This window comes from Serratia sp. X3 (genome assembly GCF_014982455.1).
Lineage (GTDB): Bacteria > Pseudomonadota > Gammaproteobacteria > Enterobacterales > Enterobacteriaceae > Serratia > Serratia ureilytica.
Window position 1 is genome coordinate 56,791 of the sequence record NZ_JADCNB010000009.1, and the last position, 56,350, is coordinate 113,140.

Sequence of the window (56,350 nt, forward strand, 5' to 3'; positions counted from 1 at the left end):
TAATCCTTCTCCATGAGGGAGAAGGCGTTTTTTGCACTATCAAGGGTAACCCGAAGCGCAAACGCAGGCAGCCGGCCGCTGCCTGAACGCACCGCGCCAAGGACGTTCACCGCCATGTGCGCCAGCGTATTTTGCGCTGGCGTCTTGCTGTTGCCGCTCGCCGGCCAGGCGGCGGAAGACAATAAATCCCAGTTGAAAGACATTCAGCAGAGCATCGCCGAGAAAGAAAAAGCGGTGAAGCAGCAGCAACAGCAGCGCAGCTCGCTGCAGGATCAGCTGCGGCAGCAGGAAAAAACCATCGCCCAGGCCAGCCGCCAGTTGCGCGACACCCAGGGCACGCTCACCCAGTTGGGCAAGGACATCTCCGGCCTGAACGCCTCGATCGCCAAGCTGCAAAAGCAGCAATCGACCCAGCAAAACCTCCTCGCCAAGCAGCTTGACGCCGCCTTCCGGCAAGGGCAGCACAGCGCCGTGCAGCTGATCCTCAGCGGTGAAGAAAGCCAGCGCAGCGAACGTATTCTGGCCTATTTCGGTTATCTGAACGAAGCGCGCCAGAAAACCATCGAAGAGCTGAAACAGACCCGCGCCGAGCTGGCGAAGCAAAAAACCACGCTGGTGGCCAAACAGGGCCAGCAAAAATCCTTACTGAGCGAACAACAGACGCAGCAGCAGAAGCTGGAGCAGGCGCGCGGCGCCCGCAAGAAAACGCTGACCGCGCTGGAAGCCTCGCTGGAAAAAGACCAACAACGCCTGGTGGAACTGCGCCAAAACGAAGCCCGCATGCGCGACAAGATCGCCCGGGCGGAGCGCGAAGCCCGTGCGCGCGCCGAACGCGAAGCGCGTGAAGCGGCCAAGGTGCGCGAACAGGTGCGCATCAAGGAACAGCAGGCGAAGAAAACCGGCACCACCTACAAACCGAGCGAAGCCGATCGCTCGCTGATGGCGCGCACCGGCGGCCTCGGCCGTCCGGCCGGCCAGCTGATGTGGCCGGTGCGCGGCCGCACGCTGCACGGCTTTGGCGAGCAGCAGCAGGGCGAGCTACGCTGGAAAGGCATGGTGATCGAAGCCCGCGAAGGCAGCGAAGTGAAAGCCGTCGCCGATGGCCGCGTGCTGCTGGCCGACTGGCTGCAAGGCTATGGCCTGATGGTGGTGGTCGAACACGGTAAAGGCGACATGAGCGTGTACGGCTATAACCAAAGCGCGTTGGTCAACGTCGGGGCACAGGTGCGCGCCGGCCAGCCGATCGCTCTGGTCGGCACCAGCGGCGGCCAGGGAACGCCGTCGCTCTATTTCGAAATCCGTCGTCAGGGACAGGCGGTTAACCCACTGCCGTGGTTGGGAAGATAGATTTGCGCTATGTCAAAACCCGTACAGCTTTGTTAATGGGCTGTCTGCTGCAGGCTTACGCTGCGCAGGCAGGAAAACTCTCCATCGTCATCGATGACGTGGGCTACCGCCCCCACGAAGAAAACGCGGTGCTGCAAATGCCGACGGCGATCTCGGTCGCAGTCTTGCCCAACGCGCCGCACGCCCGCCTGATGGCCACCCGTGCCCACAGCCAGGGCCGCGAAGTGCTGATCCACATGCCGATGGCGCCGCTCAGCAAGCAGCCGCTAGAGCGCGATACCCTGCAGCCCGCCATGAGCAGCGACGAGATCCAGCGCATCATCCGCAACGCGGTGAACAACGTGCCTTACGCGGTCGGCATGAACAACCACATGGGCAGCGCCATGACCTCCAGCCTGCCGGGCATGCAGAAAGTGATGCAGGCGCTCGAAAGCTACCGTCTGTACTTCCTCGACAGCATGACCATCGGCAACAGCCAGGCGACCCGCGCCGCGGCCGGCACCGGCGTGAAGGTGATCAAACGCAAGGTGTTCCTCGACGATACCGCGAGCGAAGCCGATATCCGCCGTCAGTTCAACCGCGCGGTTGAATTGGCGCGGCGCAACGGTTCCGCCATCGCCATCGGCCATCCGCGCCCGGCGACGGTGAAAGTGCTGCAGCAGATGCTGCCGTCGCTGCCCGCCGATATCGTGCTGGTCAAACCGAGCGCGCTGCTGAACGAACCGCAGGGCAACGGTGGCGGCAGCTACGTCCCGCCGCCGGTCAAACCGCAAAAACCGCAGCCGAAGAATCCGTTCAGCGGCGGCATCAAACAGTGCAAGGTCAAACCGCCGAAGGAAAAAACCAACGCCGGCACCGCGCTGGGCATTATCGCCGACAGCATTGCCACCTCGCCGCCGGTGACCTTCATCAAGCGTCATTGGCAGCACTGGACGCAAACCAAACCGCAAGCATAAAAAAAGGGCCGGAATTCCGGCCCTTTTCACGCCTGCCGAGATCAATCCCAGCTCAGCACCACTTTGCCTGACTTGCCGGAGCGCATGGCGTCGAAGCCCTGCTGGAACTCGTCGATCGAGAAACGGTGGGTGATGATCGGGGTCAAATCCAGACCGGACTGGATCAGCGCCGCCATCTTGTACCAGGTCTCAAACATTTCGCGGCCGTAAATCCCTTTGATAAACAGCCCTTTGAAAATCACCTGGTTCCAGTCGATCGACATATCCGAAGGCGGAATGCCCAGCATGGCGATGCGCCCGCCGTGGTTCATGGCGTTCAGCAGCGTGCGGAACGCCGGCGGCGCGCCGGACATTTCCAGACCGACGTCGAATCCTTCGGTCATGCCCAGATCGGCCATCACGTCGTTGAGGTTTTCCTTGCTGACGTTCACCGCGCGGGTCACGCCCATCTTGCGCGCCAGTTCCAGGCGGTATTCGTTAACGTCGGTGATCACCACATGGCGGGCGCCGACGTGTTTGCACACCGCCGCCGCCATGATGCCGATCGGGCCGGCGCCGGACACCAGCACGTCCTCCCCGACCAGATCGAACGACAGCGCGGTATGCACCGCGTTGCCGAACGGATCGAAGATCGAAGCCAGTTCGTCGGAGATGTTATCCGGGATCTTGAAGGCGTTGAACGCCGGGATCACCAGATATTCCGCGAAGCTGCCCGGACGGTTCACGCCCACGCCGACGGTGTTGCGGCACAGGTGCGTGCGGCCGCCGCGGCAGTTGCGGCAGTGGCCGCAGGTGATGTGGCCTTCGCCGGACACGCGATCGCCGATGCTGAAGCCTTTGACTTCCTGACCGATCGCCACCACTTCGCCCACGTATTCATGGCCGACCACCATCGGAACCGGAATGGTTTTTTGCGACCACTCGTCCCAGTTGTAGATATGCACATCGGTGCCGCAGATCGCGGTTTTGCGGATTTTGATCATGATGTCGTTGTGGCCCAGCTCCGGCTGAGGCACGTCGGTCATCCAAATCCCTTCTTCCGCTTTCAGTTTTGACAGTGCTTTCATGGTTTTACCTTATGCAATAACGCCAAGATCCTTACCGATACGTGTAAACGCCGCCACTGCGCGTTCGATTTGCTCCGGGGTGTGGTCGGCGGACATCTGGGTGCGGATGCGCGCCTGGCCTTTCGGCACCACCGGATAGAAGAAACCGGTCACATAGATGCCTTCCTTGAGCAACGCATTGGCGAATTCCTGCGCCAGCTTCGCCTCGCCCAGCATGACCGGGATGATGGCGTGATCGGCGCCGGCCAGGGTGAAGCCGGCGGCGGTCATTTTTTCGCGGAACAGACGCGCGTTGGCCCACAGGCGATCGCGCAGCGCATCGCCCTCTTCCAACAGTTCCAGCACTTTGATCGACGCGGCGACGATCGCCGGCGCCAGCGAGTTGGAGAACAGGTACGGGCGCGAACGCTGGCGCAGCCACTCCACCACTTCTTTCTTGGCGGCGGTGTAGCCGCCGGACGCGCCGCCCAGCGCCTTGCCTAACGTACCGGTAATGATATCGACGCGGCCCATCACTTCGCAGTATTCATGGGTGCCGCGCCCGTTGGCGCCGACAAAGCCCACCGCGTGGGAGTCATCCACCATCACCAGCGCCTGATACTCGTCCGCCAGATCGCAAACCCCTTTCAGGTTGGCGATCACGCCGTCCATCGAGAACACGCCGTCGGTAGCGATCAGAATGTGGCGCGCGCCGTCGGCTTTGGCCTGTTTCAGCTGCGCGGCCAGCTCGGCCATGTCGTTATTGGCGTAGCGATAGCGCTTGGCCTTGCACAGGCGCACGCCGTCGATGATCGACGCATGGTTCAACGCATCGGAGATAATGGCGTCTTCCGGGCCGAGCAGGGTTTCGAACAGCCCGCCGTTGGCGTCGAAGCAAGAGGAGTACAGGATCGCGTCTTCCATGCCCAAAAAGGCCGCCAGTTTCTGTTCGAGCTGCTTGTGGCTGTCCTGGGTGCCGCAGATGAAGCGCACCGACGCCATGCCGAAACCGTGGCTGTCCATCCCCGATTTGGCGGCAGCGATCAGCGCCGGATGGTTGGCCAGGCCCAGGTAGTTATTGGCGCAGAAGTTGATCACATGGCTGCCGTCGGCAACGGCGATGTCCGCCTGTTGCGCGGAGGTAATGATACGTTCTTCCTTGAACAGCCCTTCACTGCGCGTGGCGGCAAGCTGTTGTTCCAACTGCTGATAAAAAGACGCTGACATTCGGTTATCTCCAGGATTGGGCTAATTGCGGCATATTTTACTGATTTGTAACCAAACTGACGAGAATGCGCGGGAGAGAATATTAAAATTGCAGCAGATATCACGGCAAACGGCGGACTTCAATGGCAATGCGGGATATTCGGAGCCCTTCCGCTGTTTGCCGCGGCATGAAATGCTATGATAACCGCCATTGAGCGTGGGGCATTGTGCCCCACCAGGCAGCTTAGCAGGGGTAACCCAATGATTATCGTTACTGGCGGCGCCGGCATGATCGGCAGCAACATCATTAAGGCACTGAACGACAAGGGATATCGCGATATCCTGGTGGTGGATAACCTGAAAGACGGCACCAAGTTCGTCAACCTGGTCGATCTGGACATCGCCGACTATATCGATAAAGAAGACTTTATCGCCAGCATCGTGGCCGGCGACGATCTGGGCGAGATCGAAGCGGTGTTCCACGAAGGCGCCTGCTCCGCGACCACCGAGTGGGACGGCAAGTACATGATGGACAACAACTATCAGTACTCCAAAGATCTGCTGCACTACTGCCTGGATCGCGAGATTCCGTTCCTGTATGCCTCCTCCGCCGCCACTTACGGCGGCCGCGAAGAGTTTATCGAAGAGCGTCAGTATGAAGCGCCGCTTAACGTGTACGGCTATTCCAAATTCCTGTTCGATCAGTACGTGCGTGAGATCCTGCCGGAAGCGGACTCGCAGATCTGCGGCTTCCGCTACTTCAACGTTTACGGCCCGCGTGAAGGCCACAAAGGCAGCATGGCCAGCGTCGCCTTCCACCTGAACACCCAGATCAACCGCGGCGAAAACCCGAAACTGTTCGCCGGCAGCGAAAACTTCAAGCGTGACTTCATCTACGTCGGCGACGTGGCGGCGGTCAACCTGTGGTTCTGGGAAACCGGCAAATCCGGCATCTTCAACTGCGGCACCGGCCGGGCGGAAACCTTCCAGGCGGTGGCTGACGCGGTGGTGGACTTCCATCAGCAAGGCGCGGTGGAATACATCGAGTTCCCGGAGAAGCTGAAGGGCCGCTATCAGGCGTACACCCAGGCCGATCTGACCAAGCTCCGCGCCGCCGGCTACGACGCACCGTTCAAAACGGTCGCCGAAGGCGTGAAAGAGTACATGGCCTGGTTGAACCGCACCGCATAAGCTGAAGGAATTAACGCTGGGTATGAAAATACTGGTTATCGGCCCTTCTTGGGTTGGCGACATGATGATGTCGCAAAGTCTCTATCGCACCCTGAAGGCCGAATATCCGACGGCGGAGATCGATGTGATGGCGCCGGCCTGGTGCCGCCCGTTGCTGGCGCGCATGCCGGAAGTCAATCAGGCGCTGGCGATGCCGCTGGGCCACGGCGCGCTGGGGCTCGGCGAACGCCGCCGCCTGGGGCGCGCTCTGCGCGCCAACCGTTACGATCGCGCTTACGTTCTGCCCAACTCGTTCAAATCCGCGCTGGTGCCTTTCTTCGCCGATATCCCGCAGCGCACCGGCTGGCGGGGCGAAATGCGCTACGGCCTGCTGAACGACGTGCGCGTGCTCGACAAGGCCGCTTTCCCGCTGATGGTGCAGCGCTATGTGGCGCTGGCCTATGACAAAGGCCGCGTTCAGCGCGCCGACGATCTGCCGCAGCCGCTGCTGTGGCCGCAGCTGCGGGTGAGCGACGAAGAGATCGCCGAAACCACTTCGGCCTTCAACCTGACCGACAGCCGCCCGATCGTCGGCTTCTGCCCAGGCGCGGAGTTCGGCCCCGCCAAGCGCTGGCCGCACTATCACTACGCGGCGCTGGCTCAACGGCTGATCGAGAGCGGCTATCAAATCGCGCTGTTCGGTTCGGCAAAAGACCATGAGGCCGGCGAACAGATCCGCGCCGCGTTGCAGGACGACGCACGCGATTTCTGCCTTAATCTGGCCGGAAAAACCCAGCTGGAGCAGGCAGTGATCCTGATCGCGGCCTGCCGGGCGGTGGTCAGCAACGACTCCGGTTTAATGCATGTTGCCGCAGCGTTGAACAAACCGCTGATAGCCTTGTACGGCCCAAGCAGCCCCGACTTCACGCCGCCGCTTTCCGACAAGGCGCGGGTGATTCGCTTGATCAGCGGCTACCACAAGGTGCGTAAGGGCGATGCCGAACAGGGGTATCACCAAAGTTTGATCGATATTCAGCCGCAGCAAGTGTTGGATGCGCTGACGCCGTTGCTTGTCGCCAGCGAGGAATAGTCATGCAGGTGTTAATCGTAAAAACGTCCTCGATGGGAGACGTGCTGCATACGCTGCCCGCTCTGACCGATGCGCTGCAGGCCATTCCCGATATCCGCTTCGACTGGGTAGTGGAAGAAGGTTTCAGCCAAATCCCCACCTGGCATCCGGCGGTGGATCGCGTGATCCCGGTGGCCATTCGCCGCTGGCGCAAAAACTGGTTCGGCAGCGACACCCGACAGCAGCGCTGCGACTTCAAGCGCGCGCTGCAAGAACGCCGTTACGACGTGGTGATCGACGCGCAGGGCCTGATGAAAAGCGCCGCGCTAATCACCCGCGTCGCCAAAGGCAACAAACATGGTCCGGACTGTAAAAGCGCTCGCGAGCCGTTCGCCAGCTGGTTCTACAACGTGCGCCATGAGATAGACAAACGGCAGCACGCAGTGGAACGCACGCGCGAGCTGTTCGCCAAAAGCCTCGGCTACGATAAACCGGGCAGCTACGGCGACTATGCCATCGCCGCGCGCTTTCTCAGCCGCCCGCCGGTCGATGCCGGGCAATATCTGGTGTTTTTGCACGCGACGACCCGCGACGACAAGCATTGGCCGGAGCAGAACTGGCGCGAGCTGATCGCGCTGACGGCCGACAGCGGGCTGAAGATCAAACTGCCCTGGGGGGCAGAGCATGAACATCAGCGCGCGCTGATGTTGGCGGAAGGTTTTCCACATGTCGAGGTGCTGCCGAAGCTCAGCCTGCAGCAGGTGGCTGAGGTGCTGGCGGGCGCCAGGGGCGTGGTCTCGGTCGACACCGGGCTCAGCCATTTGACCGCCGCGCTCGATAAACCGAACATCACGCTGTTTGGGCCGACCGATCCCGGCCTGATCGGCGGCTACGGGCAAAATCAGCACTCGCTGATTTCGCCGGAAAAAAGCATGGCGACAATCGACGCCGATACGGCATGGCAGGCGTTGCAAAAGGTTATAGCATGAAAAAACTGCACATTATCAACCTGGGTAAAATGGGCGGCGTCGAGCGCCTGTTCCTGCAGTACATCAACGATACCACCGACGGCAGCAACCAGGTCCTGTGCATCAGCGGCGACATCGGCGAGGAGATCCGCCGCCAGTTGCCGGCGCACCAGCCCGTCACCTTCGCCAACCGCCTGATCAATGCGCTGCCGCTGCGCTGCCCGCAGTTCCTGCGAAAATTTCTGTTGAAGTGGAAAATCGAGCGGGCCAACGCCGACGTGGTGATCGTCTGGGACCTGGTGCCGGGGCTGGCGGCCAAACCCAAGCGCGGCAAACTGATTTACTACGATCACGGCTGCTCCTGGCGTTACCCCAAGAATAAAAAGACGCTGCGTTTCTTCGCCATGCTGGACGGCGTGATTTCCGCCTCACACGCCTCGAAGCGGGTGATGGAGCTGCGCTTTAATCTGCCTTGCCCAAACCACGTGGTGATCAACCGCATCAAGACGCCGGCGGGGATCGACAACACGCCGAAAACGCTGTCGCAGCCGATCAGAATCGGCACCGCCTCACGCCTGGTCAGCCTGAAAGGCATCAGCGTTTCATTATTGATGATGCAGGAACTGCTGCGACGCGGGCATGACGTCACGCTGGAAGTGGCCGGCAAAGGGCCGGATCGCGCGGCGTTCGAGGCGCTGGCGGCTCGGCTCCAGCTCGGCGATCGCGTCACTTTCAGCGGTTACCAGGATGACGTCGCCGGCTTCTTCAATCGCACGCACATTTACATGAGCACACCGATCACCGAGCCGTTCGGCTTGTCCTGCATGGAATCGCTCTATTTCGGCGTGCCGGTCATCTTCCCGCAGGTTGACGGCCAGCCGGAAGCGGTGAAAGACGGCGTCTGCGGCATTGGCCTGGTTCCGTCGGTCACCATCGAACAACACCGGCAGCTCACCGATATCGAGGTCGACTTCCCGCATGAAGTCTACGACCCGTTAACCGACAGCCTGGTGTCGCCCAAGCTGTTGTCGCATATCGACTGCGCGGATGCCGTTGAGACATTGCTGGCGGGCGAAACCTACCAGACGTTGAGCCGAAACGCGCAGCGCTATCCTGCTGAACATTTCAACTATGCTCAGTTCAAAGCTGAGTTTGACGACACGCTGCGATCCTTCATCGTTTAATCAACACGTGAGCCGGAAAACACGCCCGATGCTAAAACAAAAAACGCCGCACCCTGCCTTCAGTTATCTGATTTATCTGGGATGTGCCATCGCTTTTTGCACCATTCCTTTCGGTTCCGCGACCGGACGCAATCTGTTTTACGTTTCCAGCTACATCGCCTTTATCGCCGTTTGCCTGTATCCGCGCTACTACTTCAGCAACGTTAAAAATCTGCTGTTGCCCGCGCTGATGTTCTGCGTCGGCATGGGCACCATCCTGTGGATGCATCATTTCAAACAGCCGGGCGAATATATCAATGTTTATCGTTCCTATATGTCGACCGGCAAACTGCAGCTCGCGACCGCTTTCATTTTGCTGATTGCGCTCAATGAACGGCTGTGCGTGCAGCGCCTGCTGATCGTCGTGGCCCTCGTTACCGGTTTGGCGGTCAACGGCTATTCTCTCTATCAGGGATTGCGGCTGGATATTCCTCGTGTGGAGCTCAACTTCGATCGCGCCACGGTCGCTGCCTATCTGATGACCGCCATCGATCTGGTGATGATGCAAGCCATCCTGATGCTGCGCACCCGCTACCGCCTGGTGCTGTACATTGCGGCGTTCCTGCTTTCCTTCTCTGCGCTGGTGCTGACCGGCACCCGCGCGGCGATGCTGGTTTACCCTGTGGCGATTTGTCTGTCGCTGCTGGCGACCAAGCATCTGGTTTCCAGGAAACACAAGCTCGCGTTGGTGGCCTCGGTACCGCTGCTGCTCGTAGCCTGCGGCCTGGTGTTCAAACCGCAGATAGAAGAACGCATTCAGGCCTTTGAGACCGACATGCGTCTGATGGATCAGCCACAGACTGAAAACTCGATCATTTCCCGACTGTCGATGCAAACGCTGGCATGGCGTACCGGCTCACAAGCTCCTTGGGGTCAATCCGCCGAGCAGCGCGGTGAAGAGATCCGCGCCATCGTCGCGCAGCAACCTCGCCTGTCTGGCGTCATGCCTTACATCAACGTGCACCTGCATAACGAGCTGCTGGAGACCTATTCGCTCAAGGGGGTTTGGGGGGCGTTGCTGTTGCTGGCGCTGTATGTCGGCCTGTTCTTCTCTTCATTCCGGCCGCAGCGCAACGCGCTGCTGCTGAGCGTGAGCGCCAGCCTGTTCGTTTACGGCCTCAGCGACGTCATCTTCTTCAGCACGGAAGGCACCGTCATGTTCTGTCTGGCGCTGATCGCCGCCGTGCTCTCCGTGGCGAAACCGCCTTCCGCCCAGGAGCAGACCGCGTGAAAACTCATCAGCCACCGCTGCTCAGCGTTATCGTGCCGTTTTACAATAACGAAGCGTTCGTCATCGCTGCGCTGGATTCGTTATTTACACAGATTTCTGATGAGATTGAGGTGGTGATCATCGACGATGGCTCTACCGATGCGTCAGGGGCGCTGGTCAGCCGGTATCTGGCGCAGCGGCAGCATCCGCACGTGGCTTTTATTTCACAGGCCAACGGCGGCATTGCGCACGCCCGCAATGTCGGCCTGCAGCATGCAACCGGGCGCTATCTCACCTTTCTCGACGGCGACGATCTGCTGAGCGACGACTATCTGGCGATCCTGCGGCCCCTGCTGATCGCCGATGAATATGACCTGATCGATTTTAATTATCAGAAGTTCACCGAACAACCGCCGAAACCCGAGAACCGCGCGACGCAGCCCGTAGCCTACGACTTTTCCTCGTTGGGGCTGGGCAGCCTGCAACCGCTGTTTGCACGCTCGATGTGGCATCTCTGGAGCCGGGTATATAAGCGCACGCTGCTGGCAGGGGAAACGTTCGAAGACGGCAGACGCTATGAAGACGTGATTTTCACGCCTTTTCAGTATTTCAAAACTCGCCGCATCGCCCATCTTGACTGCGAACTCTATTTCTACCGGGATAACAGCCAGGGCATCACCCGCAATATCAAACCCAAAGATATTGAAGATTTGCTGTTCGCCATGGAGAAGATGCTGCGCTATGTGGCGCAGCATCCTGGGGATGAGCCGCTGCGCCGGTTGGCCGCCCTGATGCTGGCCAACTGCTTTTCCGAGGTGAAAAGCATGTCGAAGGCGGTGTACGGTTATTATCATTACGCGCCGGCAACGCTGCAAATTCTGCGCCGCGCCGCCGCTGTCTGCCGCAACAGCGACGTGCCGGGCAAAAAAGTCCGCCAGATGCGCTATGCGCGAGTGGATACCTTTCTTTCGAAGCTGCGCGGGCGCAAACCACGCTAACCGCATCGGCCTGGCGGCCGATGCGTCGCCGCACCTCTAGCGCGCTAAAGGCACGTGCGCGACCAGTTCGTCATAAATCCGCTGCGGCTGAATGACCCCCATCGGGCTTTCCGCCTCCAGCGGCATCGTATAGCCGGTGCGCGACACCTGAATGATGCGGTGCAGTTCAGGATCCTGAATCGGCCCGGTGGAGCGTGAATCGGCGGTCACGAACAGGCTGATGGTTTTCACCTTCAACGCCACCGCCAGATGCAGCGGCCCGGTGTCGCCGGTGACCAGAACATGGAAACTGTCGATCAACGTCAGCAAGCCTTGCAGTCCCGTTTTACCGATCTGATTATCCACGCAGGCCTGCGTTTGCGGGCCAATCAGGCTCATAAACTGTTGGGCCTTGCCGTCGTCAAGCGGTGCGCCAATCAGCACGATGCGCACATTGGGGTGCTTCGCCACCAGCTCATCGGCCAGGCGCGCATAGTGCGACACCGGCCAGCAACGCGACTCCGTCGATGCCCCCAGTTGAAAACCAATGGTGGGATGGTCGCTGCTTTTGACGCCGCGCTGATAGTCCACGGGAATTTCCATCGTCGGATCGTCGCTGCGGCAGCCCAAAATGGAAATCAGCTCCAGTTTGCGGCGCACGAAATGGCCGTAATAATGGAAGATATAGTTGGTTAACCAAGGTTCCAGCCCGCAAATGCCCGAGCTGTAGTTATCCCTGATGATATACTTTGCCCCCGCCATGACGGCGCTGATGATGTCATAAGGCAGGTGAGAGTGCAGGATCAGCGCCAAATCCGGCTGATGTTCGCGCAGCGATTTCAGCAATGGGCGTATTGTCTTGATCTTGCTGTCCCAATACACCACGCGATCGTAATAGCGGCCGTTTTCCACCAGTTCGCGGTTTTTCTTGTGCACCACCAGCGTGATGTGCGCGTTGGGATAGCGTTCCCTCATCGCCCTCAGTGCCGGCGTGTTGAACATGAAGTCGCCCAACGCCGTGGTGGAATAGATGACGATATTGTCAAACTGCTGGGCGCCGTCGAACGTCGCCTTGTCCTGAAAACGGCCGTACTTCGCCGTATAGCGCCGCAAAAACCAGTCGGCAACCTTAATTTTCCATTTCTTCGACATGTGCGTGCTTAGTTCGCTTTAAGTTGATAATACTCGGCCAGCGTCATGCCCACCGTGCGCTGCTGCAGCCAGTCAAACAGCTGCTCCAGATCGCGGTACAGCACTTCGATATCCTGCTCGGTTTTGAACGTCGGGCTGCCGCCCGGCATAAACTCGGAGGAGTGCAGCATAAACTCGACGTAGTCATGCCCCTGCGCCAACGACGTCTCGGCCACGCTGATCATCTTGGCCACGTTGCCGCCACTCGGCCGCAGCCAGTTGACGGACGGCGAACGCCGCTTGCCGCGCAGCCGATCATAGCCCTGCTTGAACGCATTCATCAGCGCCGAATGCTTGTACTGGATGCTCATCGGCACTTCCAGCAGCGACGAAGCGCCCGGCTTGGCGATGTTCTGCGGATCGATGAAATAGGCGTGCGACGGGAACCGGCTGTAATCGGTACCGCCGTCGCCCTGCGGGTTGCCCGGCGAAAACTGCCAGTTGACCCGCGGCGTCACTGAACAATCCACCTGATAGCCGTATTCCAGCAGCAGTGAGGCATAGTATTCGTTGAACGCCCAACGGCCGGCGCGATGGCTGAGCATTTTAGTCTGGAAGGCGTCCTCCAGCAGTTTGGTCATGTGGTCGACCTTGGCGCGTATCTGATCGGCGGGATACTCGATCAAATAAGGCTTGTGGCGCCAGTCGTCATCGGTGAGCGGCGTCAGCGGCGGGCTGTTCCAGGCGTGCAGATGCATGCCGACTTCACCGGCGCCGCGGGCGATCACGTCACGCGCGAACTCGACGTAAGCCGGATCCATCGCCATTTCATAGTTGGTGAGATAAACCGGCTTGAAGGCATATTTCTCGCACAGCGCCTGAAAGCGCGGCAAGAAACGCGTGTTTTCGGTCGCGATGCGATCGTGGTTTTGCCACAGATTATCGCCTTCGGTATCAATGGTGATGAGAAACGCCGGTTTAGTCATGAATATCGAACCTGATATCAACAGAATACGCTATGTTACGCAGGCCGTTTCGCCAGGGCAAACGACTTTGCTGCCTGGTTTGGACAACGTTGAAGCGCATTCGTCCCTGCTCCGGCGATTTTTTTGCGGCTCGGCAAGAAAACCGAGCAACAGTAGCCACATGCGATCGGGTCATTTAGAATCAAAGATTGGTTTCCCAGAAAGCGACTCATGATGAACGACGCGCCAGCCCTAACTTCCGCCCCATCCGTACAGCGTATTTTGATCATAAAACTGCGCCACCACGGCGATATGCTGCTGGTCACGCCGGTCATCAGCAGCCTGCGGCAAAACTACCCGCAGGCCCGGATCGATGTGCTGCTGTATCAGGAAACGCAGGAGATGCTGGCCAGTAATCCGGAACTGTCGACCCTGTTCGCCATCGATCGCCAATGGAAAAAACAGGGTGCCCGCGCTCACCTCGGCCATGAGCTGGCGCTGCTGCGCCGCCTGAAGGCGCAGCGCTACGATCTGGTGGTCAATCTGGCCGATCAGTGGCGCAGCGCCATCATCACGCGCCTGACCGGCGCGCGCATCCGTTTGGGCTTCGATTTCCCCAAACGCCGCGGCTTCCTGTGGCACCACTGCCACACGCAGCTGGTGCCGGTAGACAATCACGCCCACTTGCATACCGTCGAACAAAATCTCTCGTTGCTGGCGCCGCTGAACCTGCCTGCGCTCAATGAACATGTCACCATGAGTTATGATCCGCAGGATTGGCAGACCTGTGAGCAACTGTTGCAGAAACAGGGCGTCGCCGGCAGTTATATTGTGGTGCAGCCCACCTCGCGCTGGTTCTTCAAATGCTGGAGCGAAGAGAAAATGGCCGCCACCCTCACCGCCTTGCAGGCCGACGGCCACCAGTTGGTGATCACCTCCGGCCCCGACGCCAGAGAAAAAGCCATGGTCGAGCGCATTTTGGCGCTCTGCCCGCCGCAGGGCGTAATCTCGTTGGCCGGCCAGCTGACGCTGCGCCAACTGGCCGCCCTGATTGACCACGCCAAGCTGTTTATCGGCGTGGATTCGGTGCCGATGCATATGGCCGCCGCGCTGCAAACGCCGTGCGTGGCGCTGTTCGGCCCTTCCAAGCTGACTTTCTGGCGGCCATGGCAGGCTACCGGCGCCGTGATCTGGGCCGGCGACTTCGGCGAACTGCCCGATCCGGACGCTATTGATACCGGCACCGATGAACGGTATCTCGACCTCATTCCTACAGACGCGGTGATTGCAGCCGCGCGGAGCACGCTGGCATGAAAGCATTTCGTTTGGCGATCGTTCGCCAAAAATACCGCCCGGACGGCGGAGCCGAACGTTTCGTTTCCCGCGCCCTGGAGGCGCTGGAGCAACAGGATCTCGATCTGAACGTCATCACTCGCGAATGGCAGGGTGACGCCAATCCAAACTGGCATATTCACCTGTGTAACCCGTTGAAACTCGGCCGCATCAGTCGCGAACGGGGCTTCGCCGTGGCGGCCAGGGCGCTGTGGCAGAAAGAGCGCTTCGATCTGGTGCAAAGCCACGAGCGCATTCCCGGCTGCGATATCTACCGCGCCGGCGACGGCGTACACCGCCGCTGGCTGCTGCAACGCGCACGGCTGCTGCCGGAGTGGCGCCGCAAATGGCTGTTTTCCAACCGTTATCACCGCTATGTGATGTGCGCCGAGCGCGCCATGTACGCCGCACCGGAGCTGAAAGCCGTCATCTGCAACGCCGAGATGATCAAACGGGAAATCATCGCCGACTTTGGCGTGCCCGCCGACAAAATCACGGTGATCTATAACGCCATCGACAATCAAAAGTTCCCGCCCGCCGACGAGGCCCAGCGCCGACGCCTGCGTGAGCAATATCAGATCCCGCAACAGGCGCACTGCCTGATCTTCGTCGGCTCCGGTTTCGAGCGCAAAGGGCTGGCCGCTGCCATCCGCGCCGTGGCGGCGACCGACAGCCACCTCTTGGTGGTTGGTAAAGACAAAGCCGAAAAGCGTTACCGGGCGCTGGCGCAGTCGCTGGGCTGCGGCGATCGCATTCACTTTATGGGCGTGCAGAAGCAGACTCTGCCGTTCTATCAGGCCGCGGATGCGCTGCTGCTGCCGACGCTGTACGATCCGTTCCCCAATGTGATTCTGGAAGCGATGTCCTGCGGCCTGCCGGTTGTCACCAGCACCACCTGCGGCGGCGCCGAGTTTATCACCCCGGGCCAGAACGGCTTCGTGACCGACGCGCTCGACGTGCCGGCCATCACGGAAGCCATTCGGGCGCTGCCGCGCCAGGCGCTGGGATCCTCCATGGGCGAAGCGGCAAGATTGCGCATTATGACGGCTACGCCGGCGCATCTCTCCGAACAGCTCATTTCCCTCTATAACCGGTTACTGGATTAGCTATGCGTATTCTGATGATCATCGATGGCCTGCCGGGAGGCGGCGCGGAAAAAGTGGTGCTGACCCTGTGTCAAGGCATGCAGCAACTGGGGCATGAAGTCAGTCTGATCTCGCTGCGTGACGTCTGCAATTACCCTATCCCGTCAGGCATCGATTATCAGGTGGTGGCCGATCGCAGCCGTGCCCCCTGGCGCAAACTGACCGAGCTGTCGCGCCGCGCCGCCGCGCTGGATCGGGCGATAGCCGAACACGAGCGCCAACACGGCGCGTTCGATCTGGTGTTCTCCAACCTGCACAAAACCGATCGCATCGTCAGCCGCAGCAAGCGGCTGGCTTCGGATCGCCTGTGGTTCTGCATTCACGGCATTCTCTCCACCTCCTACCTCGGCCACCGCAAAGGCCTGGATCGCTGGCTCAAGCAACGTAAAATAGCCAACGTTTACCAGGGGAGAAATATCGTCGCCGTTTCACAGGCGGTCGGCGGCGATCTGCAGCAGAATTTGCCGATCCGCCCGCGTCGGCTGGCGGTCATCAATAACCCGTTCGACATCGACGCCATCCGGCAACAGGCGGCGGCACCTTGCGAACTGGCCGGTCAGGACTATCTGGTGCACGTCGGCCGCTTTCACGCCACCAAGCGGCATGACCGCCTGCTGAAAGCCTATGCGCAATCCGGCATTCAGGCGCCGCTGGCTTTGATCGGCACCGGGGATGACGCCCGCGTCGCCGAGGTCAAGCGTCTGGCGGCAGACTTGGGTATCGCAGAGCGCGTGCTGTTCCTCGGCTTCCAGGCCAATCCCTATCCGTTTATCCGCCATGCCTCGCTGTTGGTACTCAGCTCCGATAGCGAAGGGTTTGGCAATGTGCTGGTAGAATCGCTGTTGTGCGGCACACCGGTGGTCAGCACCCGCTGTCCGGGCGGCCCTGCGGAAATTCTGGAAAAAGCCGGCATGGCTAACGCGTTGGCGGAATTAAACGAAGCGTCGCTGGCAGAAAAAATGGCGGAAATTTACGCCAATCCGCCGCAGATAAATCAACAGCAATTGCTGAGCTATGGGCTGGAGCCTATTTGCCGTCAATATATTGAGCTGAAAGAAAAATAATAAAGAAATAAATAAGGCAGGTGATACCTGCCTTATTTTCTTCGCTAGCTTAGCGCCTGCATTTTCTGCCAAACCTCATCGACAGAAACATCTTCACAGTGCCCCGACTCACTCTGCAAAATATGATGACGGCCGGTCCATGGATGCCAGGACGTTTTATCGGTATCGCCAAAGAACACCACCATATCCTTATTCAGCGCGGCGGCAAGATGCATCTGCCCGCCATCGCTGCACAGCACCCGGTCGCATAAATCGAACCCGCCCAACAGCTCGCGCACCGAGGCCGTCGGATAAAGCGCGACGCGTTCGTTTTGGCACAGCGCCAACAGCTGTTCTGCGCGCTGCTGATCGCCGATGTCGTCCGGCGCCAGCGTGCCCTGCGGCGACCAGAAGATCAGCACGCCGGTGCGGGGATCGGCGGTCAGGCGGTTGATGATTTCGGCATAGCGTTCAACCGGCCAGCGCCTTTTCGGGCTACGGCTGCTGATATGCACGGCGCAAACCCGTTCGACCGACGGCAGGCGTTCCTGCAGCCGCTGCGCCGCCAGCTGCCGCTCTTCCGGCGTCAGGAATACCCGCACCGGCGGGATCGGAATGGTTTGATCGGTTATCGCCGATAAATAGCTGTAGGTGTGTTCGACCTGATGTAGACCGCGGAAATCGTCTTTGCGGAACGGGCGCTGAATATCTTTCGTGCCCAAATCGGCGCCGATGATATGGCTGGCGCCGGCCATTTTCGCTAAACGCAGGCTGTATTTGCAAGGCACCGGGTTGGCCAGAATGACCGCATCGAACTTTATTTTGCGCAGCTTCAGGAAAATCATCAGACGTTCGAAATAAACGCCCAACGTCGTTTCATTTTTCGCCTTATGCTTGGCCTTTTTATAGACAAAGACTTTCTCGAGATGAGGGTTGTTTTTAACGACGTCCTGGCTGACTTTATTGATCAGCAGATAAACTTTTGCGTCTGGATAGGCAATTTTCACCCCTTCAATCAGAGGCGTGGTGCAAACAAGATCGCCGATGTTGTCGCGGCGAATAATTAAAATATTCTTCATTCCGAGCCTATCGGCGAAATCGCTCGCCGGTTGTCTGAAACTGACACCCAAGGTTACCAAATTAGCGCCTTTCCCTTCCAGTTATGGTACTATTCCGAATAACCCATATAAATGAAATTGATAGAATGTTGCTGCGTTTATATCAGGTACTACTCTACCTCATCCAACCCCTGATCTGGCTCCGCTTACTGCTGCGCAGCCGCAAAGCTCCAGCCTACCGTAAACGCTGGGCGGAACGCTATGGCTTCTGCGCCGGGAAAGTCGTGCCGGGCGGCATTATGCTGCATTCCGTCTCCGTCGGCGAAACGCTGGCGGCCATCCCGCTGGTGCGGGCGCTGCGCCATCGTTACCCCGCTTTGCCGATAACTGTGACCACAATGACCCCGACAGGTTCAGAACGCGTCCAGTCCGCTTTCGGCAAAGACGTGCATCATGTCTATCTGCCCTACGATCTGCCCGGTTCCATGAACCGCTTCCTCGACCAGGTGAATCCCAAGCTGGTGATCATCATGGAAACCGAGCTATGGCCTAACCTGATCAACGCGCTGCATCAGCGGCAAATCCCCCTGGTGATCGCCAATGCGCGCCTGTCGGCGCGATCCGCCGCCGGCTATAAGAAAATTGGCGGATTCATGCGCGATATGCTGCGCCGCATTACGCTGATCGCCGCACAGAACCAGGAAGACGGCGATCGTTTTATCGAACTGGGCCTGAAACGCTCGCAGCTGGCCGTTACCGGCAGCCTGAAATTCGATATCTCCGTCACCCCGGAACTGGCCGCCCGCGCCGTTACGCTGCGCCGCCAATGGGCGCCGCGCCGCCCGGTGTGGATCGCCACCAGCACCCATGAAGGCGAAGAAACCATCCTGATCGAAGCGCACCGCAAGCTGCTGGAAAAACACCCCGACCTGCTGCTGATCCTGGTGCCGCGTCACCCGGAACGCTTCCCGACCGCCAAGGAGCTGGTACAGAAGGCCGGCTTCAGCTACACCCTGCGCAGCAGCGGCGAAATCCCGTCCGGCAGCACCCAGGTGGTGATCGGCGATACCATGGGCGAACTCATGCTGCTGTACGGCATCGCCGATCTGGCCTTTGTCGGCGGCAGCCTGGTGGAACGTGGCGGCCATAACCCGCTGGAAGCCGCCGCCCACGCCATCCCGGTGCTGATGGGCCCGCACACCTTCAACTTTAAAGACATCTGCGCCAAGCTTTCGCAGGCCGAAGGCCTGATCACCGTGACCGACGTGGATTCGCTGGTAAAGGAAGTGGCAACCCTGTTGACCGACGAAGATTACCGCCGTTACTACGGCCGCCATGCGGTGGAAGTGTTGTATCAGAATCAGGGAGCGTTGCAGCGCCTGCTGCAGCTGCTGGAACCGCACCTGCCGCCCCGGAGTCACTGAATGAGCAGCCGCAAAAGCCTGTCGGTGGTGATGATCGCCAAAAACGAAGCCGGGCTGTTGCCGGACTGTCTGCGCTCGGTCGAGTGGGCCGATGAAATCATTGTGCTGGACTCCGGCAGCGAAGACGACAGCGTCCCCGTCGCCGAAAGCCTGGGCGCCAAAGTCTTCACGCACACCGACTGGCAAGGGTTTGGCAAGCAGCGTCAGCTGGCGCAAAGCTACGCCAGCCATGACTACGTTTTGATGATCGATGCCGACGAACGCGTCACCCCTGAACTGCGACAATCCATCGAACAGGTGTTGAACGCGCCGGACGACGGCGCCGTCTACAGCTGCGCGCGGCGCAACCTGTTCCTTGGCCGCTTCATGCGCCACAGCGGCTGGTATCCCGATCGCGTCAACCGCCTGTACGCCAACCAACGCTATCGCTATAACGACGATCTGGTGCACGAGTCGCTGAACATCGGCGATGCCAAAGTGATCCCCCTCAGTGGCGATATGCTGCACCTGACCTGCCGCGACTTCTTCGCCTTTCAGCGCAAACAGCTGCGCTATGCCGAAGAGTGGGCCACACAGCGCCACCGGGCCGGCAAGCGTTGCGGCTATCTGTCCATCCTGACCCACACGCTCGGCGCCTTCGTCAAAACCTGGCTGCTGCGGGCCGGCTTCCTCGACGGTAAACAGGGGTTGCTGTTAGCGGTGGTCAACGCGCAATATACCTTCAATAAATATGCCGCATTATGGGCATTGGGCCGCAACTACTCAGAGAAGTGAATCATGACCAGCAAAGCCATCTATCCCGGGACGTTCGATCCCATGACCAACGGCCACCTGGATTTAGTGACGCGCGCGTCGCTGATGTTCGATCACGTGATTCTGGCCATCGCCGCCAGCCCGAGCAAAAAGCCGCTGTTCAGCCTGGATGAGCGTGTGGCGCTGGCGACGCAGGTCACCTCGCATCTGGACAATGTGGAAGTACTGGGCTTCAGCGAGCTGATGGCGCATTTCGCCGCTCACCAGAATGCCAATATCCTGGTGCGTGGCCTGCGGGCGGTGTCTGACTTTGAGTACGAACTGCAGCTGGCGAACATGAACCGCCATTTGATGCCGACGCTGGAAAGCGTGTTCCTGATGCCTTCCGAAGAGTGGTCGTTCATCTCCTCCTCACTGGTGAAGGAGGTCGCCCGCCACGGCGGCGATATCGCGCCTTTCCTGCCCGATGTGGTCACTCAGGCGCTGATGGCGAAGCTCGCCGCCGCGTGATGCTCAGCGCTGGCAGCGTCGGCAAAAGAAGGTGCTGCGCTGCCCGTGCTTGGCGGATTCAATCGGCGTGCCGCATGTGCGGCACGGTTCTCCCGCCCGCCCGTAAACCTGCAGCTCCTGCGCGAAGTACCCCGGTTTCCCATCCGACTGCAAAAAGTCGCGCAACGTGGTGCCGCCCTGCTCGATGGAGCGTTGCAACACCGCCTTGATGGTCTTCGCCAACAGCGCAGCTTCGGCTTTGGTCAAGGATCCCGCCGGACGATCGGGCAGGATCCCGGCGCTGAACAGCGATTCACTGGCGTAAATGTTACCGACCCCGACCACCAGCTTGTTATCCATCAGCCACGGTTTGATCAGCGTGCGCTTATTACGTGATTTTTCATACAGGTAGTCGCCGTTGAACGCCTCACTCAGCGGTTCCGGCCCCAGATGCGCCAACACGCTGCTGGTCGCCAGGTCTTCGCACCACAGCCAGGCGCCGAAGCGGCGCGGATCGGTATAGCGTAGGATCATACCGTTGTTGATAACCAGATCGACGTGGTCGTGTTTGCCGGCTTCGTCTTCGTTTTCCTCACGCAGCATGCGCAAGCTGCCCGACATGCCCAGATGCACGATAATCCAACCGCGCTCCAGCTCAATCAGCAGGTATTTGGCCCGACGCTGCACGCTGAGCACCGGCTGATCGCTCAGCGTCAGGATCTGCTCGGAAACCGGCCAGCGCAGGCGCGCGTTGCGCACCACCGCATACTGAATGCTGTGGCCGACAAGATAAGGCTCTATACCGCGTCTGCTCGTCTCAACTTCCGGTAATTCAGGCATCTGGCTTCCCCTCCGATGTTTTCTACCCTTTATAAAACAAAAAACCCGGCCAAGGCCGGGTTTTTCATTAATCCACTAAAATTATTTAATTTTAGCTTCTTTGTATACTACGTGCTGACGGACAACTGGATCGAATTTCTTCAGTTCCAATTTTTCCGGCTTAGTACGCTTGTTCTTCGTGGTGGTATAGAAGTGACCAGTACCAGCAGAAGAAACCAGCTTGATCTTCTCGCGAACACCTTTAGCCATGATTCAGTTCCTTAATACTTCTCACCACGGGCACGCAGATCGGCCAGAACCGTCTCAATACCCTTCTTATCGATAACACGCATACCTTTAGCAGATACACGCAGAGTTACAAAGCGCTTCTCAGCCTCAACCCAAAAACGGTGTGAGTGCAGGTTAGGCAGAAAACGGCGTTTGGTCGCGTTCATTGCGTGGGAACGGTTGTTACCGCTCACCGGGCGCTTGCCAGTAACTTGGCAGACTCGGGACATGTCTATTCTCCAAAAATCAAATCAGCTCGAGCTTCGTATAGGGTATGGCCGCCTCGTCAGGCTTTTAGAGCCCATCTCAGCAAACTTCATACTGAGGAGACTCTCGTCATCAGGTAGAAACCACACATCAGGTCAGAAACCTGCTGAGATAGGCTCTTGCGCCAAACCCAAGATTCTCAAAGGTGGCGTAGTATACGCTCTGAAGCGTAAGTGCTCAAGTCCCGAACAGCTAAAGATCCCACAAGGATCGCGAAAAAATCGCTTAAAGCCATCCGCGCTCGGCAAAAGAGACGCATTCACCCCGACCGATCACCAAATGATCGAGCACTCGGATCTCCAATAACTGGCAGGCTTTCACCACCTGTTCAGTTATCAAACGGTCGGCATGACTGGGTTCAGCCTTACCCGAGGGGTGATTATGCGCGAGAATCAGCGCGGCGGCATTAGCCTTCAACGCTTCACGCACAATTTCTCTCGGGTAGACGACGACGCTGCTGATGGTACCAGCAAACATCTCCTGATGGCGAATAACCCGATGCTGATTGTCTAAAAACAATACCAAAAAGACCTCTCGCTCACGATGCGCCAGCAGGCTTTGCAGATAATGCTGGGTGACGCGCGGGTTGAGCATGGCGTTTTCCTGCGAGAGATGGCTGGAAAAGAAGCGAAGCGCCAGCTCGGCAATCGCCTGCAGCTGCGTATAGCTGGCGTCGCCCAGGCCTTTTTGACTGCAAAACGCCTGATGATCGGCCGACATCAGGTGGTAAAGCGAGCCGAACCGGAGCAGCAGCTGCTCCGCCAGCTGCATCACGTGCACGCCGGGCAACCCGGTGCGCAAGAAAATGGCCAACAGCTCCGCGTCGGACAGCGCCGCAGCCCCCTGCATCAACAGCTTTTCACGCGGCGCCAGCGCGCCCGGCCAGCACGCCACAGTCGGGTTGCTCATCGTGTTCCTCCCTGAAAGGACTACAGCATGCCATGCGCCACCCGGCGCGTTCGACAGGTGTTTGATAACATTGCGAAGTGTTTCGCAAAGCACAATGTAACGCCCTGCAGCCATTGCGGAATCGCTCACCTGAACGGCGGATATGCTAAAATGGCGCATCTTTCGGCTTTCAATCGGACAATGATGATGACGGGACTTTCCGGCAAGCATATTGTGCTTGGCATCAGCGGCGGCATCGCCGCCTACAAATGCCCAGAGCTGGTGCGCCGCCTGCGCGACAGGGGCGCGGAAGTGCGCGTGGTGATGACCCACGCCGCCAAGGCGTTCATTACGCCGCTGACGCTGCAGGCCGTTTCCGGCCACCCGGTGTCCGACGATCTGTTGGATCCCGCCGCCGAAGCCGCCATGGGACACATCGAACTCGGCAAATGGGCGGATCTGGTGATTCTGGCGCCGGCGACCGCCGATCTGCTGGCGCGCGTCGCCGCCGGCATGGCCAACGATCTGCTGACTACCGTCTGCCTGGCGACCGACGCCCCTATCGCCGCCGCCCCCGCCATGAACCAGCAGATGTATCGCGCCGCCGCCACGCAGGCCAACCTGCAAACGCTGCAGACGCGCGGCATGCTGCTCTGGGGGCCGGACAACGGCAGCCAGGCCTGCGGCGACGTCGGCCCGGGCCGCATGCTGGATCCGCTGGACATCGTCGAGCTGGCGAACGGTCATTTCTCCGCCCCGCAGGATCTGCAACATTTGCAGGTTATGATCACCGCCGGCCCGACGCGCGAAGCGCTGGATCCGGTACGCTTCATCAGCAATCACAGCTCCGGCAAAATGGGCTTCGCCATTGCCCGCGCCGCCGCCGCCCGCGGCGCGCAGGTGACGCTGATCGCCGGGCCGGTGAGCCTGCCGACGCCGCCGAAGGTCACACGCGTAGACGTCACCAGCGCGCTGGAGATGGAACAGGCGGTGCAACAGCGCGCCGCGCAGCAGCAGATTTTCATCTCCTGCGCCGCCGTAGCCGACTACCGTCCCGAGCGGATCGCCGATGAAAAAATAAAAAAACAGGGTGATGAAATCGTCCTCAAGATGGTAAAAAACCCCGATATCGTCGCCGGCGTGGCGGCGATGACCAAAAATCGACCGTTTGTCGTGGGGTTTGCCGCCGAAACCCAGAATGTGGAAGAATACGCGCGGCAAAAACTGGCGCGTAAGAAGCTGGATTTGATTTGCGCTAACGATGTATCGCTTGCAGAGCACGGGTTCAACAGCGACACCAATGCCCTGCACCTTTTTTGGCAGGATGGAGAGAAACGCCTGGCGCTGAGCGACAAGGCACTCCTTGGCCAACGTTTAATAGACGAGATAGTCAGCCGTTATGATGAAAAAAATCGACGTTAAGATCCTCGACCCGCGCATCGGTCAGGATTTCCCGCTACCGACCTACGCCACGCCGGGCTCCGCCGGTCTCGACCTGCGCGCCTGCCTGGACAGCGCGGTGGAGCTGGCGCCGGGTGAAACCACGCTGCTGCCTACCGGTCTCGCGATCCATGTCGCCGACGCCGGCCTGGCGGCGGTGATCCTGCCGCGCTCAGGCCTGGGCCATAAGCACGGCGTCGTGCTGGGCAATCTGGTCGGCCTGATCGACTCCGATTATCAGGGCCAGCTGATGGTGTCCGTCTGGAACCGCGGCCAGAAGTCATTCACTATCGAACCGGGCGAACGCATCGCGCAGATGGTCTTCGTGCCGGTGGTACAGGCCGAGTTCAACCTGGTGGAAGAGTTCGACAGCAGCGAGCGCGGCGAAGGCGGCTTCGGCCACTCGGGGCGCCACTAAGCGCCACCCAATGCACGATGGCCGGCAGGGAAACGTCGCCTGAACCTTGCCTTTCCGGGGAGAAGGATGTCTCTGCGGCAAGGTTTTACCGCGACAATTGCAGCGCACACCAGGCAGCGCGGAAAAAGGCCGTTAAGGCCGCTGACCCCAGCATCGTAAAAAAGCTATCACATAAGCCGCACAGAGCCTGCTCTGCAGCGGCCGGTGCCCGGGTTTCCGTCAGTTAAGTTTTAGCAAGGGTCTAATCAGACATGGCAGAAAAAGAAAATACGAAAAGGAATCGGCGCGAGGAAATATTGCAGGCGTTAGCCCAGATGCTGGAATCCAGCGACGGCAGCCAGCGCATTACCACCGCCAAGCTCGCCGCGAACGTGGGTGTTTCTGAAGCTGCGCTGTACCGGCATTTCCCCAGCAAGACACGGATGTTCGACAGTCTGATCGAGTTTATCGAAGACAGCCTGATCACTCGCATCAACCTGATCTTGCAGGACGAGAAAGAGACGTTTAATCGTCTGCGCCTGATTTTACTGCTGATTCTGGGCTTTGCGGAACGCAACCCGGGGCTGACGCGCATCATGACCGGCCACGCGCTGATGTTTGAACAGGATCGCCTGCAGGGTCGCATCAACCAGCTGTTCGAACGCATCGAGGCGCAGCTGCGTCAGGTGCTGAAAGAGCGCAAATTGCGCGAAGGCAAAGGCTTCATCGTCGATGAAACGCTGTTGGCCAGCCAGTTGCTGGCCTTCTGCGAAGGCATGTTGTCGCGCTATGTGCGTTCGGAATTCCGCTATCGCCCAACGCAGGAATTCGACGCCCGCTGGCCGCTGTTGGCGGCACAGCTGCAATAACGAAAACGCCGGGCATGCCCGGCGTTGTTATTTATACCCCGTACTGCTCGCGGTAAGCGCGCACCGCCGCCAGGTGGTCCGCCATTTCCGGTTTCTCTTCCAGATAAGCGATCAGGTCCTTCAGCGTCACGATCGAAATCACCTTGCAGTGGTAGTCGCGTTCCACTTCCTGAATGGCGGAGATGTCCGCGCGGCCGCGTTCCTGGCGGTCGAGGGAGATCAGCACGCCCGCCAACGAAGCGCCGCTGGCGCCGATGATTTCCATCGACTCACGGATCGCGGTGCCGGCGGTGATCACATCGTCCACCAGCATCACGCGGCCCTGCAGCGGGCTGCCCACCAGCGAACCGCCCTCGCCGTGGGTTTTGGCTTCCTTGCGGTTAAAGCAGTAAGGCACGTCGCGCTCATGGTGTTCCGCCAGCGCCACCGCCGTGGTGGTGGCGATAGGAATGCCTTTATAGGCCGGGCCAAACAGCAGATCAAAATCGATGCCGGAATCCATCAGGGCTTCGGCGTAGAAGCGCCCCAACAGCGCAAGATCGCGCCCGGTATTAAACAGGCCGGCGTTGAAGAAATACGGGCTGGTGCGGCCGGATTTCAGGGTGAACTCGCCGAATTTCAATACCTGCTTGTTAAGCGCGAACTCGATAAACTGGCGCTGATAGGCTTTCATTACTGCTTCTCCTCGTCTGAATCTGCTTGGGTCTTATCATTACTGCCGCCCGATCGGCGGGCATAAAAAAGGCGACTTCTCAGTCGCCTTGAAAAATTAGTCCGCCAGCGCCGCTTTCTGCGCCTGGAAGATGGTTTCGATGCCCCCTCGGGCCAGCGCCAATAGCGCCAACAGCTCATCGTGGCTGAACGGCTCGCCTTCAGCGGTGCCCTGCACTTCGATCATGCGGCCGTCTTCCATCATCACCACGTTCATGTCGGTTTCCGCCGCGGAATCTTCCACATACTCCAGATCGCACAGCGCTTCGCCATTGACGATGCCGACGGAAACCGCCGCCACCATGCCCTTCATCGGGTTGGCTTTCAGCTTGCCGTTGGCCACCAGCGTGTTCAACGCATCGGCCAGCGCCACGCAGGCGCCGGAGATGGAGGCGGTGCGGGTACCGCCGTCGGCCTGCAGTACGTCGCAGTCGAGGGTGATGGTGAATTCACCGAGCTTTTTCAGATCCACCGCGGCGCGCAGCGAGCGCGCGATCAGGCGCTGGATCTCCAGCGTGCGGCCACCCTGCTTGCCTTTGGCGGCTTCACGGGCATTGCGGCTGTGGGTGGAGCGCGGCAGCATACCGTACTCGGCGGTGATCCAACCTTGCCCCTGGCCTTTCAGGAAGCGCGGAACGCCCTCTTCTACCGTGGCGGTGCACAAGACTTTGGTATCGCCAAACTCAACCAGCACTGAACCTTCAGCGTGTTTGGTATAGTGACGGGTCAGTGTCAGGGGGCGAACTTGCTGTGGTGCTCTGCCTGCAGGACGCATGGGCTCTCTCCGGCTTCAAATCAACTATTGGCTGCGCATTATACGGGCTTCGTGACGTAATGCCTATCCTGCCCGCAGCCGCGACGCTATAATCGCCCCATCTTTTCCTATTACGGGTACGCATCAATGATCCGCAGCATGACCGCCTACGCCCGGCGTGAAATCAAGGGTGAATGGGGCAGCGCAGCCTGGGAGCTGCGTTCCGTTAACCAGCGCTACTTAGAAACCTACATCCGCCTGCCGGAGCAATTCCGCAGCCTGGAGCCGGTGATCCGTGAACGTATCCGTGGCCGCCTAACCCGCGGCAAAGTCGAGTGCAACCTGCGTTTCGAACTGGATCCGAGCGCGCAAAGCTCGCTGATCCTGAACGAAAAGCTGGCCAAACAGCTGGTTGAAGCCGCCAACTGGGTGAAAATGCAGAGCGACGAAGGAGAAATCAACCCGATCGACGTGCTGCGCTGGCCGGGCGTGATGTCCGCGCAGGAGCAGGATCTGGACGCCATCAGCGCCGAGCTGATGCAGGCGCTGGACGGCGCGCTGGATGACTTTATCGTCGCACGCGAAAGCGAAGGCGCCGCGCTGAAAACGCTGATCGAACAGCGCCTCGACGGCGTCAGCGCCGAAGTGGTCAAAGTGCGCGCCCAGATGCCGAACATCCTGCAATGGCAGCGCGAGCGCCTGGTCAGCAAGCTGGAAGAGGCGCAGGTGCAGCTGGAAAACACTCGCCTGGAGCAAGAGCTGGTGCTGATGGCGCAGCGCATCGACGTCGCCGAAGAGCTGGACCGTCTGGAAGCGCACGTGAAAGAGACGCACAACATCCTGAAGAAGAAAGAAGCCGTCGGCCGCCGCCTCGACTTTATGATGCAGGAGTTCAACCGCGAATCGAACACCCTGGCCTCCAAGTCGATCAATGCTGACGTCACCGCCTCCGCCATCGAGCTGAAGGTGTTGATCGAGCAAATGCGCGAGCAGATCCAGAACATCGAGTGATCCGCTCCACACGCCATCAAGCCCGCGCCACGCGGGCTTTTTTACGGCTGCAGATCAGCGATAGGCGGCCGCTTGCTCTTCCCCCATCAACCCCATTTTCTGCAGTTGCACCGCAATGCTCCAGGTTGAGCGCTCGAACTCATCGCTCAGCGCCTCCAGCGTCGCCCCGGCCGCATGGCTCTCGCGCAGCCGCAGTTTTTCTTCTTCCGGCCAGGGGAAGTAGGCATTGGCCGGCCGGCCCTCGGCCAGATTCTTCTGCCGCTTTTCTTCCGGCGTCAGCCTGGCTTTTTTCTGCAGTTCGGATTCACCGTCAAACTCGTCGGCCAACGCGAACAGCAGGCGGATAGCCTCCGGCGCGCAGGCCGCTGAAGCCGGTCTCAACAGCTCGCCGGTGTCGGGATTAACGCCGTTGGCCAGCGCCCTGAGCAACGTGCCGGTATTCATCGTTCGCCTCCTTGTTCGATAAAATGCGCGCCGATCGCGACCGGCGCCTTGTCCAAACATGTTTCTCTTCCTCAGCCAAGAAAGCCACGCTTTGCGCCATGAAAAATCGCCCATTGCGAGCCAGATTCCAGGTGCCTGAACGTGCGGGACGGTGGTTGCATCAGGCTGCGAGCCGGCAGGCATCATGGAAGATGGCTCACTAAGGCACTTCGGGGGCTTATGAAAAACTGCCGAGCAGCGCGTGTGGATGACAATCGGCAAGATATCCCGCACGCCATAAGTATTTTGTTCTAATTATCACGCAAGGTAATGAAAGGATGGCGATGCTGTGGCTAAATGTGTTTTTTTCCTGCCCGTGAACCGTACGGACCGTTTATGCCACAAATTCTGCAATTTATTATGGCCCTGGTGGTGATCATCGCCCTGGCGCTGCTGGTCAGCAATAATCGCAAGAAAATCCGCCTGCGCTATATCATCCAGCTGTTGGTGATCGAAGGCGCGCTGGCCTATTTCTTCCTGCACTCCGCCAGCGGGCTCAGCGTGATCAAACACGTCGCCGGCTTCTTCGACACCCTGCTCGCCTACGCCGCCCAAGGGTCGGAGTTCGTGTTCGGCGGCATGAGCAAGGATGGCCTGGCGTTTATCTTCCTCGGCGTTTTGTGCCCTATCATCTTTATTTCCGCCCTGATCGGCATTTTGCAGCATTTCCGCATCCTGCCGCTGATCATCCGCCTGGTAGGCACCCTGCTGTCCAAGGTCAACGGCATGGGCAAGCTGGAATCGTTCAACGCCGTCAGCACGCTGGTGCTGGGGCAGTCGGAGAACTTCATCGCCTACAAGGGCATCATCGGCGACATCTCGCCGCGCCGCATGTACACCATGGCCGCGACCGCCATGTCGACGGTATCGCTCTCCATCGTCGGCGCCTACATGTCGATGATCGACGCGCAGTACGTGGTGGCGGCGTTGATCCTTAATATGTTCAGTACCTTCATCATCCTGTCGATCATCAACCCGTATCAGGTCGAAGACGAGCCGGAGCTGAAGCTGAACAAACTGCACGAAGATCAGAGCTTCTTCGAAATGTTGGGCGAGTACATTCTGGCCGGCTTCAAAATTGCGATGATCATCGCGGCGATGCTGATCGGCTTTATCGCTCTGATCTCCGCCGTCAACGCGCTGTTCTCGGCGGTGCTCGGCATCAGCTTCCAGCAAATCCTCGGTTACGTGTTCTATCCGCTGGCCTGGCTGATCGGCATCCCGGCGGAAGAGGCCCTGAAGGCGGGCAGCATCATGGCGACCAAACTGGTGGCCAACGAATTCGTGGCGATGATTGAGCTGAAGAAGATCGCGGCGGAGCTGTCGCCGCGCGGGCTGGGCATTCTGTCGGTGTTCCTGGTGTCGTTCGCCAACTTCGCCTCCATCGGCATCGTCGCCGGCGCCATCAAGGGGCTGAACGAGCAGCAAGGCAACGTGGTTTCCCGTTTTGGCCTGAAGCTGGTTTACGGCTCGACGCTGGTGAGCCTGCTGTCGGCGGCCATCGCCGGCCTGGTGCTGTAATCCCCACTCCCGGCCGCAGGGCCGGGAGTTCGCTTTAAAACGCCACGCACACCGGCGCATCCACCCGCATCACCGAATCCTGCGCAAACTGCTGCTTGTAGCCGCTGCGCAGCGCCTCGATATTCGCCTCGCTCTCTTTGCCCGGCGCATGGATCAACAGCAGCGCCTTGCTGTTCTCGCGCGCCAGCTTGCCGTCGTGGCCCAGCCACTGCCCTTTGGCATCAAACACCGTCAGCCCGTCTTTAAAACGCGGCGTCACCTGGCTATCGACGAAGGTTTGCCACTCGGCGGCGGTGATCGCCGGCCCCGCCGGCCGGTTCAGGCCGAAGTAGAGCGTTGTCTGCACCAGCGGATCGCCGGTGCGGCAAGCTGGGGCAGGGGAAACAGCCTGGTGGGCTGGCGCCACGCAGCCGCTCAGCAGCAGGGCGGCCACCATGGCGCCGGCGGCCAGTCTTGGGGAGTTTTTCATCAGCAGTCTCGATTTTTCGGTTGAAGGATTCGCTGCAAAAATCATAGTCAGCGATGGAAATTAGCGCGAAATTTCTAATGCTTTCATTAACAGCCAGATGTTAAAAAAGGCTGGTTATCGGCAATAAAAATGGAGTTTGGATTAGCTATATTAATCCGAAACGCCATCGGTGAAAAAAACTCAGTGGCGCGCGTCCTCGGCGGCGATTACCCTGCCGGCCATCATTCTGACGCAATTACGCTGTGAACCCCTTATGTTACTGAGCATCCTTTATATCATCGGCATCACCGCCGAAGCCATGACCGGCGCGCTGGCGGCCGGCCGCCGCCAAATGGACATGTTCGGCGTGATCATCATCGCCTCTGTCACCGCAATCGGCGGCGGGTCGGTGCGCGATATGTTGCTCGGGCATTTTCCGTTGGGCTGGGTCAAACACCCGGAATACATCGTCATCGTCGCGATAGCGGCGATCGTCACCACCTGGGTGGCTCCTCTGATGCGCCATCTGCGCCGCCTGTTCCTGGTGCTCGACGCCGTCGGCCTGATCGTCTTCTCCATCATCGGCGCGCAGGTGGCCCTGGATATGGGGCACAGCGCCATTATCGCCGCCATCGCCGCGGTGATCACCGGCGTCTTCGGCGGGGTGCTGCGCGATATGTTCTGCAACCGCATCCCGCTGGTTTTCCAGAAGGAGATCTACGCCGGCATCTCCTTCAGCGCCGCCTGGCTGTATATCGGCCTGCAGCACCTCAGCCTGCCGCACAATCTGGTGGTGATCCTCACTTTGGTCGCCGGCCTGAGCGCGCGTCTTATCGCCCTGCGCTTCCGCCTCGGCCTGCCGGTGTTCAACTATCAGCATCCGGATCACTGATCTCGGGGCGGCAACGCGCCGCCGCCGAGGCCAAAACTGCAAAAATGTCGCCCTTCGACGCGCAAATTCGCCCTTTCGACGCTTTTTCCACGCAAAGCCGCGGGCAAAATGCGAGCTAACGCTACACCCGGCGCGTTAGCCGTGTATACTGTGCGGAGAAAATACACATCCGCTGTTTTTGGCATATCAACCGTTATCAACGAACATCATCATGGCTCAAGGCACGCTTTATATTGTCTCTGCTCCCAGTGGCGCAGGTAAATCAAGTCTGATTCAGGCTTTGTTAAAGACGCAACCGCTGTACGACACGCAGGTTTCGGTTTCGCACACCACGCGCGACAGTCGCCCGGGTGAAAATCACGGCGAGCACTATTTCTTCGTCTCGAAAGACGAATTCCGCCGGATGATCGAGCAGGACGCGTTTCTTGAGCACGCCGAAGTGTTCGGCAACTATTACGGCACTTCGCGCGCCGCCATCGAACAAGTCTTGTCGACCGGCGTGGATGTGTTTCTGGATATCGACTGGCAGGGCGCGCAGCAAATCCGCGCCAAAATGCCGCAGGCGCGCAGCATTTTCATTCTGCCGCCGTCGAAGGAAGAACTGGGCCGCCGCCTGCGTGGGCGCGGGCAGGATTCCGAAGAGGTGATCGCCAAACGCATGGCTCAGGCCGTGGCGGAAATGACGCATTACGCGGAGTACGATTACCTGATCGTGAACGATGATTTCGATCTGGCGCTGTCCGATCTGAAGACCATCATTCGCGCCGAACGCCTGCGTTTGGGCCGCCAGTTGCTGCGGCATGACGCTTTAATCAGCAAACTATTGGCAGACTGAAGGCAGTTTCAGTATCATGCCCAGTCTTTTCGTCACCTGTGGAGTAGCACAAATATGGCACGCGTAACTGTTCAAGACGCTGTAGAGAAAATTGGTAACCGTTTTGACCTGGTGTTGGTCGCTGCTCGTCGGGCGCGTCAGATCCAGACCGGCGGCAAAGATGCACTGGTTCCGGAAGAGAACGACAAGTACACCGTTATCGCCCTGCGCGAAATCGAAGAAGGCCTGATCACCAGCCAGATCCTCGACGTGCGTGAGCGCCAGGAACAGCAAGAGCAGGAAGCCGCAGAGATTCAAGCGGTTACCGCGATTGCTGAAGGTCGTCGTTAATTAGACTGCGAGTCCGCCTTGTACCTGTTTGAAAGCCTGAATCTGCTGATTCAACGTTACCTGCCCGAGGAGCAGATTAAGCGCCTCAAACAGGCATACCTCGTCGCGCGCGACGCGCACGAGGGCCAGACACGCTCCAGCGGTGAGCCCTACATTACTCACCCGGTCGCCGTGGCCTGCATCCTGGCGGAAATGCGTCTCGATCACGAGACGCTGATGGCGGCGTTGCTGCACGACGTCATCGAAGACACCCCAGCCACCTATCAAGATATGGAACAGCTGTTCGGCAAGAGCGTCGCCGAACTGGTTGAGGGCGTCTCCAAGCTCGACAAGCTGAAGTTCCAGGACAAGAAAGAAGCGCAGGCGGAAAACTTCCGCAAGATGATCATGGCGATGGTGCAGGATATCCGCGTCGTGCTGATCAAGCTGGCCGACCGTACGCACAACATGCGCACCCTCGGTTCACTGCGCCCCGACAAACGCCGGCGCATCGCGCGTGAAACCCTGGAAATCTACAGCCCCCTCGCCCACCGTCTGGGTATTCATCACCTGAAAACCGAGCTGGAAGAGCTGGGCTTCGAGGCGCTGTACCCAAACCGTTATCGCGTGATCAAGGAAGTGGTGAAAGCCGCGCGCGGCAACCGCAAAGAGATGATTCAAAAAATCCTCTCCGAGATCGAAGGGCGGCTGACCGAGGCCGGCATCGCCTGCCGCGTCAGCGGAAGGGAAAAACACCTCTACTCCATCTACCTCAAGATGCACCTGAAAGAACAGCGTTTCCATTCCATCATGGATATCTACGCGTTCCGGGTGATCGTGAAAGAGGTCGATACCTGCTACCGCGTACTCGGTCAGGTGCACAGCCTGTATAAACCGCGCCCGGGGCGGGTGAAAGATTACATCGCCATTCCCAAGGCCAACGGCTATCAATCGCTGCATACCTCGCTGATCGGCCCGCACGGCGTGCCGGTCGAAGTGCAGATCCGCACCGAAGACATGGACCAGATGGCTGAGATGGGGGTAGCCGCGCACTGGGCTTACAAGGAAAGAGAACAGGGCGAAACCGGCACCACAGCACAGATCCGCGCCCAGCGCTGGATGCAAAGCCTGCTGGAGCTGCAGCAAAGCGCCGGCAGTTCGTTTGAATTTATCGAGAGCGTCAAATCCGATCTGTTCCCGGATGAGATTTACGTTTTCACCCCGGAAGGCCGCATTGTCGAGCTGCCCGCCGGCGCCACGCCGGTCGACTTCGCCTATGCGGTGCATACCGATATCGGCCATGCCTGCGTCGGCGCACGCGTCGATCGTCAGCCATACCCGCTGTCGCAGTCGCTGACCAGCGGCCAGACCGTCGAGATCATCACCGCGCCGGGCGCACGGCCCAACGCCGCCTGGCTGAACTTCGTGGTCAGCTCGAAAGCGCGCGCCAAGATTCGCCAGATGTTGAAGAACCTCAAGCGCGACGACTCCGTCGGCCTCGGCCGCCGTCTGCTCAACCATGCGTTGGGCGGCAGCCGCAAGCTGGCCGAAATTCCGCAGGAAAACATTCAGCACGAGCTGGACCGCATGAAGCTGGCGACGCTGGACGATCTGCTGGCGGAAATCGGCCTCGGCAACGCCATGAGCGTCGTGGTGGCGAAGAACCTGCAGGGCGATCAGTCCAGCCTGGGCACCACCTCCGGCGTGCGCAACCTGGCCATCAAGGGCGCCGACGGCGTGTTGATCACCTTCGCCAAGTGCTGCCGTCCGATTCCGGGCGACCCGATTATCGCTCACGTCAGCCCGGGTAAAGGGCTGGTGATCCACCATGAATCCTGCCGCAATATTCGCGGCTATCAGAAAGAGCCTGAGAAGTTCATGGCGGTCGAGTGGGATAAAGAGACCGAGCAGGAGTTCATCGCCGAGATCAAGGTGGATATGTTTAATCACCAGGGCGCGCTGGCCAACCTGACGGCGGCGATCAACGCGGCCGAGTCCAATATTCAGAGCCTGAACACCGAAGAGAAAGACGGTCGGGTTTATAGCGCCTTTATCCGCTTGACCACCCGCGATCGCATCCATTTGGCAAACATTATGCGTAAAATCCGTATCATGCCGGATGTGATCAAAGTTAACCGCAACCGAAACTAGCGCTTATGAGTCCTGAACGCTATGCGCGGATTTGTGAAATGCTCGCGACCCGGCAGCCGGATTTGACGGTCTGCCTGGAGCAAGTGCACAAGCCGCATAACGTCTCCGCTATTATCCGCACCGCCGACGCCGTCGGCGTGCATCAGGTCCACGCCGTGTGGCCCACCACCCGCATGCGCACCCTGGTTTCCTCCGCCGCCGGCAGCAACAGCTGGGTCAGCGTCAAGACCCATCGCACCATCGGCGACGCGGTCGGCCACCTGAAAGCGCAGGGCATGCAAATTCTGGCCACCAACCTGTCTGCGCGCGCGGTCGATTTCCGCGAGGTGGACTACACCCGGCCAACCTGCGTGCTGCTCGGCCAGGAAAAAACCGGCATCACCGAAGAAGCGCTGGCGCTCGCCGATCAAGACATCGTCATTCCGATGATCGGCATGGTGCAATCGCTTAACGTCTCCGTGGCTTCGGCGCTGATCCTGTATGAGGCGCAGCGCCAGCGACAAAACGCCGGCCTGTATCGCCGCGACAACAGCATGCTGGACGAAGAAGAGCAGCAGCGTCTGCTGTTCGAAGGCGGCTATCCGGTGCTGGCCAACGTGGCCAAGCGCAAGGGGCTGCCGCGTCCGCAGATCGACGAACAGGGCCAGGTGGTCGCCAGCGCCGAATGGTGGGCGGCCATGCAGGCGACGGTGCGCAAATGAAAGGCCGCCTGCTGGATGCTGTCCCACTCACCACGCTTTCCGGGGTTGGCGCCAGCCAGGCGGGCAAACTGGCCAAGCTTGGCCTCGACACCATTCAGGATCTGCTGCTGCACCTGCCGCTGCGCTACGAAGACCGCACCCGCCTCTACCCGATCAACGATCTGCTGCCGGGCATCTACGCCACGGTAGAGGGGGAAGTGCTGCGCAGCGACATCAGCTTCGGCCGCCGCCGCATGCTGACCTGCCAGATCAGCGACGGCACCGGCATCCTCACCATGCGGTTCTTCAACTTCAACGCCGCAATGAAGAACAGCCTGGCCACCGGCCGCCGCGTGACCGCCTACGGCGAGATCAAACGCGGCAACCACGGCGCGGAGATCATCCATCCGGAATACCGTATTCAGGGCGAAACCAGCGAGGTTGAGCTGCAGGAGTCGCTGACGCCGGTCTACCCCGCCACCGAGGGGGTGCGGCAGGCCACGCTGCGCAAGCTGACCGACCAGGCGCTGGCGCTGCTGGATACCTGCGCCATCGCCGAACTGTTGCCGCCGGAGCTGAGCGGCGGCCTGATGAGCCTGCCGCAGGCGCTGCACACCCTGCATCGCCCGCCGCCGGACATCCAGCTGGCGGATCTGGAGCTGGGCAAACACCCGGCGCAAAAACGCCTGATCCTTGAAGAGCTGCTGGCGCATAACCTCAGCATGCTGGCGGTGCGCGCCGGCGCGCAGAGTTATCAGGCGCAGCCGCTGCTGCCGGACGATCGGCTGAAAAACCGTTTTCTCGCCCAGTTGCCGTTCTCGCCGACCGGCGCGCAAACGCGCGTGGTGGCCGACATCGAAGCCGATATGCAAAAAGACTTCCCGATGATGCGGCTGGTGCAGGGCGACGTCGGCTCCGGCAAAACGCTGGTGGCGGCGCTGGCGGCGCTGCGCGCCATCGCGCACGGCAAACAGGTGGCGCTGATGGCGCCGACCGAGCTGCTGGCCGAACAGCATGCCAACAACTTCCGCCAGTGGTTCGAGCCGCTGGGGCTGGAGGTCGGCTGGCTGGCGGGCAAACAGAAAGGTAAGGCGCGCATCGCGCAGCAGGAAGCCATCGCCAGCGGCCAGGTATCGATGGTGGTCGGCACCCACGCCATCTTCCAGGAGCAGGTTCAGTTCAACGGCCTGGCGCTGGTGATTATTGATGAGCAGCACCGCTTCGGGGTACATCAGCGGCTGGCGCTGTGGGAGAAAGGCGAAGAGCAAGGCTTCCACGCCCATCAGCTGATCATGACCGCCACACCAATTCCGCGCACGCTGGCGATGACCGCCTACGCCGATCTCGATACCTCGGTTATCGACGAGCTGCCGCCGGGCCGCACGCCGGTGACCACCGTCGCCATTCCCGATACCCGCCGCGCCGACATCATTCAACGGGTGAAAAGCGCCTGTCTGGAAGAAGGACGGCAGGCTTACTGGGTGTGTACGCTGATCGAAGAGTCCGAGCTGCTGGAAGCGCAGGCGGCGGAAGCCACCTGGGAAGAATTGAAAGCCGCGCTGCCGGAGCTGAAGGTGGCGCTGGTGCACGGCCGCATGAAAGCGCAGGAAAAGCAGGCGGTGATGCAGGCGTTTAAACAGGGCGAGCTGCAGCTGTTGGTCGCCACCACGGTGATCGAGGTCGGCGTCGATGTGCCGAACGCCAGCCTGATGATCATCGAAAACCCGGAACGGCTGGGCCTGGCGCAGCTGCACCAGCTGCGCGGCCGCGTAGGGCGCGGCGCGGTGGCCTCACACTGTGTGCTGCTGTACAAAACGCCGCTGAGCAAAACCGCGCAAACGCGCCTGCAGGTGCTGCGCGACAGCAATGACGGCTTCGTCATCGCCCAGCGCGATCTGGAGATCCGCGGCCCGGGCGAGCTGCTCGGCACCCGCCAGACCGGCAGCGCCGAATTCAAGGTGGCGGACCTGTTGCGCGACCAGGCGATGATCCCCGAAGTGCAGCGCGTCGCTCGCCATCTCCATCAGCACTACCCGGAACACGCCCAGGCGCTGATCGAACGCTGGCTGCCGGAGAAGGCGCGCTACTCCAACGCATAAAAAAGGGCGCCGCAGGCGCCCTTCTCATGATAACTTGCGATATCACCCCACCGCCGGGAACACCGGCAACAGCAGATACAGCTTGATGACGATGGCGTTGGCGATATCGATAAAGAACGCCCCCACCATCGGCACCACCAGAAATGCCAGGTGCGACGGGCCGAAGCGATCGGTGATCGCTTGCATGTTGGCGATCGCCGTCGGCGTGGCGCCCATGCCGAAGCCGCAGTGGCCGGCGGCCAGCACCGCCGCATCGTAGTTTTTGCCCATCACCCGGTAGGTGACAAAGATCGCGTACAGCGCCATCACCAGCGTCTGTACGGCCAGGATCGCCAGCATCGGCAGCGCCAGCGAAGCCAGCTCCCACAGGCGCAGGCTCATCAACGCCATCGCCAGGAACAGCGACAGGCTGACGTTGCCCAGCACCGATACCGCCCGCTCGAACACGGTATAGAAACCGGTGAAGGCCAGCGTGTTGCTGAGGATCACCCCGACGAACAGCACGCAAACGAAGTTAGGCAGTTCAAACACCGTACCGCTCAGCAGACCGGCAATCAGTTGCCCCAGGCTCAAACAAATGGCGATCATGGCGATGGTTTCAATCATCACCAGCGAGGTGATCAGGCGGCCGCTTTCCGGCTTCTCGAAGCCGCTCGGCTGCACGCTGTCTTCCGGCGTGCCTTCCGGCGTAGAGGAGTGTTTAACCAGATAGCGCGCCACCGGGCCGCCGATCAGGCCGCCCAGCACCAGGCCGAAGGTGGCGCAGGCCATGGCGACTTCCGTCGCGTTTTCAAAGCCGTAGCGCTCGATGAACAGCTTGCTCCAGGCCGCCCCGGTGCCGTGGCCGCCCGACAGGGTGATCGAACCGGCGATCAGGCCCATCAACGGATCCAGCCCCAGCATTTTCGCCATGCCGATGCCGATGGCGTTCTGCACCAGCAGCAGCCCCAACACCACGAACAGGAATACCATCAGCGCTTTGCCGCCGGCGCGCAACCGCGCCAGGTTGGCGTTCAGGCCGATAGTGGCGAAGAAGGCCAGCATCAGCGGGTCCTTCAGCGACATGTCAAAGCTGATTTCCCAGTTGGCGAATTTTTTCAGGACTAACAGCAGGAGGGCCACCAGCAAACCGCCGGCGACGGGAGCGGGAATGGTATATTTTCGCAGCAGAGGAATGCTTCTGACGCACTTGCCCCCAAGGAGCAAAACCAGCGTCGCCGCGACTAACGTGCCATAAGTATCAAGATGAAACATCCAGGTACTCCATGTAAGGGAAAAGATCCAAATAAAAATAATAAGTTATAGAAAACCACGTAGTTTTTAAACTTGATGAGTGCAGGATTAGAAGTAAAAAACGCTGAGATGACAAGAAAAAATGAATGAAAATGCGACATAAGCGGGAAAGTCGGCAACATAATATTTAGGCGCAACCGTTTGCTTTTGCGGGGCGGCGCATTAAAATGCCTGCTTTGCCGTATCTGGAAACGCCACACCATGAGCATGTCATCCTCCGAGCTTGATGCCGCACGCCAAACCGCCTCTGAACCCCGCGCCAGCGAACTGATTTATCGCCTCGAAGACCGCCCGCCGCTGCCGCAAACGCTGTTTGCCGCCGGCCAGCACCTGTTGGCGATGTTCGTTGCGGTGATCACTCCGGCGCTGCTGATCTGCCAGGCGCTGGGTCTGCCGGCGCAGGATACCCAACACATCATCAGCATGTCGCTGTTCGCTTCCGGTCTGGCTTCCATTCTGCAAATCAAAACCTGGGGGCCGGTGGGCTCCGGGCTGCTGTCGATTCAGGGCACCAGCTTCAACTTCGTTTCGCCATTGATCATGGGCGGCCTGGCGCTGAAAAACGGCGGCGCCGACGTGCCGACCATGATGGCCGCGCTGTTCGGTACCCTGATGGTCGCCTCCTGCACCGAAATTTTGCTGTCGCGCGTGCTGCATCTGGCGCGCCGCATCATCACCCCGCTGGTTTCCGGCATCGTGGTGATGATCATCGGCCTGTCGCTGATTCAGGTCGGCCTGACCTCGATCGGCGGCGGCTACGCCGCGATGAACGACCACAGCTTCGGCTCGCCGAAAAACCTGCTGCTGGCCGGCGCGGTGCTGGCGGTCATCATCCTGCTGAACCGCCAGCGCAACCCTTACCTGCGCGTGGCCTCGCTGGTGATCGCCATGGCGGTCGGCTACCTGCTGGCCTGGGCGATGGACATGCTGCCCGCCGACGCACCGGCGGCGCCAACGGCGGCGATTACCATTCCAACGCCGCTCTATTACGGCCTGGGCTTCGACTGGAACCTGTTGCTGCCGCTGATGCTGATCTTTATGGTCACCTCGCTGGAAACCATCGGCGACATCACCGCCACCTCTGACGTCTCCGAACAGCCGGTCAGCGGGCCGCTGTATATGAAGCGTCTGAAAGGGGGCGTACTGGCCAACGGCCTGAACTCGATGCTGTCGGCGGTGTTCAACACCTTCCCCAACTCCTGCTTCGGCCAGAACAACGGCGTGATCCAGCTGACCGGCGTCGCCAGCCGCTATGTCGGCTTCGTGGTGGCGCTGATGCTGATCGCGCTGGGGCTGTTCCCGGCGGTGGCCGGCTTCGTGCAGCACATCCCCGAGCCGGTACTGGGCGGCGCGACCATCGTGATGTTCGGCACCATCGCCGCCTCCGGCGTGCGCATCGTGTCGCGCGAACGCCTGAACCGGCGCGCCATCATGATCATGGCGCTGTCGCTGGCCGTCGGCATGGGCGTCTCCCAGCAGCCGCTGATCCTGCAGTTCGCGCCGGACTGGCTGAAAACCCTGCTATCTTCCGGTATCGCCGCCGGCGGCATTACCGCCATCGTGCTGAACCTGGTGTTCCCGCAGGAACACGAGAAAAAGTAACCCGCCCATTGGCGTTCAAACGGCCGCTTGCGGCCGTTTTTTATTGTCTATCAGACCATTGCCCTTGAGATACCCGGCCAATTGCGGCATAAACAGGGTATCTTTTTTGACCGATGCGGATGTAGACGATGAAATTTATCGGAAAGCTGTTGCTGACGTTGCTGCTGCTGATCGTGCTGGCGGCGGTGGTGCTGTATCTGGTGGGGCAAACCCGCTGGGCGGCAGGCCGTCTGAGCGCCTGGATCAGCGACAACAGCGAATACCGCCTGTCGATAGGAAAAATCACCCACTCGTGGAATCAGCCGGGCCAGATCGGTCTGGAAGACGTGCAGCTGGCGCGCAGCGGCCAACCGCAGGCGCTGGTCGCCAAACGCGTCGATCTCGGCCTCAGCCTGCGCCAAATCACCGAACCGCGCTATTTTCACAGCGTCACGCTGCGCGACGGCACGCTGAACGTGCAGCCACAGACTGCTGCGCTGCCCGTACAGGCCGACGTGCTGCAGCTGAGCAACATGGCGCTGCAGTCCAACGATAGCGAGTGGCAGCTCAACGCGCAGCAGGTCAATGCCGGCATCACGCCGTGGCGCCCGCTGGCCGGCCATCTGCTGGGGGACAACAACCAGTTCCAGTTCAGCGCCGGTTCGATGACGCTGAACGGCATCCCCGCCTCGAAGGTGTTGGTGCAGGGGGAGCAAAAACAGGGCCAGCTGCTGTTGAACAACTTCGGCGCCGATCTGGCGCAGGGCGACCTGACCGGCGTGGCCAGCCGCGCCACCGACGGCAGCTGGCAGGTGGATCGCCTGCGGCTGAGCGGCGTGCGCATGCAGACCCCGATGACGTTGGCGGAATTCATGCGGCGCTTCACCGCGCTGCCGCCGGTCACCCTCAAGCGTTTCGATCTGATCGATGCGCGCCTGGAAGGCAAGGCGTGGGCGGTTAACGATCTCGACCTGTCGCTGCAAAACGTCAGCGTCGAAAAAGGCGACTGGCGCAGTGAAGACGGCTCGCTCAACTTCAACGCCAGCGATGTGGTCAACGGCGGTTTCCACCTGATCGATCCGATAGCCACCCTGCGACTCTCCTCCGCCGGCATCGCCATTCAGCAGTTCACCACCCGCTGGGAAGGCGGGCTGCTGCGCACCTCCGGCAACTGGCTGCGCGCCGGCAAACGCCTGCAGCTGGATGAAGTGGCCATGGCGGCGCTGGAGTACACCCTGCCTATCGACTGGCGCGAGCTGTGGCTGAAACCGCTGCCGGACTGGCTGGCGGAGGTGTACGTCACCAAGCTGACCACCAACCGCAATCTGATTATCGATATCAACCCGGCATTCCCGTTCCAGATCACCGCGCTGGACGGTTACGGCAGCAACCTGCTGCTGGCGCGCGACCACCAGTGGGGCATTTGGTCCGGTTCGCTAAACCTGAACGGCAGCGAGGCCACCTTCAACAAAATCGACGTGCGGCGCCCTTCGCTGGCGCTGAACGCCGACGCCAACCAGATCGCCGTCACCGAGCTCAGCGCCTTTATGCCCAATGGGTTGCTTGAGGCCAAAGCGACCGTCGATCAGCTGCCGGGCAAGCCGTTCCAGCTGACGCTGCACGGCCGTTCAGTACCGATCAACACCTTGCAGCAATGGGGATGGCAGCCGGTGCCGCTGACGGGTGACGGCAACCTTGAGCTGCAGTTGAAAGGGCTGCTGAACAGCGACGGGCCGTTCAAGGCCTCATTGAAAGGCAATCTGCAGGCCACCGCCGGCGACGGCCAAGCGGTGAACCAACAACTGCCGTAGTGCACTGCGCGGCCCGCTGCCAGGCAGGGCCGCCGTTTTACTCTTCCAGCGCTTCGGAACCGCCCTGATCCAGCGGCACATCCGGCTCGGCCGGCAACACCATGTAAGTGCCTTCGAACACTGCGCCCTTGTCCTCGTCGCCGAACAGATGCACTTCGGCGTGTACGCGCGCGCGGCGGCCGCGCGCCAGACGCGCCAAATCGCCGCTCAGCGAGCCGAGATCCGCCACCGCCCGCGGCCTGCCGGTAATCGGTTTGCTGTAGCGAATGTGCGCGTCCGCCAGAATGATGGTGCCGCCCAGATGGCGCTCGCGCAGCAGCAGCCAAATCAGCCCCCAGGCGGTCAGCGTCGCCAATGAGAACAGGCTGCCGGCAAACAGCGTATGGTGCGGATTCTGATTGCCGATCTCCGGCATGGTGGTGACGAAGCGCTGGCCGGTGTATTGGCTGATGCGCACGCCCATCTTTTCGCTCAGCGGGATGTGTTCATACCAGGCCTGCTGCAATTGGCCGCACCAGTCGGGGCGATGCAGGATATCGTCCAGCGTCGCCACCGGTTTGATCATCAAGAAGTGACGGATCGGGGTGGTCTGCGGCGCGGTGATCTCGCCCTGATTGACGAAGCCCAGTTTGGCGAAGAAATCCACCGCGTCTTCACGGGCGCTGCACACTACCCGCTTCACGCCTTCCTGCCGCGCGACGGACTCCAGCGTCATCGCCACCAGCGTCCCCAGCCCTTTATCCTGCAACGTCGGATCTACCGCCAGAAAACGGATCGCCGCCTCGTTGTCGGCATTGATGTACAGCCGCCCGATGGCGACGATTTTACCGGCCTCGTCCACCACCATTTGGTGATGAGCCATGGCGTCATAGGCATCCTTTTCCGAACCCACCGGCTGGTGCAGCGGCTTGCGCAGCATTTCCCAGCGAAACTGGTAATACTCTTTCAGTTCTTGCTCTGTTACGGGTACTCGTAGGTGATACATAGACGCCTGTTCTCCGAATGCTTAAACCTGTAGCCAGAATGTCACCGGACCATCGTTGACCAGCGCCACCTGCATGTCGGCGGCGAACTCGCCGGTCTGGGTCTCTATGCCGCGTTCGCGGCACTGGCCAACAAAATATTGATACAACCGATCGGCGACCAAAGGCGCGGCGCCGCGCGAGAAGCTGGGCCGCATGCCCTTCTGGGTGTCCGCCGCCAGGGTGAACTGCGAGACGACCAGCACGCTGCCCCCGGCCTGCTGGACGTTGAGGTTCATCTTGTCGTTCTCGTCGCCGAAAATGCGGTATCCCAACACGCGTTCGCACAGGCGCTGCGCTTTTTGCTCGTTATCGCCCTGCTCCACGCCCAATAACACTAACAAACCGGGGCCAATCTTGCCTACCGTCTCGCCACCCACCGTGACGCTGGCGTTTAACACCCGTTGAATCAACGCAATCATTCCTGCTGCCCTTCTGGTTTTGGTTCCTGTTGCTCCGCCTTCTGCCGGCGGTAGTCGCGGTATTCGCCGATGGTCACGGTGATTTCCGCGCCGAGTAACACGATACACCAGCTCCAGTAGACCCACAGGAATAAAATCGGGATCACCGCCAGCACGCCGTAAATCAGCTGATAGGAGGGGAACATGGTGACGTACAGCGCGAATCCCTTCTTGCCCAGCTCGAACAGCAATCCGGCCACCACCGCGCCAATCAGCGCGTCTTTGGGCGGCACACGCACCGTCGGCACGATGCAATACAGCAGCCAGAAGGAGATGCACGACAAAATCAGCGGGAAGATGCGCAGCACCTGATCCACCAGGCCATTGACGCCGGTCTGCGCCAGCCAGTTGAGCGACAGCAGGTAGGAACTGATGGCCATGCTGGCGCCCACCAGCAGCGGTCCCAGCGTCAGCACCATCCAGTACACGGCGAAGGAGAAGACGATCGGCCGTTTGTTCTTGCTGCGCCAGATGGTGTTCAGCACGCTGTCCACCGAGGAGATCAACAGCAACGCGGTAACGATCAGCCCGCAGGTGCCGACGGCGGTCATCTTGTTGGAATTGGCGACGAACTGTTCCAGGTAGTTCTGGATCACGTTGCCGGCGGCCGGCACGAAATTGGAAAATATAAAGCTCTTCAGCTGTTCGCTGATGTCGGAAAACATCGGGAAAGCGGCGAACAGGGCGAACACCACGGTGACCAGCGGCACCAGCGACAGCAGGGAAACGTAGGCGAGATGGCCCGCCAACATCGTCAGGCCATCGTGGTCGATGCGTTGGTACAGCAGCCGTCCGAAGGTGACGCTGGGCTTAATCGCAGAAGGCAGCTTCTTGCGGCGGAAAAACGACATGGTCACTCCTTGATGTCCGTTGATACGCCTTAAGCTTAACGCGCCCAGCGCTCATTGAGCAAAATAGGCCGGCACCACGTCGCGATCGGTGACGTGCACCGTCTTGATCCCCAACGCCTGCGCAGCGAGGACGTTCGCCGGGTGATCGTCAAAGAACACCGCGTCGGCGGCGGCGGTGTTTTCCGCGGCCAGCACATGCCGGTAGATGTCAGCTTCTGGTTTGCGCATGCCGAGATCTTGCGACAGATAGAGATGATCGGCGGCGGCGGCCACTTCAGGGTAGTGCTGCGGCCAGTAATTGCAGTGCAGACGGTTGGTGTTCGACAGCACCACCACCCGGTGACCTTCGTTGCGCAGGCGCTGCATGATGTCGATCACCTCCGGGCGCAACGCGACGAATACCGCCTGCCAACCGGTGGCGAACTGCTCAAAGCTGAGCGCGATGCCCATTTCATCGCACAGCTTGCCGGCGAAGTCTTCGTCGCTGATTTCACCGCGCTCATGCTGCTGGAACACCTCACCCATGGTGAAACGATCGGACAACACCGCCAACGGCGTGCCGCTCAAATTGCTCCACACGCCCAGCACACGCTTGAAATCGATATCGACGATCACATTACCTAAATCAAAGATATACAGCATAGTCCTCTCCTGATGGGCCGGTGAGATTTCACTGTAGCGGGAAAAGGAACAGCTGAACAGGGAGCGAACGGAAAAGCGCATAGCGCGCCGCACAAACGGGGAACAACAGAGGAAAAAACTCAGGGCGCGAGAGCCGCGCCCTAAGCATGAGACACTCAATCAGCGATTAAGCGTCTTTTGGACCGCGGCTGGCACGCTTACGATCGTTTTCCGTCAGGTGACGCTTACGGATACGGATCGAGGTCGGCGTCACTTCTACCAGTTCGTCGTCATCGATGAACTCCAGAGCTTGCTCCAGGGTCATTTTGATGGCCGGAACCAGGGTAGTCGCTTCGTCGGTACCGGAAGCACGCATGTTGGTCAGCTTCTTACCGGTCAGGCAGTTTACGGTCAGGTCGTTGGAACGTGAGTGAATACCGATGATCTGGCCTTCATACACTTCCGCACCGTGGCCCAGGAACAGCTTGCCGCGATCCTGCAGGCCGAACAGCGCGAACGCAACCGCTTTGCCCTGGCCGTTGGAGATCAGCACGCCGTTCTGACGCTGGCCCACTTCGCCCGGACGCACGTCGTCGTAGTGGCTGAAGGTGGAGTACAGCAGACCGGTACCTGAAGTCATGGTCATGAATTCGTTACGGAAGCCGATCAGACCGCGGCTTGGGATCACGTAGTCGAGACGCACGCGGCCCTTACCGTCCGGATCCATGTTTTTCAGGTCGGCTTTACGCTCACCCATCGCCTGCATCACGGAACCCTGATGCTGCTCTTCGATATCCAGCGTCACGTTCTCGAATGGCTCCTGCTTACGGCCATCGATTTCGCGGAAGATAACTTTCGGACGGGAAACCGCCAGCTCGAAACCTTCACGGCGCATGTTTTCGATCAGCACCGACAGGTGCAGCTCGCCACGACCGGATACGCGGAAGGCGTCCGCATCGTCGGTTTCTTCAACGCGCAGCGCCACGTTGTGCACCAGCTCTTTGTTCAGACGGTCAAGGATCTGACGCGACGTCACGTACTTACCTTCTTTACCGCAGAACGGCGAGGTGTTGACGTTGAAGAACATGGTTACGGTCGGTTCGTCGACGGACAGCGCCGGCAGCGCTTCTACGGCGTTGGTGTCGCAGATGGTGTCGGAGATGTTCAGCTCGCCCAGGCCGGTGATGGCGATGATGTCGCCCGCTTCCGCCAGGGTGCTGTCGATACGCTCCAGACCCAGATGACCCAACACTTTACCCACTTTACCGTTGCGAGTTTTGCCTTCGCTGTCGATGATGGTGACCTGCTGGTTCGGCTTCACTTTACCGCGCTTGATGCGGCCGATGCCGATAACGCCCAGGTAGTTGTTGTAGTCCAACTGGGAGATCTGCATCTGGAATGGCGCTTCCAGCTCAACCTGCGGCGCAGACACGTGGTCGACGATCGCCTGATACAGCGGGGTCATGTCTTCCGCCATGTCGTTGTGGTCGACACCGGCGATGCCGTTCAGCGCAGAAGCGTAGATGATCGGGAAGTCGAGCTGCTCGTCGGTCGCGTCGAGGTTCACGAACAGGTCGAACACCTGATCCACAACCCAGTCAGGGCGCGCGCCAGGGCGGTCAACCTTGTTGATGACCACGATCGGCTTCAGACCGTTGGCGAAAGCCTTCTTGGTCACGAAGCGGGTTTGCGGCATAGGGCCATCCATTGCATCCACAACCAGCAGCACCGAGTCAACCATCGACATCACGCGCTCTACCTCACCGCCGAAGTCGGCGTGTCCAGGGGTATCCACGATGTTGATACGGTAACCGTTCCAATTAATGGCGGTGTTTTTTGCGAGGATGGTAATCCCACGCTCTTTCTCCAAATCGTTGGAGTCCATTACGCGTTCGGTGGCTTCCGCACGCTCTCCGAAAGTACCGGATTGTTGCAGCAGCTTATCAACCAGGGTGGTTTTACCATGGTCAACGTGGGCAATAATGGCGATGTTACGCAAATTTTCGATCACAGCTTTGCCTCGGGCATTAGAAATAGCGCGCTATTGTACACGTATTAAGCGAGGGACTAAACAAGATCACAACCATCTCTTATAAACAACCGCGTACCGGTCAGTTTGTGATCCCTTTCACGGTGCAAAAAGCCGCAATCGTTGCACTTTTGCACCATTTCAGTGCCCACCCCCACCCCTTTTGCACCATAACAGTGCAAATTATCGCTGATGGTGCATACTGTGTCTGGGTAAAACCCGCGCAGAAAGGCGATGAAAGCCTTTTTAAAAAGTTGGCACGCTTTTCGCTTTAGTCTTTTCAAGGCGAAAAAAAGCCAGTTCCACAGATTCGTTCCACGACGACGACAATGATAAACCGGGAGAGTTAAGTATGTCCGCTGAACACGTTTTGACGATGCTGAATGAGCATGAAGTGAAATTCGTAGACCTGCGTTTCACTGACACCAAGGGTAAGGAACAGCACGTGACTATCCCGGCTCATCAGGTAAACGCCGACTTCTTCGAAGAAGGCAAAATGTTTGACGGCTCCTCTATCGGTGGTTGGAAGGGCATCAACGAATCTGACATGGTACTGATGCCGGACGCCAGCACGGCGGTTCTGGATCCGTTCTTCGAAGAACCTACGCTGATCATTCGCTGCGACATTCTCGAGCCGGGCACCATGCAAGGCTACGATCGCGACCCGCGCTCCATCTCCAAACGCGCCGAAGACTTCCTGCGCTCTTCCGGCATCGCGGACACCGTGCTGTTCGGGCCAGAGCCTGAATTCTTCCTGTTCGACGACATCCGCTTCGGCAGCAGCATCCGCGGTTCCCACGTGGCCATCGACGACATCGAAGGCGCCTGGAACTCCGGCACAAAATACGACGGCGGCAACAAAGGCCACCGTCCGGCGGTGAAAGGCGGTTACTTCCCGGTTCCACCGGTCGACTCTTCGCAGGATCTGCGTTCCACCATGTGTCTGACCATGGAAGAGATGGGCCTGGTGGTTGAAGCGCACCACCACGAAGTGGCGACCGCCGGTCAGAACGAAGTGGCAACCCGCTTCAACACCATGACCAAGAAAGCCGACGAAATTCAGATCTACAAATACGTGGTGCACAACGTGGCGCACGCCTTCGGCAAAACCGCGACCTTCATGCCAAAACCCATGTTCGGCGACAACGGTTCCGGCATGCACTGCCACATGTCGCTGTCCAAGAACGGCACCAACCTGTTCGCCGGCGACAAATACGGCGGCCTGTCTGAAACCGCGCTGTTCTACATCGGCGGCATCATCAAGCACGCCAAAGCGATCAACGCCCTGGCCAACCCGACCACCAACTCGTACAAACGTCTGGTGCCGGGCTACGAAGCGCCGGTGATGCTGGCCTACTCCGCCCGTAACCGCTCCGCGTCTATCCGCATCCCGGTGGTCGCCAGCCCGAAAGCGCGCCGCATCGAAGCCCGCTTCCCGGATCCGGCGGCTAACCCATACCTGTGCTTCGCCGCACTGCTGATGGCCGGCCTGGACGGCATCATCAACAAGATCCACCCTGGCGACGCCATGGACAAAAACCTGTACGACCTGCCGCCGGAAGAAGAAGCCGAGATCCCAAAAGTGGCCGGCTCGCTGGACGAGGCGATGGCCGCACTGAACGAAGACCGCGAGTTCCTGACCCGCGGCGGCGTGTTCACCGACGATGCGATCGATGCCTACATCGAACTGCGCAAAGAAGAGATGGACCGCGTTCGCATGACGCCACACCCGGTCGAGTTCGAACTGTACTACAGCGTCTAAGCCCTACCCGCGCCGTCTGCAAAGGCGGACGGCGCCCACAATTTTTGTTATCGCTTTTTTGTTGCCGTGGAAACTTTCAGCCCATCTTCGGATGGGTTTTTTTCTCCACCGTATTTTCTGCAAAACTATTCCATACCGCGTCGATCCCGGATGGAGTAGGATAGATGCACTAAAAAGGTGCAGGAGTCTGCTGTATGGCAACTGGCAAGCTGCCCGATGCTGGGCAGATCCTCAATTCACTCATCAACAGCATCCTGCTGTTGGATGACTCACTGGCGGTTCACTACGCCAACCCTGCGGCACAGCAGCTGCTGGCGCAAAGCTCCCGTAAGCTGTTCGGCACGCCGCTGCCCGATCTGCTCGGCTATTTTTCGCTGAACGTCTCTTTGATGCATGAAAGTCTGCGCGCCGGTCAGGGCTTCACCGACAACGAAGTGACCCTGGTGGTCGATGGCCGCGCGCATATTCTTTCCCTGACCGCTCAGGCGCTGCCGGAAGGCTATATCCTGGTCGAGCTGGCGCCGATGGACAATCAACGCCGCCTGAGCCAGGAACAGCTGCAGCATGCCCAACAGGTGGCCGCCCGCGATCTGGTACGCGGTTTGGCGCACGAGATTAAAAACCCGCTGGGCGGCCTGCGCGGCGCAGCGCAGCTGCTGGCCAAAGCGCTGCCCGATCCGGCGCTGACCGAATACACCAAGGTGATCATTGAGCAGGCCGATCGGCTGCGCAATCTGGTAGATCGTCTGCTCGGGCCGCAGCGCCCCGGTCAGCACATCACCCAGAGCATCCATCAGGTCGCGGAGCGCGTCTGCCAGCTGGTGTCGCTGGAAATGCCGGATAACGTCACGCTGGTGCGCGACTATGATCCCAGCCTGCCGGAAATGGCCCACGACCCGGATCAGATAGAACAGGTGCTGCTGAACATCACCCGCAATGCGCTGCAGGCCTTGGGCGAGGCGGGCGGCACCATTACGCTGCGCACCCGCACCGCGTTTCAGATAACGTTGCACGGCACCCGCTATCGCCTGGCGGCGCGTATCGATGTCGAAGACGACGGCCCCGGCGTGCCGGCGCAGCTGCAGGACACGCTGTTCTACCCGATGGTCAGCGGCCGTGAAGGCGGTACCGGCCTGGGATTATCCATCGCCCGCAATCTGATCGATCAGCATTGCGGAAAAATTGAGTTCAACAGTTGGCCAGGTCATACCGAATTCTCGGTCTACCTGCCCATTCGTCAGTGAGGTTTGCAATGCAACGAGGGATAGTCTGGATCGTCGATGACGATAGCTCCATCCGCTGGGTGCTTGAGCGTGCGCTCACCGGCGCGGGCATGAGCTGCGCCACCTTCGAAGGCGGCAATGACGTGCTGGAAGCCTTGGCCACGCAAACTCCCGACGTGTTGCTGTCCGACATCCGCATGCCGGGCATCGATGGTCTGGCGCTGCTCAAGCAGATCAAACAGCGCCACCCGATGCTGCCGGTGATCATCATGACCGCGCATTCGGATTTGGACGCGGCCGTCAGCGCCTATCAGCAAGGGGCCTTCGACTACCTGCCGAAACCGTTCGACATCGACGAAGCGGTGGCGCTGGTCGAGCGCGCCATCAGCCATTATCAAGAGCAGCAGCAGCCGGTGCGCAGCCAGCCGGCCAGCGATCCGGCGGCGGACATCATCGGCGAAGCGCCGGCGATGCAGGACGTGTTTCGCATCATCGGCCGGCTGTCGCGTTCGTCGATAAGCGTGCTGATCAACGGCGAATCCGGCACCGGCAAAGAGCTGGTGGCGCATGCGCTGCACCGCCACAGCCCGCGCGCCAAGTCGCCGTTCATCGCCCTGAACATGGCCGCTATTCCCAAGGATCTGATCGAGTCCGAGCTGTTCGGCCATGAGAAAGGCGCCTTCACCGGCGCGAACCAAATCCGTCAGGGGCGCTTTGAACAGGCCGACGGCGGCACGCTGTTCCTCGACGAGATCGGCGATATGCCGCTCGACGTGCAAACGCGCCTGCTGCGGGTGCTGGCGGACGGCCAGTTCTACCGGGTCGGCGGCTATGCGCCGGTGAAGGTCGACGTGCGCATCATCGCCGCCACGCACCAGAACCTGGAGCTGCGGGTACAAGAAGGCAAGTTCCGCGAGGATCTGTTCCACCGCCTGAACGTGATCCGCGTACACCTGCCGCCGCTGCGCGAGCGCCGGGAAGACATCCCGCGGCTGGCGCGCCACTTCCTGCAGATCGCAGCCAAGGAGCTGGGCGTAGAGGCCAAGAACCTGCATCCGGAAACCGAAACCGCGCTGACCCGCTTGCCCTGGCCGGGCAACGTGCGCCAGCTGGAGAACACCTGCCGCTGGCTGACGGTGATGGCCGCCGGGCAAGAGGTGCTGATTCAGGATCTGCCGAGCGAACTGTTCGAAACCGCCGCGCCGGAAAACCCCAGCCACAGCCTGCCGGACAGCTGGGCCACGCTGCTGGCGCAGTGGGCCGATCGCGCGCTGCGTTCCGGTCATCAAAATCTGCTGTCGGAAGCGCAGCCGGAGATGGAACGCACACTGCTCACCACCGCCTTGCGTCACACCCAGGGGCACAAACAGGAAGCCGCACGCCTGCTGGGCTGGGGGCGCAATACCCTGACCCGCAAGCTCAAAGAACTGGGCATGGAATAGGAACGGGGATGGATGATGAAAAACGCAGTCCGGCGCACAAAAAAACGCCAACCGCAGACTTTACAGCCGGCGCGGGCGCAGTATGATCGTGTCGCACACTCTGGAGGTTGACGATGCTGGACTCATTCATCGTATTCATTTCTCAGGGCGCGGAGCTGGGCTCCGCCGCCAGCCACACCCCGCAGGCGGCGGTCGCCGCGGTGTTGTGCGCCGCGCTGATTAACTTCTTCAGTTAAAAAAACAGCCGCATCAGCGGCTGTTTTTTCATCCTCAGATCACCCGAGAGAACTGCTGGCTGCGCGCCTGTTGCCGCAGATAGCGGTCGAAGCACATGCAGATATTGCGGATCAGCAAGCGCCCGCGCGGCGTGACGCGAATGCCCTGCTCGTCGCGCTCCACCAGCCCATCGCGTTCAAACGGCGCCAGCAGCTGCAGGTCTTCGGCGAAGTAAGCGGTGAAATCGATGCCGTATTGCCGTTCGAGCGGCTGATACGCCAACCGGAAGTTGCAGATCAGGGTTTTGATCAGATCGCGCCGCAGACAATCGTCGTCCGTCAGCGCCAGCCCGCGCCACAGGGCGTTGCCCTGCGCCGGTACGCTCTCATAGTAATGCTTCAGCTCTTTCTGGTTCTGCGCATAGCTGTCGCCGAGCATGCTGATGGCCGACACGCCCAACCCCAGCAGATCGCTGTCGCCCTGGGTGGTGTAGCCCTGGAAATTGCGGTGCAGCTTGCCTTCGCGTTGCGCAATCGCCAGCTCATCGTCCGGGCGTGCAAAGTGATCCATGCCGATAAACTGATAGCCGGCGTCAGTCAGGAACGCGATGCTCTGCTGCAGGATATCCAGCTTCTGCTGCGCGCTGGGCAGATCGGCGTCTTTGATTTTGCGCTGGGCGGCGAATAAATTCGGCATATGCGCGTAGTTGAACACGCTGAGGCGATCGGGATTCAGTTCAGCCACCCGCTGCAGGGTGAAGGCGAAGCTTTCCGGCGTCTGTTTCGGCAGGCCGTAGATCAGATCGATATTGGTCGAGCGGAAGCCCAGCGCTTTGGCCCGCTCGATCAGGGCGAAGATAAAGGCTTCGTCCTGCTCGCGGTTGACCAACTGCTGCACCTGCTTGTTGAAATCCTGCACCCCCATGCTCAGGCGGTTAAAGCCTTCGGCGCGTAAATGATCGAGCACATCCAGCGCTATCTCGCGCGGATCGACCTCGATCGACATCTCCGCATCGGGCAGAAAATCAAAATGTTCGCGCAGCAGCGCCACCAGCCGGCTGATTTGCGCTTTATCCAGATAGGTAGGCGTACCGCCTCCCCAGTGCATCTGGCCAACCTTGCGGCCGGCGAACAGCGGCGCACGGCTGGCGATCTCTTGCGCCAGGACATTCAGGTATTCATCGGCCTTGTGCGTCTGACGCGTCACCAGTTTGTTGCAGCCGCAGAAGTAGCACAGCTTATGGCAGAAAGGGATATGCACGTACAGCGACAGCGGGCGCTCAGGGTAGCGCACCGCGGCGCGTTGAAACGCCGCTTCGTCGTAGCGCTGGTTAAACTCGAGCGCCGTGGGGTATGAGGTATAACGCGGCCCTGAGTAGTTATATTTTTGGATCAGGGCCAAATCCCAGACAATCGTCTGCTCTGACATGCTCACTCCTTCCGATATCTTTTTCTACCGGGCCGGGAGAGAGGCGGTTGTCTGCGCTGTCTGGCCACGGAAGCGCTGCGAAAACGCGCTTTGCGCTTAGACAGCCGCCATAGTTTACCGAATAACCACAGCAGATAACACATCAAGAGTAGGGCTATTGTCGGGATCAGCCACATGGCGCGTTAAAAAGCGTCCTTCGGGTTGCCGCCTTTCAGCAGCTTCAGAATATCTTCCTGCTTCTCTTCTTCTTCCTCGTCGTCTTCATCGCCCAGCTCGATGCCCAGCACGTCCATCAGCACATCGATGCGATCCAGCGTCTTGTCGACATACGCCTGCTCTTGCGCGTTCAGCGTTTCGCCATCGTCGATGCGATCCAGCAGCGCGTTCAGGCGTTCGTCATTTTCCAGCTTCGCCAGCTCTTCTTCCGGCGACAGGCGCGGTTTCGCTTCGGCCTTTGGCTTCGGCTGCGGTTTGGCCTTCACTTTGGTTTCGTCGACCACCAGCGCAACCGGCACTTTACTGCCGATACGCGGATCTTTGGCTTCCGCCGCCGATTTGTTTTTCTGGCTGCCGGACTCGACCTGAGTGCGCGAACCGGAAGCGTGGCCGCGGCGTTTTTTCAGGCGTTTGCGCTCACGCGCTTCCTGATCGAGCTCCATACGGCTTTTCTTTTTCGTTTTTGACTTCGCCGCGCTGCCGCGAGGTGCTTTTGATGGCTGGTTCATAGCGTGTGCTCTTAGGTATGTAGATTCAGTATAGAATTGCGGCGGAATCTAGCAGAAAGCGGGCAAAGAAAAAAGGCGGCAGGTTAAACCTGCCGCCTATTTCGCACCTTCTTGCGAAGGGTATTCCTGTTACGCGCTCCTTGCGTACATGCAACATCCCGGTTTTTCCTTCTGCTATAACCGCATTCCCTGCCACTACGTCCTTCATCCTGAAAGGAAAATCGTCCATGGCGCAATCCATTCGCATCCGCTCTTCCCGAGCGCGCTTCCTGCGGGCATCCAAACTGCCGATACTTCACCATCCGATGTGCCTGCCGCCTATTCCGGTGCGAAAGGGTCACTTCCTTTTGCGTTCATCCTGGCACTCATTGCACACCCTGTGCATTCCCTGAGATTTGTCATCCTTCCCGGATGTTCCCTAATCCTGCGCAACCCTGCGTTAACGAGTACTTTACGTTATTGTTGCGAAGGCTCAAGGCACCTGACGCCGATTTGACTGACATTTCCACACAACGAAAAAACAACACATTGTTTTTAAAATAAAAACAGAAATTTCGCTTTCGAATAAAGCGACATTACCCGCGATTCGAATGGCAAATGTCTCACAACGCACGAGCGGCTTAACCGTCGTTTTATCGCGCCCCGCCGCTTAAAAACGGAGAAACACGCCATTTTTACCGCTGATGCAGTTATAATCGCCAACCAGTTAGCCATCCTCACGGAGACGAAAAATTTTGACCAGCAAGAACTACAACTATCATGTGACCCATTTCGTCACCAGCGCACCCGATATTCGCCATCTTCCGGGGGATGCAGGAATTGAAGTCGCCTTTGCCGGCCGTTCCAACGCCGGTAAATCCAGCGCGCTGAATACGCTGACCAACCAAAAAAGCCTGGCGCGCACCAGTAAAACGCCGGGGCGCACCCAGCTGATCAACCTGTTCGAAGTGGAAGACGGCATTCGTCTGGTCGACCTGCCGGGTTATGGCTACGCCGAAGTGCCGGAAGAAATGAAGCGCAAATGGCAACGCGCGCTGGGCGAATACCTGCAGATGCGCAACAGCCTGAAAGGGCTGGTGGTGCTGATGGATATCCGCCATCCGCTGAAAGATCTCGACCAGCAGATGATCCAGTGGGCGGTCGACGTCGGCACGCCGGTGCTGGTGTTGCTGACCAAGGCCGACAAGCTGGCCTCCGGCGCACGCAAGGCGCAGCTCAACATGGTGCGTGAAGCGGTGCTGCCGTTTATGGGGGATATCCAGGTCGAAGCCTTTTCCTCGCTGAAAAAGATCGGCGTCGACAAGCTGCGCCAGAAACTGGACACCTGGTTTAACGAGATCCCGCCGGAAGTGCTACCGGAAGAGGACATCGGCGAATAAGCCCTGATCGCACGTTTGAGCCGATGCCTCGCCGCATCGGCTTTTTTATGCCCGCAGATCGGCCGCTGGCGGGATTTTTCGTTATCTAATTACATTTTTGAAATAAAGCCATCATAAAGACTTATCGCCAAAACGGGCTTGTCTCGCCGAATTACGCGGATTGAGGGAGCGGAAGCTGAAATGAAAAGCGGGGCCGAGCGATAGGAAAAACGTATGGTTTGCTGCTGTTTTTACAATAAAAAACGCCCCAGTCAATACTGACTGGGGCGGCTAAATATTCAGCCAAATCCGATTACGTGAAGTAAAAGGTCTGAAAGATAGAACATCTTACCTCTGTACCCTACGCCTGTAACTCTACATCATTTTTTCGCAGGGCAAAAGAATTTTTTGTAGTTTACTTACACAATTTGAGACGCAAGAACGGCGAAGTTGAGGAAACTATCGCCGCATCTTGTAGCTTAATTACGAAAAGTGCTTAGCTTCTCGCCAGTTAGCGCATACGGTGATAACCCGGCGATCAGTGCGCTTCATCCCAGTTCATGCCGACGCCCACATCGACCTTCAGCGGCACCGCCAGCGTCATGCTGCCTTCCATCAGTTGGCGGATACGTTGGCTGGCTTCGTCGATCACCGACTCGTGCACCTCGAACACCAATTCATCGTGCACCTGCATGATCGCGCGCACCAACGGTTTCTCCGGCCCTTGCAGCCAGGCGTCGACCTCGATCATCGCACGCTTGATGATATCGGCCGCCGTGCCCTGCATCGGGGCGTTGATGGCGGCGCGCTCGGCCGCCTTGCGGCGCATGGCGTTGCTGGAGCGTACGTCCGGCAGATACAGACGGCGGCCGTCCAGCGTGCTGACATAGCCCTGCTCGGAAGCCTGCTGACGGGTGCGCTCCATGTAATCCAGCACGCCCGGGTAACGTTCGAAGTAGAGATCCATATAGCGCTGGGCTTCCCCACGCGGGATCCCCAGCTGACGCGCCAGGCCGAAGGCGCTCATACCGTAAATCAAACCAAAGTTAATCGCCTTGGCGCTGCGGCGCTGCTCGCCGGTCACTTTATCCAACGGCACGCCGAAAACTTCCGACGCCGTGGCGCGGTGAATGTCTTTCCCTTCGGCGAAGGC

The 56,350-nt window shown here is 59.7% G+C and carries 55 protein-coding genes (2 of these 55 running past the window's edge); 33 read left to right on the top strand and 22 right to left on the bottom strand.

All coding sequences use genetic code 11. The features are described 5' to 3' along the window. The 3 genes in view from gpmM to IMX17_RS22880 are tightly spaced (at most 9 nt apart) and all read left to right on the top strand, a layout consistent with a single transcriptional unit that may run on beyond the window. On the top strand, positions 1-3 hold the final stretch of the coding sequence (gpmM, locus tag IMX17_RS22870) for a 2,3-bisphosphoglycerate-independent phosphoglycerate mutase (RefSeq protein ID WP_193550251.1). The gene continues 1,542 nt to the left of window position 1, outside the view; 3 of the gene's 1,545 nt are visible here — the last part of the coding sequence; its start codon lies beyond the left edge, outside the window; the stop codon is at positions 1-3. Between the two features lie 9 nt (positions 4-12). Further along, complete coding sequence (envC, locus tag IMX17_RS22875; RefSeq protein ID WP_028128084.1) at positions 13-1,347, top strand: murein hydrolase activator EnvC; 1,335 nt, start codon at positions 13-15, stop codon at positions 1,345-1,347. A 2-nt stretch (positions 1,348-1,349) separates the two neighbouring features. Next, positions 1,350-2,303 carry a divergent polysaccharide deacetylase family protein gene (locus IMX17_RS22880; RefSeq protein WP_193550252.1) on the top strand — a complete coding sequence of 318 codons (954 nt, stop codon included), beginning with the start codon at positions 1,350-1,352 and terminating at the stop codon, positions 2,301-2,303. Between the two features lie 41 nt (positions 2,304-2,344). On the opposite strand, the gene tdh is transcribed toward IMX17_RS22880, so the two are convergent. Together tdh and kbl are read right to left on the bottom strand one after the other, a co-directional pair. After that, positions 2,345-3,370 (bottom strand): L-threonine 3-dehydrogenase, encoded by a 1,026-nt coding sequence (tdh, locus tag IMX17_RS22885; RefSeq protein WP_182265748.1) that lies wholly within the window; start codon positions 3,368-3,370, stop codon positions 2,345-2,347. A gap of 9 nt (positions 3,371-3,379) precedes the next feature. Further along, on the bottom strand, positions 3,380-4,576 hold the full coding sequence (kbl, locus tag IMX17_RS22890) for a glycine C-acetyltransferase (protein WP_033645197.1): 1,197 nt from the start codon (positions 4,574-4,576) through the stop codon (positions 3,380-3,382). 240 nt (positions 4,577-4,816) lie between these two features. On the opposite strand from kbl, the gene rfaD reads away from it, so the two are divergent. The 6 genes from rfaD to IMX17_RS22920 are packed head-to-tail and all read left to right on the top strand — an operon-like array spanning position 4,817 to position 11,193. Next, entirely contained in the window at positions 4,817-5,746 is a 930-nt protein-coding gene (gene rfaD / locus IMX17_RS22895; protein WP_033645196.1) for an ADP-glyceromanno-heptose 6-epimerase, read from the top strand. Positions 5,747-5,768: 22 nt separating this feature from the next. Beyond that, positions 5,769-6,815, top strand: coding sequence for an ADP-heptose--LPS heptosyltransferase RfaF (gene rfaF, locus IMX17_RS22900; protein ID WP_033645195.1), 1,047 nt, complete (start codon positions 5,769-5,771; stop codon positions 6,813-6,815). 2 nt (positions 6,816-6,817) lie between these two features. Beyond that, entirely contained in the window at positions 6,818-7,783 is a 966-nt protein-coding gene (rfaC, locus tag IMX17_RS22905) for a lipopolysaccharide heptosyltransferase RfaC (protein WP_182265749.1), read from the top strand. Beyond that, a complete protein-coding gene (locus tag IMX17_RS22910) occupies positions 7,780-8,946 on the top strand; it encodes a glycosyltransferase (RefSeq protein WP_182265750.1) in 1,167 nt (388 codons plus the stop codon). The genes rfaC and IMX17_RS22910 overlap by 4 nt, the downstream gene beginning before the upstream one ends. A 28-nt stretch (positions 8,947-8,974) precedes the next feature. Continuing rightward, the gene (locus tag IMX17_RS22915; RefSeq protein WP_182265751.1) at positions 8,975-10,216 is read left to right on the top strand and encodes an O-antigen ligase; all 1,242 of its coding nucleotides are present in this window, start codon (positions 8,975-8,977) and stop codon (positions 10,214-10,216) included. Beyond that, complete coding sequence (locus tag IMX17_RS22920; RefSeq protein ID WP_182265752.1) at positions 10,213-11,193, top strand: glycosyltransferase; 981 nt, start codon at positions 10,213-10,215, stop codon at positions 11,191-11,193. Before IMX17_RS22915 ends, IMX17_RS22920 begins: the two co-directional genes overlap by 4 nt. Positions 11,194-11,229: 36 nt before the next feature. On the opposite strand, the gene IMX17_RS22925 is transcribed toward IMX17_RS22920, so the two are convergent. Both IMX17_RS22925 and IMX17_RS22930 read right to left on the bottom strand, forming a co-directional pair. After that, on the bottom strand, positions 11,230-12,324 hold the full coding sequence (locus tag IMX17_RS22925; RefSeq protein ID WP_094142253.1) for a glycosyltransferase family 9 protein: 1,095 nt from the start codon (positions 12,322-12,324) through the stop codon (positions 11,230-11,232). An 8-nt stretch (positions 12,325-12,332) separates the two neighbouring features. After that, positions 12,333-13,289 (bottom strand): polysaccharide deacetylase family protein, encoded by a 957-nt coding sequence (locus IMX17_RS22930; RefSeq protein WP_182265753.1) that lies wholly within the window; start codon positions 13,287-13,289, stop codon positions 12,333-12,335. A gap of 210 nt (positions 13,290-13,499) precedes the next feature. Between IMX17_RS22930 and rfaQ the strand changes: the two genes are divergently transcribed. Genes rfaQ through IMX17_RS22945 form a run of 3 tightly spaced genes read left to right on the top strand, consistent with a single transcriptional unit; the run spans position 13,500 to position 16,809 of the window. Next, positions 13,500-14,582 carry a putative lipopolysaccharide heptosyltransferase III gene (gene rfaQ, locus IMX17_RS22935; protein ID WP_193550253.1) on the top strand — a complete coding sequence of 361 codons (1,083 nt, stop codon included), beginning with the start codon at positions 13,500-13,502 and terminating at the stop codon, positions 14,580-14,582. Continuing rightward, on the top strand, positions 14,579-15,706 hold the full coding sequence (locus IMX17_RS22940) for a glycosyltransferase family 4 protein (protein ID WP_094142249.1): 1,128 nt from the start codon (positions 14,579-14,581) through the stop codon (positions 15,704-15,706). The genes rfaQ and IMX17_RS22940 overlap by 4 nt, the downstream gene beginning before the upstream one ends. Positions 15,707-15,708: 2 nt before the next feature. Then, positions 15,709-16,809, top strand: a complete 1,101-nt coding sequence (locus IMX17_RS22945) for a glycosyltransferase (RefSeq protein WP_193550254.1) — start codon at positions 15,709-15,711, stop codon at positions 16,807-16,809. A gap of 44 nt (positions 16,810-16,853) precedes the next feature. Here IMX17_RS22945 and IMX17_RS22950 read toward each other — a convergent pair whose 3' ends face one another. Beyond that, positions 16,854-17,867 (bottom strand): glycosyltransferase family 9 protein, encoded by a 1,014-nt coding sequence (locus IMX17_RS22950; protein WP_182265756.1) that lies wholly within the window; start codon positions 17,865-17,867, stop codon positions 16,854-16,856. A gap of 125 nt (positions 17,868-17,992) precedes the next feature. Here IMX17_RS22950 and waaA point away from each other — a divergent pair, with 125 nt between their 5' ends. The 3 genes from waaA to coaD are packed head-to-tail and all read left to right on the top strand — an operon-like array spanning position 17,993 to position 20,533. Further along, positions 17,993-19,270 carry a lipid IV(A) 3-deoxy-D-manno-octulosonic acid transferase gene (gene waaA / locus IMX17_RS22955; protein WP_182265757.1) on the top strand — a complete coding sequence of 426 codons (1,278 nt, stop codon included), beginning with the start codon at positions 17,993-17,995 and terminating at the stop codon, positions 19,268-19,270. Beyond that, complete coding sequence (locus IMX17_RS22960) at positions 19,271-20,044, top strand: glycosyltransferase family 2 protein (RefSeq protein WP_182265758.1); 774 nt, start codon at positions 19,271-19,273, stop codon at positions 20,042-20,044. 3 nt (positions 20,045-20,047) lie between these two features. Continuing rightward, positions 20,048-20,533: a pantetheine-phosphate adenylyltransferase gene (coaD, locus tag IMX17_RS22965; RefSeq protein WP_033645183.1), complete on the top strand. Its 486-nt coding sequence runs from the start codon at positions 20,048-20,050 to the stop codon at positions 20,531-20,533. 3 nt (positions 20,534-20,536) lie between these two features. Here the strand turns inward: coaD and mutM are convergent, their stop codons facing one another. The 4 genes from mutM to radC form a co-directional block, all read right to left on the bottom strand. Beyond that, a complete protein-coding gene (gene mutM / locus IMX17_RS22970) occupies positions 20,537-21,352 on the bottom strand; it encodes a bifunctional DNA-formamidopyrimidine glycosylase/DNA-(apurinic or apyrimidinic site) lyase (protein ID WP_047025862.1) in 816 nt (271 codons plus the stop codon). An 81-nt stretch (positions 21,353-21,433) separates the two neighbouring features. Continuing rightward, positions 21,434-21,601: a 50S ribosomal protein L33 gene (gene rpmG / locus IMX17_RS22975; protein ID WP_002442576.1), complete on the bottom strand. Its 168-nt coding sequence runs from the start codon at positions 21,599-21,601 to the stop codon at positions 21,434-21,436. 11 nt (positions 21,602-21,612) lie between these two features. Next, entirely contained in the window at positions 21,613-21,849 is a 237-nt protein-coding gene (rpmB, locus tag IMX17_RS22980; protein WP_004931195.1) for a 50S ribosomal protein L28, read from the bottom strand. A gap of 262 nt (positions 21,850-22,111) precedes the next feature. Further along, positions 22,112-22,795, bottom strand: a complete 684-nt coding sequence (gene radC, locus IMX17_RS22985; RefSeq protein WP_182265759.1) for a DNA repair protein RadC — start codon at positions 22,793-22,795, stop codon at positions 22,112-22,114. 183 nt (positions 22,796-22,978) lie between these two features. On the opposite strand from radC, the gene coaBC reads away from it, so the two are divergent. The 3 genes from coaBC to slmA all read left to right on the top strand — a co-directional run bounded on the left by coaBC (position 22,979) and on the right by slmA (position 25,480). Beyond that, on the top strand, positions 22,979-24,196 hold the full coding sequence (coaBC, locus tag IMX17_RS22990; RefSeq protein ID WP_182265770.1) for a bifunctional phosphopantothenoylcysteine decarboxylase/phosphopantothenate--cysteine ligase CoaBC: 1,218 nt from the start codon (positions 22,979-22,981) through the stop codon (positions 24,194-24,196). Beyond that, positions 24,174-24,632 (top strand): dUTP diphosphatase, encoded by a 459-nt coding sequence (gene dut, locus IMX17_RS22995; RefSeq protein ID WP_182265760.1) that lies wholly within the window; start codon positions 24,174-24,176, stop codon positions 24,630-24,632. The genes coaBC and dut overlap by 23 nt, the downstream gene beginning before the upstream one ends. Positions 24,633-24,883: 251 nt before the next feature. Then, positions 24,884-25,480, top strand: coding sequence for a nucleoid occlusion factor SlmA (gene slmA, locus IMX17_RS23000; RefSeq protein ID WP_025304700.1), 597 nt, complete (start codon positions 24,884-24,886; stop codon positions 25,478-25,480). Positions 25,481-25,511: 31 nt separating this feature from the next. Here the strand turns inward: slmA and pyrE are convergent, their stop codons facing one another. Both pyrE and rph read right to left on the bottom strand, forming a co-directional pair. Next, positions 25,512-26,153, bottom strand: coding sequence for an orotate phosphoribosyltransferase (gene pyrE, locus IMX17_RS23005; RefSeq protein WP_004931204.1), 642 nt, complete (start codon positions 26,151-26,153; stop codon positions 25,512-25,514). A gap of 96 nt (positions 26,154-26,249) precedes the next feature. Further along, entirely contained in the window at positions 26,250-26,966 is a 717-nt protein-coding gene (gene rph / locus IMX17_RS23010; protein WP_025160305.1) for a ribonuclease PH, read from the bottom strand. 126 nt (positions 26,967-27,092) lie between these two features. On the opposite strand from rph, the gene IMX17_RS23015 reads away from it, so the two are divergent. Next, a complete protein-coding gene (locus IMX17_RS23015) occupies positions 27,093-27,956 on the top strand; it encodes a YicC/YloC family endoribonuclease (RefSeq protein WP_015379441.1) in 864 nt (287 codons plus the stop codon). 54 nt (positions 27,957-28,010) lie between these two features. Here the strand turns inward: IMX17_RS23015 and IMX17_RS23020 are convergent, their stop codons facing one another. Next, the gene (locus IMX17_RS23020) at positions 28,011-28,400 is read right to left on the bottom strand and encodes a hypothetical protein (protein ID WP_046897375.1); all 390 of its coding nucleotides are present in this window, start codon (positions 28,398-28,400) and stop codon (positions 28,011-28,013) included. Between the two features lie 375 nt (positions 28,401-28,775). Here IMX17_RS23020 and IMX17_RS23025 point away from each other — a divergent pair, with 375 nt between their 5' ends. Further along, positions 28,776-29,960, top strand: coding sequence for a NupC/NupG family nucleoside CNT transporter (locus IMX17_RS23025; RefSeq protein WP_004931212.1), 1,185 nt, complete (start codon positions 28,776-28,778; stop codon positions 29,958-29,960). Between the two features lie 34 nt (positions 29,961-29,994). Here the strand turns inward: IMX17_RS23025 and IMX17_RS23030 are convergent, their stop codons facing one another. Further along, complete coding sequence (locus tag IMX17_RS23030; RefSeq protein WP_099784820.1) at positions 29,995-30,429, bottom strand: DUF3574 domain-containing protein; 435 nt, start codon at positions 30,427-30,429, stop codon at positions 29,995-29,997. Between the two features lie 253 nt (positions 30,430-30,682). On the opposite strand from IMX17_RS23030, the gene IMX17_RS23035 reads away from it, so the two are divergent. The 6 genes from IMX17_RS23035 to recG all read left to right on the top strand — a co-directional run bounded on the left by IMX17_RS23035 (position 30,683) and on the right by recG (position 37,374). Then, entirely contained in the window at positions 30,683-31,300 is a 618-nt protein-coding gene (locus tag IMX17_RS23035) for a trimeric intracellular cation channel family protein (RefSeq protein ID WP_025304704.1), read from the top strand. 211 nt (positions 31,301-31,511) lie between these two features. Beyond that, a complete protein-coding gene (gmk, locus tag IMX17_RS23040) occupies positions 31,512-32,135 on the top strand; it encodes a guanylate kinase (protein ID WP_033636481.1) in 624 nt (207 codons plus the stop codon). Between the two features lie 54 nt (positions 32,136-32,189). Beyond that, positions 32,190-32,465, top strand: coding sequence for a DNA-directed RNA polymerase subunit omega (gene rpoZ / locus IMX17_RS23045; RefSeq protein ID WP_004931221.1), 276 nt, complete (start codon positions 32,190-32,192; stop codon positions 32,463-32,465). Positions 32,466-32,483: 18 nt separating this feature from the next. Further along, complete coding sequence (gene spoT / locus IMX17_RS23050) at positions 32,484-34,595, top strand: bifunctional GTP diphosphokinase/guanosine-3',5'-bis pyrophosphate 3'-pyrophosphohydrolase (protein ID WP_015379445.1); 2,112 nt, start codon at positions 32,484-32,486, stop codon at positions 34,593-34,595. A 5-nt stretch (positions 34,596-34,600) separates the two neighbouring features. After that, entirely contained in the window at positions 34,601-35,296 is a 696-nt protein-coding gene (gene trmH / locus IMX17_RS23055) for a tRNA (guanosine(18)-2'-O)-methyltransferase TrmH (protein ID WP_004931227.1), read from the top strand. Continuing rightward, complete coding sequence (gene recG / locus IMX17_RS23060; RefSeq protein WP_193550255.1) at positions 35,293-37,374, top strand: ATP-dependent DNA helicase RecG; 2,082 nt, start codon at positions 35,293-35,295, stop codon at positions 37,372-37,374. Before trmH ends, recG begins: the two co-directional genes overlap by 4 nt. 42 nt (positions 37,375-37,416) lie before the next feature. Here recG and gltS read toward each other — a convergent pair whose 3' ends face one another. Beyond that, positions 37,417-38,628 carry a sodium/glutamate symporter gene (gene gltS, locus IMX17_RS23065; protein ID WP_033645177.1) on the bottom strand — a complete coding sequence of 404 codons (1,212 nt, stop codon included), beginning with the start codon at positions 38,626-38,628 and terminating at the stop codon, positions 37,417-37,419. A 240-nt stretch (positions 38,629-38,868) separates the two neighbouring features. Between gltS and IMX17_RS23070 the strand changes: the two genes are divergently transcribed. Next, positions 38,869-40,269, top strand: a complete 1,401-nt coding sequence (locus tag IMX17_RS23070; RefSeq protein WP_033645176.1) for an NCS2 family protein — start codon at positions 38,869-38,871, stop codon at positions 40,267-40,269. 128 nt (positions 40,270-40,397) lie between these two features. Further along, a complete protein-coding gene (locus IMX17_RS23075) occupies positions 40,398-42,059 on the top strand; it encodes an AsmA family protein (RefSeq protein WP_193550256.1) in 1,662 nt (553 codons plus the stop codon). 37 nt (positions 42,060-42,096) lie between these two features. Here IMX17_RS23075 and fabY read toward each other — a convergent pair whose 3' ends face one another. The 5 genes from fabY to typA all read right to left on the bottom strand — a co-directional run bounded on the left by fabY (position 42,097) and on the right by typA (position 47,025). After that, positions 42,097-43,044, bottom strand: a complete 948-nt coding sequence (gene fabY / locus IMX17_RS23080) for a fatty acid biosynthesis protein FabY (protein WP_004931235.1) — start codon at positions 43,042-43,044, stop codon at positions 42,097-42,099. A 21-nt stretch (positions 43,045-43,065) separates the two neighbouring features. Further along, positions 43,066-43,503: a D-aminoacyl-tRNA deacylase gene (gene dtd / locus IMX17_RS23085; protein ID WP_094142240.1), complete on the bottom strand. Its 438-nt coding sequence runs from the start codon at positions 43,501-43,503 to the stop codon at positions 43,066-43,068. Further along, entirely contained in the window at positions 43,500-44,393 is an 894-nt protein-coding gene (locus IMX17_RS23090; RefSeq protein WP_046897372.1) for a virulence factor BrkB family protein, read from the bottom strand. The genes dtd and IMX17_RS23090 overlap by 4 nt, the downstream gene beginning before the upstream one ends. A gap of 51 nt (positions 44,394-44,444) precedes the next feature. Continuing rightward, positions 44,445-45,035: a glucose-1-phosphatase gene (yihX, locus tag IMX17_RS23095; protein ID WP_033645174.1), complete on the bottom strand. Its 591-nt coding sequence runs from the start codon at positions 45,033-45,035 to the stop codon at positions 44,445-44,447. Positions 45,036-45,201: 166 nt separating this feature from the next. Next, positions 45,202-47,025, bottom strand: coding sequence for a ribosome-dependent GTPase TypA (typA, locus tag IMX17_RS23100; protein ID WP_046897371.1), 1,824 nt, complete (start codon positions 47,023-47,025; stop codon positions 45,202-45,204). A gap of 370 nt (positions 47,026-47,395) precedes the next feature. Between typA and glnA the strand changes: the two genes are divergently transcribed. The 4 genes from glnA (at position 47,396) to IMX17_RS23120 (ending at position 51,706) form a co-directional block, all read left to right on the top strand. Beyond that, positions 47,396-48,805, top strand: coding sequence for a glutamate--ammonia ligase (glnA, locus tag IMX17_RS23105; protein WP_025304715.1), 1,410 nt, complete (start codon positions 47,396-47,398; stop codon positions 48,803-48,805). A gap of 194 nt (positions 48,806-48,999) precedes the next feature. After that, positions 49,000-50,049 carry a nitrogen regulation protein NR(II) gene (glnL, locus tag IMX17_RS23110; RefSeq protein ID WP_046897370.1) on the top strand — a complete coding sequence of 350 codons (1,050 nt, stop codon included), beginning with the start codon at positions 49,000-49,002 and terminating at the stop codon, positions 50,047-50,049. 8 nt (positions 50,050-50,057) lie between these two features. After that, the gene (glnG, locus tag IMX17_RS23115) at positions 50,058-51,470 is read left to right on the top strand and encodes a nitrogen regulation protein NR(I) (protein ID WP_046897369.1); all 1,413 of its coding nucleotides are present in this window, start codon (positions 50,058-50,060) and stop codon (positions 51,468-51,470) included. A gap of 113 nt (positions 51,471-51,583) precedes the next feature. Then, positions 51,584-51,706 carry a YshB family small membrane protein gene (locus IMX17_RS23120; RefSeq protein WP_015379453.1) on the top strand — a complete coding sequence of 41 codons (123 nt, stop codon included), beginning with the start codon at positions 51,584-51,586 and terminating at the stop codon, positions 51,704-51,706. Between the two features lie 34 nt (positions 51,707-51,740). Here IMX17_RS23120 and hemN read toward each other — a convergent pair whose 3' ends face one another. Together hemN and yihI are read right to left on the bottom strand one after the other, a co-directional pair. After that, positions 51,741-53,114, bottom strand: a complete 1,374-nt coding sequence (gene hemN / locus IMX17_RS23125; RefSeq protein WP_046897368.1) for an oxygen-independent coproporphyrinogen III oxidase — start codon at positions 53,112-53,114, stop codon at positions 51,741-51,743. A gap of 182 nt (positions 53,115-53,296) precedes the next feature. Continuing rightward, complete coding sequence (yihI, locus tag IMX17_RS23130) at positions 53,297-53,839, bottom strand: Der GTPase-activating protein YihI (protein ID WP_015379455.1); 543 nt, start codon at positions 53,837-53,839, stop codon at positions 53,297-53,299. Between the two features lie 734 nt (positions 53,840-54,573). Between yihI and yihA the strand changes: the two genes are divergently transcribed. Next, complete coding sequence (gene yihA, locus IMX17_RS23135; RefSeq protein WP_004931258.1) at positions 54,574-55,218, top strand: ribosome biogenesis GTP-binding protein YihA/YsxC; 645 nt, start codon at positions 54,574-54,576, stop codon at positions 55,216-55,218. A 517-nt stretch (positions 55,219-55,735) separates the two neighbouring features. Here yihA and polA read toward each other — a convergent pair. Next, a protein-coding gene (polA, locus tag IMX17_RS23140) for a DNA polymerase I (RefSeq protein ID WP_193550257.1) crosses the window boundary here: on the bottom strand, positions 55,736-56,350 show its 3' end. Its footprint extends 2,184 nt past the window's final position; 615 of the gene's 2,799 nt are visible here — the last part of the coding sequence; its start codon lies off the right edge, out of view; it ends in the stop codon at positions 55,736-55,738.

What these genes read in the sequence shown, in the direction of transcription:
- rfaD (WP_033645196.1), top strand. Translation starts at nt 4,817, where the DNA reads ATGATTATCGTTACTGGCGGCGCCGGCATGATCGGCAGCAACATCATT.
- IMX17_RS22915 (WP_182265751.1), top strand. Translation starts at nt 8,975, where the DNA reads ATGCTAAAACAAAAAACGCCGCACCCTGCCTTCAGTTATCTGATTTAT.
- tdh (WP_182265748.1), bottom strand. Translation starts at nt 3,370, where the DNA reads ATGAAAGCACTGTCAAAACTGAAAGCGGAAGAAGGGATTTGGATGACC.
- rpmB (WP_004931195.1), bottom strand. Translation starts at nt 21,849, where the DNA reads ATGTCCCGAGTCTGCCAAGTTACTGGCAAGCGCCCGGTGAGCGGTAAC.
- rfaC (WP_182265749.1), top strand. Translation starts at nt 6,818, where the DNA reads ATGCAGGTGTTAATCGTAAAAACGTCCTCGATGGGAGACGTGCTGCAT.
- IMX17_RS23030 (WP_099784820.1), bottom strand. Translation starts at nt 30,429, where the DNA reads ATGAAAAACTCCCCAAGACTGGCCGCCGGCGCCATGGTGGCCGCCCTG.
- mutM (WP_047025862.1), bottom strand. Translation starts at nt 21,352, where the DNA reads ATGCCTGAATTACCGGAAGTTGAGACGAGCAGACGCGGTATAGAGCCT.
- dut (WP_182265760.1), top strand. Translation starts at nt 24,174, where the DNA reads ATGATGAAAAAAATCGACGTTAAGATCCTCGACCCGCGCATCGGTCAG.
- kbl (WP_033645197.1), bottom strand. Translation starts at nt 4,576, where the DNA reads ATGTCAGCGTCTTTTTATCAGCAGTTGGAACAACAGCTTGCCGCCACG.
- recG (WP_193550255.1), top strand. Translation starts at nt 35,293, where the DNA reads ATGAAAGGCCGCCTGCTGGATGCTGTCCCACTCACCACGCTTTCCGGG.
- waaA (WP_182265757.1), top strand. Translation starts at nt 17,993, where the DNA reads ATGTTGCTGCGTTTATATCAGGTACTACTCTACCTCATCCAACCCCTG.
- rpoZ (WP_004931221.1), top strand. Translation starts at nt 32,190, where the DNA reads ATGGCACGCGTAACTGTTCAAGACGCTGTAGAGAAAATTGGTAACCGT.
- yihI (WP_015379455.1), bottom strand. Translation starts at nt 53,839, where the DNA reads ATGAACCAGCCATCAAAAGCACCTCGCGGCAGCGCGGCGAAGTCAAAA.
- rfaF (WP_033645195.1), top strand. Translation starts at nt 5,769, where the DNA reads ATGAAAATACTGGTTATCGGCCCTTCTTGGGTTGGCGACATGATGATG.
- glnA (WP_025304715.1), top strand. Translation starts at nt 47,396, where the DNA reads ATGTCCGCTGAACACGTTTTGACGATGCTGAATGAGCATGAAGTGAAA.
- IMX17_RS23075 (WP_193550256.1), top strand. Translation starts at nt 40,398, where the DNA reads ATGAAATTTATCGGAAAGCTGTTGCTGACGTTGCTGCTGCTGATCGTG.
- yihX (WP_033645174.1), bottom strand. Translation starts at nt 45,035, where the DNA reads ATGCTGTATATCTTTGATTTAGGTAATGTGATCGTCGATATCGATTTC.
- coaD (WP_033645183.1), top strand. Translation starts at nt 20,048, where the DNA reads ATGACCAGCAAAGCCATCTATCCCGGGACGTTCGATCCCATGACCAAC.
- slmA (WP_025304700.1), top strand. Translation starts at nt 24,884, where the DNA reads ATGGCAGAAAAAGAAAATACGAAAAGGAATCGGCGCGAGGAAATATTG.
- IMX17_RS23120 (WP_015379453.1), top strand. Translation starts at nt 51,584, where the DNA reads ATGCTGGACTCATTCATCGTATTCATTTCTCAGGGCGCGGAGCTGGGC.
- glnG (WP_046897369.1), top strand. Translation starts at nt 50,058, where the DNA reads ATGCAACGAGGGATAGTCTGGATCGTCGATGACGATAGCTCCATCCGC.
- IMX17_RS22910 (WP_182265750.1), top strand. Translation starts at nt 7,780, where the DNA reads ATGAAAAAACTGCACATTATCAACCTGGGTAAAATGGGCGGCGTCGAG.
- IMX17_RS22950 (WP_182265756.1), bottom strand. Translation starts at nt 17,867, where the DNA reads ATGAAGAATATTTTAATTATTCGCCGCGACAACATCGGCGATCTTGTT.
- trmH (WP_004931227.1), top strand. Translation starts at nt 34,601, where the DNA reads ATGAGTCCTGAACGCTATGCGCGGATTTGTGAAATGCTCGCGACCCGG.
- IMX17_RS22930 (WP_182265753.1), bottom strand. Translation starts at nt 13,289, where the DNA reads ATGACTAAACCGGCGTTTCTCATCACCATTGATACCGAAGGCGATAAT.
- coaBC (WP_182265770.1), top strand. Translation starts at nt 22,979, where the DNA reads ATGATGACGGGACTTTCCGGCAAGCATATTGTGCTTGGCATCAGCGGC.
- pyrE (WP_004931204.1), bottom strand. Translation starts at nt 26,153, where the DNA reads ATGAAAGCCTATCAGCGCCAGTTTATCGAGTTCGCGCTTAACAAGCAG.
- rph (WP_025160305.1), bottom strand. Translation starts at nt 26,966, where the DNA reads ATGCGTCCTGCAGGCAGAGCACCACAGCAAGTTCGCCCCCTGACACTG.
- rpmG (WP_002442576.1), bottom strand. Translation starts at nt 21,601, where the DNA reads ATGGCTAAAGGTGTTCGCGAGAAGATCAAGCTGGTTTCTTCTGCTGGT.
- IMX17_RS23015 (WP_015379441.1), top strand. Translation starts at nt 27,093, where the DNA reads ATGATCCGCAGCATGACCGCCTACGCCCGGCGTGAAATCAAGGGTGAA.
- IMX17_RS22925 (WP_094142253.1), bottom strand. Translation starts at nt 12,324, where the DNA reads ATGTCGAAGAAATGGAAAATTAAGGTTGCCGACTGGTTTTTGCGGCGC.
- fabY (WP_004931235.1), bottom strand. Translation starts at nt 43,044, where the DNA reads ATGTATCACCTACGAGTACCCGTAACAGAGCAAGAACTGAAAGAGTAT.
- envC (WP_028128084.1), top strand. Translation starts at nt 13, where the DNA reads ATGAGGGAGAAGGCGTTTTTTGCACTATCAAGGGTAACCCGAAGCGCA.
- glnL (WP_046897370.1), top strand. Translation starts at nt 49,000, where the DNA reads ATGGCAACTGGCAAGCTGCCCGATGCTGGGCAGATCCTCAATTCACTC.
- radC (WP_182265759.1), bottom strand. Translation starts at nt 22,795, where the DNA reads ATGAGCAACCCGACTGTGGCGTGCTGGCCGGGCGCGCTGGCGCCGCGT.
- hemN (WP_046897368.1), bottom strand. Translation starts at nt 53,114, where the DNA reads ATGTCAGAGCAGACGATTGTCTGGGATTTGGCCCTGATCCAAAAATAT.
- IMX17_RS23025 (WP_004931212.1), top strand. Translation starts at nt 28,776, where the DNA reads ATGCCACAAATTCTGCAATTTATTATGGCCCTGGTGGTGATCATCGCC.
- IMX17_RS22960 (WP_182265758.1), top strand. Translation starts at nt 19,271, where the DNA reads ATGAGCAGCCGCAAAAGCCTGTCGGTGGTGATGATCGCCAAAAACGAA.
- gmk (WP_033636481.1), top strand. Translation starts at nt 31,512, where the DNA reads ATGGCTCAAGGCACGCTTTATATTGTCTCTGCTCCCAGTGGCGCAGGT.
- IMX17_RS22940 (WP_094142249.1), top strand. Translation starts at nt 14,579, where the DNA reads ATGAAAGCATTTCGTTTGGCGATCGTTCGCCAAAAATACCGCCCGGAC.
- IMX17_RS23090 (WP_046897372.1), bottom strand. Translation starts at nt 44,393, where the DNA reads ATGTCGTTTTTCCGCCGCAAGAAGCTGCCTTCTGCGATTAAGCCCAGC.
- IMX17_RS22945 (WP_193550254.1), top strand. Translation starts at nt 15,709, where the DNA reads ATGCGTATTCTGATGATCATCGATGGCCTGCCGGGAGGCGGCGCGGAA.
- dtd (WP_094142240.1), bottom strand. Translation starts at nt 43,503, where the DNA reads ATGATTGCGTTGATTCAACGGGTGTTAAACGCCAGCGTCACGGTGGGT.
- IMX17_RS23020 (WP_046897375.1), bottom strand. Translation starts at nt 28,400, where the DNA reads ATGAATACCGGCACGTTGCTCAGGGCGCTGGCCAACGGCGTTAATCCC.
- gltS (WP_033645177.1), bottom strand. Translation starts at nt 38,628, where the DNA reads ATGTTTCATCTTGATACTTATGGCACGTTAGTCGCGGCGACGCTGGTT.
- IMX17_RS23035 (WP_025304704.1), top strand. Translation starts at nt 30,683, where the DNA reads ATGTTACTGAGCATCCTTTATATCATCGGCATCACCGCCGAAGCCATG.
- IMX17_RS23070 (WP_033645176.1), top strand. Translation starts at nt 38,869, where the DNA reads ATGAGCATGTCATCCTCCGAGCTTGATGCCGCACGCCAAACCGCCTCT.
- rfaQ (WP_193550253.1), top strand. Translation starts at nt 13,500, where the DNA reads ATGATGAACGACGCGCCAGCCCTAACTTCCGCCCCATCCGTACAGCGT.